This window comes from Flavobacterium cerinum (assembly GCF_024496085.1).
GTDB classification, from domain to species: domain Bacteria; phylum Bacteroidota; class Bacteroidia; order Flavobacteriales; family Flavobacteriaceae; genus Flavobacterium; species Flavobacterium cerinum_A.
The window spans coordinates 57,672-115,342 of record NZ_CP101751.1; the positions used below are offsets into that span (position 1 = coordinate 57,672).

At 38.1% G+C, this 57,671-nt stretch carries 47 protein-coding genes and 3 tRNA genes (1 of these 50 only partly in view); 21 read left to right on the plus strand and 29 right to left on the minus strand.

From position 1 onward, the window contains the following. The 11 genes from tuf to NOX80_RS00240 form a co-directional block, all read right to left on the minus strand. Window positions 1–600, minus strand: the 5' portion of a protein-coding gene (tuf, locus tag NOX80_RS00190; RefSeq protein ID WP_136402307.1) for an elongation factor Tu. It extends 588 nt beyond the left edge of the window; only the first 600 of its 1,188 coding nucleotides appear in the window; it begins with the start codon at window positions 598–600; the stop codon falls past the left edge of the window. Window positions 601–656: 56 nt separating this feature from the next. After that, a tRNA-Thr gene (locus NOX80_RS00195) sits at window positions 657–728 on the minus strand. Window positions 729–759: 31 nt separating this feature from the next. Further along, window positions 760–841: transfer RNA gene (locus NOX80_RS00200), tRNA-Tyr, on the minus strand. A 33-nt stretch (window positions 842–874) separates the two neighbouring features. Then, a tRNA-Thr gene (locus NOX80_RS00205) sits at window positions 875–948 on the minus strand. A gap of 152 nt (window positions 949–1,100) precedes the next feature. Then, complete coding sequence (hpf, locus tag NOX80_RS00210) at window positions 1,101–1,403, minus strand: ribosome hibernation-promoting factor, HPF/YfiA family (RefSeq protein ID WP_256551340.1); 303 nt, start codon at window positions 1,401–1,403, stop codon at window positions 1,101–1,103. Window positions 1,404–1,422: 19 nt separating this feature from the next. Continuing rightward, window positions 1,423–2,331, minus strand: coding sequence for a tyrosine-type recombinase/integrase (locus NOX80_RS00215; protein ID WP_256551341.1), 909 nt, complete (start codon window positions 2,329–2,331; stop codon window positions 1,423–1,425). A gap of 67 nt (window positions 2,332–2,398) precedes the next feature. Then, complete coding sequence (gene rpsU / locus NOX80_RS00220) at window positions 2,399–2,593, minus strand: 30S ribosomal protein S21 (RefSeq protein ID WP_136402304.1); 195 nt, start codon at window positions 2,591–2,593, stop codon at window positions 2,399–2,401. Window positions 2,594–2,806: 213 nt separating this feature from the next. Beyond that, a complete protein-coding gene (locus NOX80_RS00225) occupies window positions 2,807–3,949 on the minus strand; it encodes an acyl-CoA dehydrogenase family protein (protein WP_256551342.1) in 1,143 nt (380 codons plus the stop codon). A 16-nt stretch (window positions 3,950–3,965) separates the two neighbouring features. Beyond that, window positions 3,966–4,844, minus strand: coding sequence for a ComEA family DNA-binding protein (locus NOX80_RS00230; RefSeq protein ID WP_256551343.1), 879 nt, complete (start codon window positions 4,842–4,844; stop codon window positions 3,966–3,968). A 6-nt stretch (window positions 4,845–4,850) separates the two neighbouring features. Continuing rightward, window positions 4,851–5,078 carry a PspC domain-containing protein gene (locus NOX80_RS00235; RefSeq protein ID WP_256551344.1) on the minus strand — a complete coding sequence of 76 codons (228 nt, stop codon included), beginning with the start codon at window positions 5,076–5,078 and terminating at the stop codon, window positions 4,851–4,853. Window positions 5,079–5,118: 40 nt separating this feature from the next. Beyond that, the gene (locus tag NOX80_RS00240; protein ID WP_256551345.1) at window positions 5,119–6,390 is read right to left on the minus strand and encodes a DUF2851 family protein; all 1,272 of its coding nucleotides are present in this window, start codon (window positions 6,388–6,390) and stop codon (window positions 5,119–5,121) included. Window positions 6,391–6,451: 61 nt separating this feature from the next. On the opposite strand from NOX80_RS00240, the gene NOX80_RS00245 reads away from it, so the two are divergent. Further along, complete coding sequence (locus NOX80_RS00245; RefSeq protein WP_256551346.1) at window positions 6,452–8,146, plus strand: PNGase F N-terminal domain-containing protein; 1,695 nt, start codon at window positions 6,452–6,454, stop codon at window positions 8,144–8,146. Between the two features lie 99 nt (window positions 8,147–8,245). Here the strand turns inward: NOX80_RS00245 and NOX80_RS00250 are convergent, their stop codons facing one another. The 6 genes from NOX80_RS00250 to NOX80_RS00275 all read right to left on the minus strand — a co-directional run bounded on the left by NOX80_RS00250 (window position 8,246) and on the right by NOX80_RS00275 (window position 18,214). After that, the gene (locus NOX80_RS00250; RefSeq protein ID WP_256551347.1) at window positions 8,246–9,607 is read right to left on the minus strand and encodes a pyridoxal-phosphate dependent enzyme; all 1,362 of its coding nucleotides are present in this window, start codon (window positions 9,605–9,607) and stop codon (window positions 8,246–8,248) included. A gap of 82 nt (window positions 9,608–9,689) precedes the next feature. Then, the gene (locus tag NOX80_RS00255) at window positions 9,690–11,600 is read right to left on the minus strand and encodes a putative porin (RefSeq protein WP_256551348.1); all 1,911 of its coding nucleotides are present in this window, start codon (window positions 11,598–11,600) and stop codon (window positions 9,690–9,692) included. A gap of 137 nt (window positions 11,601–11,737) precedes the next feature. Next, on the minus strand, window positions 11,738–12,757 hold the full coding sequence (locus NOX80_RS00260) for a hypothetical protein (protein WP_256551349.1): 1,020 nt from the start codon (window positions 12,755–12,757) through the stop codon (window positions 11,738–11,740). A 20-nt stretch (window positions 12,758–12,777) separates the two neighbouring features. Continuing rightward, on the minus strand, window positions 12,778–13,557 hold the full coding sequence (locus tag NOX80_RS00265; protein ID WP_256551350.1) for a hypothetical protein: 780 nt from the start codon (window positions 13,555–13,557) through the stop codon (window positions 12,778–12,780). 33 nt (window positions 13,558–13,590) lie between these two features. Next, complete coding sequence (locus NOX80_RS00270) at window positions 13,591–15,075, minus strand: SusD/RagB family nutrient-binding outer membrane lipoprotein (RefSeq protein ID WP_256551351.1); 1,485 nt, start codon at window positions 15,073–15,075, stop codon at window positions 13,591–13,593. A gap of 13 nt (window positions 15,076–15,088) precedes the next feature. Continuing rightward, window positions 15,089–18,214 (minus strand): SusC/RagA family TonB-linked outer membrane protein, encoded by a 3,126-nt coding sequence (locus NOX80_RS00275; protein WP_256551352.1) that lies wholly within the window; start codon window positions 18,212–18,214, stop codon window positions 15,089–15,091. Between the two features lie 198 nt (window positions 18,215–18,412). On the opposite strand from NOX80_RS00275, the gene NOX80_RS00280 reads away from it, so the two are divergent. Continuing rightward, window positions 18,413–19,012 (plus strand): ribonuclease HII, encoded by a 600-nt coding sequence (locus tag NOX80_RS00280; RefSeq protein ID WP_256551353.1) that lies wholly within the window; start codon window positions 18,413–18,415, stop codon window positions 19,010–19,012. A 60-nt stretch (window positions 19,013–19,072) separates the two neighbouring features. Here NOX80_RS00280 and lipB read toward each other — a convergent pair whose 3' ends face one another. Next, window positions 19,073–19,774, minus strand: a complete 702-nt coding sequence (gene lipB / locus NOX80_RS00285) for a lipoyl(octanoyl) transferase LipB (protein WP_256551354.1) — start codon at window positions 19,772–19,774, stop codon at window positions 19,073–19,075. A 13-nt stretch (window positions 19,775–19,787) separates the two neighbouring features. Then, window positions 19,788–20,516 (minus strand): hypothetical protein, encoded by a 729-nt coding sequence (locus NOX80_RS00290; RefSeq protein ID WP_256551355.1) that lies wholly within the window; start codon window positions 20,514–20,516, stop codon window positions 19,788–19,790. Between the two features lie 137 nt (window positions 20,517–20,653). On the opposite strand from NOX80_RS00290, the gene lysS reads away from it, so the two are divergent. The 4 genes from lysS to NOX80_RS00310 all read left to right on the plus strand — a co-directional run bounded on the left by lysS (window position 20,654) and on the right by NOX80_RS00310 (window position 24,186). Then, a complete protein-coding gene (gene lysS / locus NOX80_RS00295) occupies window positions 20,654–22,354 on the plus strand; it encodes a lysine--tRNA ligase (RefSeq protein ID WP_256551356.1) in 1,701 nt (566 codons plus the stop codon). Window positions 22,355–22,555: 201 nt separating this feature from the next. Then, complete coding sequence (locus tag NOX80_RS00300) at window positions 22,556–22,954, plus strand: hypothetical protein (RefSeq protein ID WP_256551357.1); 399 nt, start codon at window positions 22,556–22,558, stop codon at window positions 22,952–22,954. Window positions 22,955–23,348: 394 nt separating this feature from the next. Beyond that, window positions 23,349–23,783: a hypothetical protein gene (locus NOX80_RS00305; protein ID WP_256551358.1), complete on the plus strand. Its 435-nt coding sequence runs from the start codon at window positions 23,349–23,351 to the stop codon at window positions 23,781–23,783. 76 nt (window positions 23,784–23,859) lie between these two features. Further along, a complete protein-coding gene (locus NOX80_RS00310; RefSeq protein WP_256551359.1) occupies window positions 23,860–24,186 on the plus strand; it encodes a hypothetical protein in 327 nt (108 codons plus the stop codon). A 47-nt stretch (window positions 24,187–24,233) separates the two neighbouring features. On the opposite strand, the gene hemL is transcribed toward NOX80_RS00310, so the two are convergent. The 4 genes from hemL to NOX80_RS00330 all read right to left on the minus strand — a co-directional run bounded on the left by hemL (window position 24,234) and on the right by NOX80_RS00330 (window position 29,304). Further along, window positions 24,234–25,520 (minus strand): glutamate-1-semialdehyde 2,1-aminomutase, encoded by a 1,287-nt coding sequence (gene hemL, locus NOX80_RS00315; protein WP_256551360.1) that lies wholly within the window; start codon window positions 25,518–25,520, stop codon window positions 24,234–24,236. A gap of 2 nt (window positions 25,521–25,522) precedes the next feature. Further along, a complete protein-coding gene (locus NOX80_RS00320) occupies window positions 25,523–26,386 on the minus strand; it encodes a glucosaminidase domain-containing protein (RefSeq protein ID WP_256551361.1) in 864 nt (287 codons plus the stop codon). A 26-nt stretch (window positions 26,387–26,412) separates the two neighbouring features. Beyond that, window positions 26,413–27,321, minus strand: a complete 909-nt coding sequence (locus tag NOX80_RS00325) for a 1-aminocyclopropane-1-carboxylate deaminase/D-cysteine desulfhydrase (RefSeq protein WP_256551362.1) — start codon at window positions 27,319–27,321, stop codon at window positions 26,413–26,415. A 72-nt stretch (window positions 27,322–27,393) separates the two neighbouring features. Beyond that, window positions 27,394–29,304 (minus strand): T9SS sorting signal type C domain-containing protein, encoded by a 1,911-nt coding sequence (locus tag NOX80_RS00330; RefSeq protein WP_256551363.1) that lies wholly within the window; start codon window positions 29,302–29,304, stop codon window positions 27,394–27,396. A 435-nt stretch (window positions 29,305–29,739) separates the two neighbouring features. On the opposite strand from NOX80_RS00330, the gene NOX80_RS00335 reads away from it, so the two are divergent. From NOX80_RS00335 to NOX80_RS00345, 3 genes are all read left to right on the plus strand, one after another. Continuing rightward, on the plus strand, window positions 29,740–32,940 hold the full coding sequence (locus NOX80_RS00335) for a hypothetical protein (RefSeq protein WP_256551364.1): 3,201 nt from the start codon (window positions 29,740–29,742) through the stop codon (window positions 32,938–32,940). A gap of 300 nt (window positions 32,941–33,240) precedes the next feature. Next, complete coding sequence (locus NOX80_RS00340; protein WP_256551365.1) at window positions 33,241–37,344, plus strand: GEVED domain-containing protein; 4,104 nt, start codon at window positions 33,241–33,243, stop codon at window positions 37,342–37,344. A 425-nt stretch (window positions 37,345–37,769) separates the two neighbouring features. Further along, the gene (locus tag NOX80_RS00345) at window positions 37,770–42,179 is read left to right on the plus strand and encodes a GEVED domain-containing protein (RefSeq protein ID WP_256551366.1); all 4,410 of its coding nucleotides are present in this window, start codon (window positions 37,770–37,772) and stop codon (window positions 42,177–42,179) included. Between the two features lie 42 nt (window positions 42,180–42,221). On the opposite strand, the gene NOX80_RS00350 is transcribed toward NOX80_RS00345, so the two are convergent. Next, window positions 42,222–42,569, minus strand: a complete 348-nt coding sequence (locus NOX80_RS00350) for a hypothetical protein (RefSeq protein WP_256551367.1) — start codon at window positions 42,567–42,569, stop codon at window positions 42,222–42,224. A 28-nt stretch (window positions 42,570–42,597) separates the two neighbouring features. Here NOX80_RS00350 and NOX80_RS00355 point away from each other — a divergent pair, with 28 nt between their 5' ends. The 6 genes from NOX80_RS00355 to NOX80_RS00380 all read left to right on the plus strand — a co-directional run bounded on the left by NOX80_RS00355 (window position 42,598) and on the right by NOX80_RS00380 (window position 48,105). After that, window positions 42,598–42,774 carry a DUF5522 domain-containing protein gene (locus NOX80_RS00355; RefSeq protein ID WP_256551368.1) on the plus strand — a complete coding sequence of 59 codons (177 nt, stop codon included), beginning with the start codon at window positions 42,598–42,600 and terminating at the stop codon, window positions 42,772–42,774. Window positions 42,775–42,914: 140 nt separating this feature from the next. After that, window positions 42,915–44,900 (plus strand): urocanate hydratase, encoded by a 1,986-nt coding sequence (locus NOX80_RS00360; RefSeq protein ID WP_256551369.1) that lies wholly within the window; start codon window positions 42,915–42,917, stop codon window positions 44,898–44,900. 22 nt (window positions 44,901–44,922) lie between these two features. Next, the gene (locus NOX80_RS00365) at window positions 44,923–45,462 is read left to right on the plus strand and encodes a DUF4136 domain-containing protein (RefSeq protein WP_256551370.1); all 540 of its coding nucleotides are present in this window, start codon (window positions 44,923–44,925) and stop codon (window positions 45,460–45,462) included. 57 nt (window positions 45,463–45,519) lie between these two features. After that, complete coding sequence (locus NOX80_RS00370; protein WP_256551371.1) at window positions 45,520–45,894, plus strand: group III truncated hemoglobin; 375 nt, start codon at window positions 45,520–45,522, stop codon at window positions 45,892–45,894. 76 nt (window positions 45,895–45,970) lie between these two features. Then, window positions 45,971–47,728 carry an aromatic amino acid hydroxylase gene (locus NOX80_RS00375; protein ID WP_256551372.1) on the plus strand — a complete coding sequence of 586 codons (1,758 nt, stop codon included), beginning with the start codon at window positions 45,971–45,973 and terminating at the stop codon, window positions 47,726–47,728. Window positions 47,729–47,796: 68 nt separating this feature from the next. Then, window positions 47,797–48,105 carry a rhodanese-like domain-containing protein gene (locus tag NOX80_RS00380; RefSeq protein ID WP_256551373.1) on the plus strand — a complete coding sequence of 103 codons (309 nt, stop codon included), beginning with the start codon at window positions 47,797–47,799 and terminating at the stop codon, window positions 48,103–48,105. Between the two features lie 50 nt (window positions 48,106–48,155). Here the strand turns inward: NOX80_RS00380 and NOX80_RS00385 are convergent, their stop codons facing one another. The 3 genes from NOX80_RS00385 to alaS all read right to left on the minus strand — a co-directional run bounded on the left by NOX80_RS00385 (window position 48,156) and on the right by alaS (window position 52,524). Further along, window positions 48,156–48,842, minus strand: coding sequence for a DUF4230 domain-containing protein (locus NOX80_RS00385; RefSeq protein ID WP_371926066.1), 687 nt, complete (start codon window positions 48,840–48,842; stop codon window positions 48,156–48,158). A 2-nt stretch (window positions 48,843–48,844) separates the two neighbouring features. After that, entirely contained in the window at window positions 48,845–49,792 is a 948-nt protein-coding gene (locus tag NOX80_RS00390) for a GSCFA domain-containing protein (protein ID WP_256551374.1), read from the minus strand. A 104-nt stretch (window positions 49,793–49,896) separates the two neighbouring features. Further along, entirely contained in the window at window positions 49,897–52,524 is a 2,628-nt protein-coding gene (gene alaS / locus NOX80_RS00395) for an alanine--tRNA ligase (protein WP_256551375.1), read from the minus strand. A 257-nt stretch (window positions 52,525–52,781) separates the two neighbouring features. On the opposite strand from alaS, the gene NOX80_RS00400 reads away from it, so the two are divergent. The 6 genes from NOX80_RS00400 to NOX80_RS00425 all read left to right on the plus strand — a co-directional run bounded on the left by NOX80_RS00400 (window position 52,782) and on the right by NOX80_RS00425 (window position 56,674). Beyond that, window positions 52,782–53,759, plus strand: a complete 978-nt coding sequence (locus NOX80_RS00400; RefSeq protein WP_256551376.1) for a M23 family metallopeptidase — start codon at window positions 52,782–52,784, stop codon at window positions 53,757–53,759. Further along, the gene (locus NOX80_RS00405) at window positions 53,759–54,088 is read left to right on the plus strand and encodes a MerR family transcriptional regulator (protein ID WP_256551377.1); all 330 of its coding nucleotides are present in this window, start codon (window positions 53,759–53,761) and stop codon (window positions 54,086–54,088) included. Before NOX80_RS00400 ends, NOX80_RS00405 begins: the two co-directional genes overlap by 1 nt. Before the next feature lie 85 nt (window positions 54,089–54,173). Beyond that, window positions 54,174–54,761 carry a LemA family protein gene (locus NOX80_RS00410; protein WP_256551378.1) on the plus strand — a complete coding sequence of 196 codons (588 nt, stop codon included), beginning with the start codon at window positions 54,174–54,176 and terminating at the stop codon, window positions 54,759–54,761. 5 nt (window positions 54,762–54,766) lie between these two features. Then, the gene (locus tag NOX80_RS00415; RefSeq protein ID WP_256551379.1) at window positions 54,767–55,204 is read left to right on the plus strand and encodes a TPM domain-containing protein; all 438 of its coding nucleotides are present in this window, start codon (window positions 54,767–54,769) and stop codon (window positions 55,202–55,204) included. 1 nt (window position 55,205) lies between these two features. After that, a complete protein-coding gene (locus tag NOX80_RS00420) occupies window positions 55,206–56,015 on the plus strand; it encodes a TPM domain-containing protein (RefSeq protein ID WP_256551380.1) in 810 nt (269 codons plus the stop codon). Window positions 56,016–56,470: 455 nt separating this feature from the next. Continuing rightward, window positions 56,471–56,674, plus strand: coding sequence for a hypothetical protein (locus NOX80_RS00425; RefSeq protein WP_256551381.1), 204 nt, complete (start codon window positions 56,471–56,473; stop codon window positions 56,672–56,674). A gap of 102 nt (window positions 56,675–56,776) precedes the next feature. Here NOX80_RS00425 and NOX80_RS00430 read toward each other — a convergent pair whose 3' ends face one another. Together NOX80_RS00430 and NOX80_RS00435 are read right to left on the minus strand one after the other, a co-directional pair. Continuing rightward, the gene (locus tag NOX80_RS00430) at window positions 56,777–57,085 is read right to left on the minus strand and encodes a hypothetical protein (protein ID WP_256551382.1); all 309 of its coding nucleotides are present in this window, start codon (window positions 57,083–57,085) and stop codon (window positions 56,777–56,779) included. A gap of 44 nt (window positions 57,086–57,129) precedes the next feature. Beyond that, the gene (locus tag NOX80_RS00435) at window positions 57,130–57,603 is read right to left on the minus strand and encodes a hypothetical protein (RefSeq protein ID WP_256551383.1); all 474 of its coding nucleotides are present in this window, start codon (window positions 57,601–57,603) and stop codon (window positions 57,130–57,132) included. Window positions 57,604–57,671: the final 68 nt, after the last annotated feature.

Here is a 57,671-nt window from a genome sequence, read left to right on the forward strand (position 1 = left end):
AATCCAGTTATCAACTGCTTCCATTAATTCCATTACAGTAGCAACCCATTTCGGCTCACCATTTAATGCACCAAGAGCAGATCCTTTAACTACAGGACCATTATCACCATCATACTGATAGAAAGATAATAAATCTCTGATTTCCATTTCAACAAGCTCTAACAACTCAGCATCGTCAACCATGTCTACTTTGTTCATGAAAACAACCATTCTAGGTACACCTACCTGACGTCCTAAAAGGATGTGCTCACGAGTTTGTGGCATTGGACCATCTGTAGCAGCAACTACCAAGATAGCACCATCCATCTGAGCAGCACCAGTAACCATGTTTTTCACGTAATCCGCGTGACCTGGACAGTCAACGTGTGCATAGTGACGGTTAGCAGTAGCATATTCTACGTGAGATGTATTAATAGTAATACCTCTTTCTTTCTCTTCAGGAGCGTTGTCAATCTGATCGAAGCTTCTTGCCTCAGACAAACCTGCATCAGCTAATACTTTAGTAATAGCAGCAGTCAAAGTTGTTTTTCCGTGATCTACGTGTCCAATAGTACCAATATTCAAGTGGGGTTTGGAACGATCAAAAGTTTCCTTTGCCATGATTTAATAATTTAATCTTAGTTATATAATTAGTGTTCAAATTCTTCTAAACCTTGAGCCAATGACGGGATTTGAACCCGTGACCTCTTCCTTACCAAGGAAGCACTCTACCCCTGAGCTACACCGGCAGGATTATTCCGAAATCCGGAACTTTTTTTGTGGGGAGAGCAGGATTCGAACCTGCGAAGACTTAGTCAGCAGATTTACAGTCTGCCCTCGTTGGCCGCTTGAGTATCTCCCCTACATTTTTATTATCAGTTACTTATAAACTTAGAGCCGATGGAGGGACTCGAACCCACGACCTGCTGATTACAAATCAGCTGCTCTAGCCAGCTGAGCTACACCGGCAACTTCAATAAAAAAGTCCGCTATTTCTAACGGACTGCAAATGTATAGAATTTATTTTTTAATCAAAACATTTTTCATTTTTTTTTTAATCTTCCTTAAATTTATTTCAAAAACAAACTCAGAAAGCTATCCAAAAAAAAGAATCCATCTACTTAAATATGAGCTCTTACCCTGTCTTTTCTCTTCAATAATAAACGCTCTAAAGAATCAGCAGATAAATCAACCGCTTCTTCAAAAGTTTTGCTTTGTTTTTTCACAATGAACTCATCTCCGGGAACACTGATCCTCACCTCTACTATTTTATTTTCTTTATCACTTGTATTTTCAACTTTCAAAAACACATCAGAAGAAACAACTCTGTCGTAATACTTTTCTAATTTCCCTAATCTGTCATGAACAAAAACAATTAGCTTTTTATCAACATTAAAATTGACAGCCTGAACATTTACTTTCATAATAAAAACTTTTAATGGGTTAATTTTCGAAATTGTTCCGGTTACGAGGATGCGCCTCCTGATAGATTTTTTTTAACTCAGCGAGACTGCTGTGCGTATAAATCTGCGTAGATGACAAACTAGCGTGACCTAACAATTCCTTAACTGAATTTATATCGGCACCATTGTTCAACAAATGTGTTGCAAAGGTATGCCTAAGAACGTGAGGACTCTTTTTTACCTTCTCAGAGACACTACTAAAGTAATCATTTATTAATCGATAAACAAACGATTCACTCACTTTATACCCTTTTTGGCTCAATATTAACAAATCATTATCTGCAATTGAAATTAACTTTTCTCTTTCTTTAAGATAACGATTTATTAATCGATCCGTACACTCCAAAACCGGCAACAAACGCTCTTTATTCCGTTTCCCTAACACCTTTAACGTTTTCGAATACGTATTATAATCCACCCATTTCAACCCTATTAATTCCGAACGCCTTAATCCCAGCGCATAAAAAAGCTCCACAATCAAACGATCCCGAATCGCTTCAAAACCATCATCCTCTCCTATTTCTTCAAAAACCAGATTCAGCTCTTTTTCTGAAAACGGAATCTGCACTTTCCGCGCCACCTTCAACGCTTTATGCTTTTGAAGCGGATTCACATCAATTTGCCTTGTTTTCAACAAAAAACGATAAAATGATTTTAAGGAAGATATTTTACGATTGACCGACAGCGTCGAAAGTCCCGACTCAACCAACTCTACAATCCAGGATCGGACATGGCTATAATTGACTTTTTCCAGCTCAACATCAAAACGTTGCGCCTGCAAAAAAGCCTCAAAAAACCGCACATCATTCACATAAGCCGTGAGCGTATGCACAGAAAACTTCTTTTCTTTCTGCAAATATTCCTGATATGCTTCTAATAATGTATGCATAAAAAAACCGTTAGCAGCAAAGTTAAAAACTTTACCGCTAACGGCTATAATAAAATCCTAATAACTACTAATTCTCTAAAGAATCTCTTAGTGTCTGGATATAAGCTGCCTTTTGGATTTGCGCTCTTCTTGTTACTGACGGTTTCGTGAATGCCTGACGACTTCTTAATTGTCTAACAACTCCCGTTTTGTCGAATTTTCTTTTGTAACGTTTTAACGCTCTATCAATATTCTCTCCGTCTTTAATTGGTATAATCAACATAATATAACACCTCCTCTCGTTAATGGGTGCAAAAGTATAACTTTATTTTGATTTCCAAAACAGAAAACAACATTTATTAAACTTCCTTAGTCAAAAATACTCCTACAAGCCTTATTAAAACACCTGACAGGTTTTAAAAACCTGTCAGATGAAAATCAGGTGTAATAAAAAACCCGGTTGCAGACCGGGTTTTTATGTAATATGATCAATTCATTATCCTTTTAGGATGTTTCTTGAAATTACCAGTTTCTGGATTTCAGTTGTTCCTTCTCCGATCGTACATAGTTTCGAGTCTCTGTAGAATTTCTCAACCGGGAAATCTTTCGTATAACCGTAACCACCGTGAATCTGAATAGCTTCATTAGCTACTTTTACACAAACTTCAGAAGAGTACATTTTTGCCATCGCTCCTAAAGTTGTAACCGGTTTATGGTTATTCTTAAGGAAAGCTGCTTTGTGTAATAATAATTCTGACGCTTCGATTTCAGTTGCCATATCAGCTAATTTAAACGAAATCCCCTGGAATTCGCTAATTGCTTTTCCAAACTGATGTCTCTCTTTTGAGTATTTTAATGCTGCTTCGTAAGCACCTTTAGCAATACCTAACGATAAAGCTCCGATAGAAATACGTCCTCCGTCTAAAATTTTCATAGCCTGGATAAATCCTTCCCCTACTTCTCCTAAACGATTTGCATCCGGAATACGACAGTTATCGAAAATCAATTCTGCTGTTTCACTGGCACGCATTCCCAGTTTATTTTCTTTTTTACCGCTTGTAAAGCCCGGTGTTCCGTGTTCTACAACAAAAGCGGTCATTCCTCTGGAATCTCCTTTCTCTCCGGTACGCACAATTACTACGGCAACATTACCTGATTTAGCGTGTGTGATAAAGTTTTTAGCACCGTTAATCACCCAATCATCTCCATCTTTAACAGCTGTAGTGTTCATTCCACCTGCATCTGATCCTGTATTGTGTTCTGTTAATCCCCAAGCTCCGATCCATTCGGCTGTAGCCAATTTAGGAATCCATCTCTTTTTCTGCTCTTCATTACCAAAAGTCAGGATATGATTCGTACAAAGCGAGTTATGCGCTGCAACTGACAAACCTATAGAAGGATCTACTTTTGATATTTCTTCTACAATAGTGATATACTCATGGTACCCTAAACCGGAACCTCCCAGTTCTTCAGGTACTAAAACCCCCATGAATCCCATCTCACCTAATTTCTTGAATAAATCTACAGGAAAAGTCTGTGCTTCGTCCCATTCCATAATATTAGGACGAATGTGTTGTTCAGCAAAATCTCTGATCGATTGTGCGATCATTGCTTGCGTTTCATTGTATTCAAAATTCATTTTGTTGTTTGTTTGTTTAAAAATCCAAATATAAGGCAATTATATCAACTTTTTCAACTGGGAATTCTTTAATTTTTGTTAAGTCTTCTTTGGATTTAATCGTACCAATCATACTTCTATAGGTAATAATCTCTTTTGCCAGTGCATATCGAAAATAGGGAAACCGGGTCAATTCTTTTAAAGAAGCGTTATTGATATCGATTTTTGAAATAACCGGCGGATGAATTACCGGAAAATATTCTATCAGTTTTTCTACCACTTCATCAGAAAGTCCCCAGATATAACGAAATTGTTCCGTACTTACAAAAGCGCCGAATTTCTCTTTCTCTTTTAAAATCCGCTCCGACAAGGTTTCTCCAATTCCATACACTGTCATTAATTCTTCTTTTGTAGCACTATTGATGTCAACTTTAAAAAGTTTTTTTTCCTTTTTTTCAAATTGCTCTTTTGTCTGTTTCCCCTTAGCTTCTTTTCGGGTTACCCATTCCGGAAATTTAAAAAAAGGAGCAATTTCAGCCAATCGCTCTTCTTCCATTCCGGTAACTTTTTGAAAATCCGACACCGAATTAACATAATTACCCTGAGTCCGGAATGCATGCAACCGGTCGATTTCGGCAACGGTCATTCCCAAAATATGTCCTTTATAATCCGAAATAAAATTCGGGTTAAACGGTAGCCACTTTTTTTTGCCCGACTGTTTTAGTTCTTTCAGACTATCGATTGTTATTTGTTGTGTCAGCCATTTTTCAGCTTCGGGATCGGAAGTAACCGGTAAAGAAATGCGTCCTGTGAAGTAAATCAGAAACTGCATTAACAAGATTAGCAACAATAATACAAAAATTCCGTTTCGCTGTGTTCGCGTAAACTGTAGTCCGTATTTATTGTGCTTTATCATATTTTATCAGAGATCAAAAACGGAACTCCGTTTTGTATAAATCTTATCTTTTAATTTTAGCCAGAAAGCCAGTGTAAGATATACTCCGAACCATAGTCCTACAGTAAAAAAAGACAGATAGATAAAGAACAAACGCACACTGGTAGCGCGCATTCCAAGCCTGTCAGCCAGTCGCGACGACACTTCAAATCCATGCTTCTCAAAAAAATGACGTATGTTGGTTATCAGTTTCATGGTGTCTTTATTTTCTTCAAAAATACTGTTTTCCGGCCGATTATCCCAATAGCTTCAATCCGATATCACAATGCAAACATTTTTTAGAATCACAGTACTCTTTTTTCAGTTGTAATAATGCCTGGCTATCAAAAGCATTTTCAACCGTCACTCCCAGTTTTTTAAAACAATCGGTTATACTATTTTTTTCCGATACAATTTCTTTTACCATATCAGATAACTCTTCCACAACATCATTTCCGAAATAGCGGGCATATAAAAACCGTAACGGCAAAATAACATTAACAAATAACAATCCTTTAAAAGAAGCACTCATCTTTTTAACTCGCTTTGTTTTCACACTGACTTTATCAAATAAGTAATGCGTTTGCCAATATTCGGGCATTTCAACATCAAAGACTTCATATAAAGAAGGAAGTGTATTCCGTTTCATAACAAGATCAAACAAATCAGCTCGTTTATGATACAGTTGTGCCAATTGCGCCAATCGGATTGTAGGAAAATTATCCGGTCTTAGTTTATAAAACTGCAACGGAATTCCAATTACTGGTGTCAGGCTGTATTTTTCTTTTAAATCGAACCATTTCTTTTTAAGATTTCGAAAATAGCGATCCTGTTTATGCTCTTCCAGCAAACCTCCCATACCAAAAAACAGTGCTACGAGGTTACCTTCTTCAAAGCGTTCTTTTCTAACGGCATTAAACGGGATATTACGGGCGATCTGATAAAAGGCTTCTCCATTTGTATTCAACCCAAATCCTTTAGCCAGACAACAGAATAATGTAGCTTCCCAATCGTTTTTATTTTCTTTCAGAAGGTTCTGAATGGGTTTTACTTTTCGTTCGAGACGTTCAAAAAAGAGGCGTTCTTTCCATTTGATCCAAAAAACCGGGTCAACGCTCAGGAGTTGTTTTTCACAAGGTATCCAGTTTTTTTCTGCTATCAGTTGCTGATAGCCCAGTACAATAGATTCCGGGACATATTCTTTTAATACCAATACGGGTATTTTTGAATTATCCGGACGGAATACAGCGATATCGTGTTCCCAAACCACATGCAGAATAACATTGTCGTATTTTTTATTGATTTCGTGTCGGTGATGGTACCAATCCGATGATTTCAGATGAATTTCCACATTTCCGGCCCATTTCTGATTTCCGATAATTAACCGGGCATTAAAGAAATCCGGTCCGTCTTCTTTGTGATAATATCCGGGATTAAGAACCTGTAGTGATTCTCCCTGAACCGTTTTTAATGACAATGAAGTTATTTTCTGGTATTGCCAGATATAGTGTAAAAAAAATTCCTGCATGGCGTATAAAATAAAACTCTAATTTAAGAAAAATTTATCTTTGTGTCTCGATCTATCAAAAATGAAAAAATTACTTACCACATTATTTGTATTACATTTCTGTCTTTTATATGCCCAGATAGCTGTAATTCCTTCCAACGGTTATAAGATAACCTACCTGAAAAGCTCCAATGGAAAAACTATCGAAAATCAGGATCCTGTTTTGGTTTTTGCTACTGAAGACCAAACCGTTTTAGTAAGCAGTGAAAAAATCATATCCCGAAAAGCAGCTTACCCTTATGAGCAGACTTTTATTGATTTGAATGATCTCAATTATACGCAATTTGCTCATTTGAGTACAACAAAGAGTGCTGTAACGATTGACACTACTTCACTGGAAAGTCAGAAATTTGAAATAACCGGAGACACGAAGACCATTTTAGGCTATAAGTGCCGGAAAGCAAAAACGATTATTAACTCCAATACAATTGAACTTTGGTTTACCGATGCTCTTAAGGTTAAAGGCGCACCTACCGTTTTAGGCCAAAATCTCGGATTAGTACTCGAAATGGTTCGCAACAACAATTTTGCGATAACGGCAAAAAAAATAGAACGGCAAAAGAAGATTTCGCCACGTTGGATGACTACAAATCAATTTAGTAATACAACAATCGAGACCGACCTTCTTACGTATCGCGATTTGCTATGGAAAAGTCGTTTTACTACAATCAACGTTTTTAACAACGAAATCATTAATTTTTCCGATCATTCGAAATCAAATGACAGTATTCTACGATTTGCCAATGGCTCTATCATTCTCAAAAAAATACGTTTCCCGAAAATCAAACCAGGCAGCCAACTTTTTCTTGAGCTACAGGAACAATCTAACGGCGATGCTTATGATCGAACCGGTTCCGTTTTTGTAATTCCCGAAGACCAGTCTCTTTCCTTTTTTGACGGATTAAAAAACGGTGTCAAAACACTTCCTATATATGATAACGGAAACGGCAAACACTATCAGGGCGTAGTTCGTACAAGCAATTATACCCCGCTATTAGAACTGATGCGTTTTTTCACTCCATTTGGCATTAAACAATACAACCATATTGCCTTGAAGGATAAAAAATGGCATGAAATTGTCCCGTATCGTCAGGATATTTCCGACTTACAAACGGCTTTAAACAATCAAACGGTATGGGTAGGTACTTTTATCGGAAACTATGATAAAGGCGGGCATAAGATCAGTTTAGACATCACCATTCACAACGAAGAAAAACATTCGCCGGCTGCTCGTTTTATCTTTCCATTATTTAATACAACCAATATAATGGAAATGGCCGGGCAGGAATATGCTACAATGTTTGACAATGAGAAAGGTCTGGAAGTTACTTTTGATTTACCTCATGATATCAAAAACGCACAGCTTCGCTATATCACTACAGGACATGGCGGTTGGGAAAACGGAGATGAATTTGTCCCAAAAAAGAACAGTATCTTCCTCGATCAACAGGAAGTTTTTGCTTTTACGCCATGGCGACAGGATTGTGGTTCTTATCGTTTATTCAATCCGGCTTCCGGAAATTTCAACAACGGACTTTCCTCTTCCGATTACAGTCGGTCGAACTGGTGTCCCGGAACGGTAACCAATCCGATCACGATTGCACTTGGCGATTTAAAAGCAGGAAAACACACCTTACAGATTCGAATTCCGCAAGGTCCGCGCGAAGGGAATAGTTTCAGCTCCTGGAATGTTTCCGGTGTGCTGATTGGAAACTAAAAAAGGCGATCTGCAATGCAGATCGCCTTTTTCAGACCGGACAGGTTTTCAAAACCTGTCCGGTCTGATGATGGTTTTGAAAACCTATCCGGTTTTTAATTATTTAATCGAATTGATAATATCGTGTTTCGTGATGATATGGTGTTTTCCGTTACCCAAATCAACCAATACAGCCTGATTATCTTTATTAATCAGTTTTGAAACTTCATCAATCGGAGTTCCTAATTTTACAATAGGAAAAGCGGCACCCATTACTTCTCTGATTGGTTTATCCGCCACATTTTTATCGGCTACATAACTTTGGAACAAATCCGTTTCATCAACCGAGCCTACAAACCCGGTTACATCGATTACCGGAATTTGCGATATTTTATGTTTACGCATTCTTTCGATGGCATGTGATACCAATTCTTCCGTACGTACAACAACCAACGGCTTATCAATATGTTCTTTGATCAAGTCTTCTGCTTTTGTAATTTCTTCTTCTAAAAAGCCACGTTCGCGCATCCAGTCATCGTTAAACATTTTTCCTACGTAACGGCTACCGCTATCGTGGAATAACACTACAACAACATCTTCCGGTTTAAAATGCTCTTTTAACTGAATCAATCCTTTTATAGCAGCACCGGCTGAATTACCTACAAAAATTCCTTCTTCCAAAGCAATCCTGCGCGTATACACCGCTGCATCTTTATCCGTTACTTTAGTAAAACCATCGATCAAAGAAAAATCAACGTTTTTCGGCAGAATATCTTCTCCGATACCTTCTGTGATATAGGAATAGATTTCATTTTCATCAAAAATTCCGGTTTCATGGTATTTTTTAAATACAGAACCATAGGTATCAATTCCCCATATCTTGATGTTCGGGTTTTTCTCTTTTAAATATTTCGCTACACCGGAAATTGTACCTCCGGTTCCTACTCCAACAACAAAGTGCGTAATTTTACCTTCGGTTTGTTCCCAAATTTCCGGACCGGTTTGTTCGTAGTGTGCAATCGCATTTGACGGATTATCGTATTGATTTACATACCAGGCATTCGGTGTTTCTTCCGCCAGACGCTTTGATACAGAATAATACGAACGCGGATCAGTTGGTTCCACATCTGTAGGACATACCACTACTTTCGCTCCTACAGCACGTAGAATATCCATTTTTTCCTTCGATTGTTTATCGGAGATAACACAAATCAGCTTATATCCTTTTACGATTGCTGCCAATGCCAATCCCATTCCTGTATTTCCGGATGTTCCTTCGATAATGGTCCCGCCCGGTTTTAATCGTCCGTCAGCTTCCGCATCTTCAATCATCTTAACGGCCATACGGTCTTTTACCGAATTACCCGGATTAAATGTTTCTACTTTAGCCAATACTAAAGCATCAATCTCTTTGGTTACTTTATTTAGTTGTACCAATGGGGTATTCCCAATGGTTTCCAATATGTTTTTTGCGTATTTCATTATTATATAATTTCTAAAAAAGTTTTTTCGAGCGTCAAAGATATTGCTATCTGACGTATTATAAAAAATTCCTAACGTACTCTTAACTAAAGAAATTCCATACCAGTCCGAAACGAACCATAAAATCGTGGTACGGATTATTCGGATCGGAGTAATAGTTATATCCTGTAAAACTGGAATTAAAATGTTCTGCTTTTAAATAAATTCGGGTACGTTTAATTTTTGCATTGATAAAGAAATCAAGCATCGGGAAATTTCCGATCTCTTTTTCCTGTTGAATATAGAATTCCCCTAATAACGGATTGTAGGTGTTCGCGTAGTATTTGGAGAAATAATTAAGTGTCACGCCCATTTGCAGGAACAATGCTTTCGAAAAATAGTGGTCGCCATAATATATGGTATTACGCGTTACGAATTCCGGTACGTTTAAGATTTTATCCGTTTGCTCTACTTTTTGGTATAATAATGTATTATCCAGTCCAAATTTTCCGAATTTAAATTCACGTCCCACTTTTACGGAAAAATAATTAATTGTGTTTTCGTATTGTTGCGGTGAAACTAAGACCTGATTTACATCGGTGCTGGTATTAGCATAATATAAATGATCATTTAGAATACTATAACGGATCGATGCATCAAGCCATTTCGTTTTAGCATCTAATTCAACATTTTTAATTTTTTCATTTTTAAAGTTGTTCGACCAGTTATAGAAAATATAGCCACTCTGGTACAAATTATAATTCAGATCCGGAAGTTTGTTCATGGTTTGAAAGCGCAATGAAAAAACATTTCGTTCATCCCAGTTATAGCGTACGGTTCCTTCTATTTTAGCCAATGACTGATCCGTTATGGAATTAGACAACAATAATGTTCCTTTCCATTTATCTTTATAATAGGTGTACTGCGCTCCGTAGGAATCGATTTTATCATTTAAACGATTCGGTATAGCAACTGTTCCGCCATCATCTAAAACCGTGCTTTTATAAAAATAATTATAACGATAATCTTCCAGATAGAATTCAAAATCACCGTAGCTTTGATTGGAATAGGCTACACCTACTTTATTATAAACACTATTAAAACGGGTTTTATTACTTATTCTTGTGGAATAGGCATCACCAAACCGAGTGTTAGCTGTTGGCTGCGAATAATCGAAAAATTTATATTCATAACTAAAGCGATGCAGGAATACCAGACTATTCGGATTGTTTTTATTTAGTCGGAAGCTATGATCAAAAAAGAGTCTTTTCCCTTCCAGAGATGATTTAGTATCGTCACTAAAATACACATCCAATCGGGCCCGATCATCATAAGGCGGAATACTGTTTTCAAATTCTTCCAGATTTTTCACGCCACCGTTTTCATTATTTAATATATCCTGAATGGCAACGTGGAATTTTAAATTATACCGATTGTCTGTCGTATGATAACTCGTTATAAATCTGAAATTACCGGTACTGGAAAGTTGGTTTACATATTTCCCAAGGGATCGCAATCCTTTATAGCCTATCGCGAAGTTTAGATTTTTAGACGTATTCAAAGCAATAAAAGCATCCAGGTTTTGTCCTTGTTCCATCACCGACTTATAATACAGTTCCGTCATGGGTGTTGGCATCGAATAATACTTGATGTCTTCTGCTCTCATATAATTAAAGCTCTTGGCTTTAAAACCGAATTCAGGATAAGCATTATACGTTGTTAATCCGTAATCGAGCGTATTATAGGTTTGCCCTTCATTAGCAAAAGGCATTAAACCGAAAATATCTTTTCTCAGGTAATTTAATTCGTAGTCTTTTTTAACGGTAAGCGACGTATCGACATAAGTAGTGTCTTTATCCAGAGAAATAATTTTATACTGGTTTATCGGTGCGAAATGGGTTTTATTTTCCGAGTCCCGCAATGATTTTTTGGGCTTGATCGAATCCGACTTTATTTCCTGTCCAGACATCGAGATCGAGCATAATAGTATTACCGCAGCAAAAAGGTACTTCATAATTCTATATTAGAATGGCAAAGGTATTAGAAATTTGCAAATAATGCAGCTATTCTGTAAAATGAGCTTTATTTTAATGTTTGTTCAAAAAAAAAGCGCTCCGAAACGGAGCGCTTAAAATATAATCGTAAAATTAATTATTTACGTTTTGAAAAAGGTTTCCCTTTTTTCATTGTATTGATTTTATTCAAGATTGAAGCTTTACCTTGAGCAATAACTGCATCATTAGGTTGCATTAATTTGAATACACCGTTGTTTACTTCAACTTTAGCGATGATAGTCATAGCACCACCTCCGGCACCTGCACTGTTCTCTCCCTGAGAGTTAGAAGTCAAGAAACCTGTAGTTTGAGTGTAAGAACCTGGTGTTAAAGTTTGAGAACCACCTCTGAAATAATCAATAGTGATTGGAATATTGAATTCTGGTAAACCAGCTCCCGGTACTCCTGCATCATCATAAAGATATCCTACAAGTAAGTAAGTTCCGTTTGGATAATCAGCTAATGGCATTACTAAATGCTCAGGACAATCTCCAGTTTGTGCTCCGTCTCCAACCGGGTCGAAAGTTACAGCATCAAAAACTAAGATATCCACATCATAATCAAGACCACATAAAGTGTAATTAGTTCCACCTACCGCGAATGATTTATCCCATCCAAGTGTTAAATCTAACTCATCTTTAGCTTTATTTTTGATTGTGATGTTAACCACTTTATCAATAGTACCATTCATGTTGTGAGTACCTGAAATTTTCAAAGCAATTAGCTCATCTTGTTCGAACTCATCATCAAGAGTGATAGGAATTTTAACTGTATATGTAGATACATTAGCCGGGAAAGCGATCATATAACCTTCGTTACCTAAACCTTGCTCAGGTCCGATAAGCTCTCCTGGTAATTCGAAATCTTCATCTAAAACTGCAGTACTATTTCCTAAAACTTCTAACTTAATTTCCATTGGAACGTTAGAAACTTTACTAGTAGTTAACACGATCGATAACTCATCACCTTCGTTTACAGTGTAAGCAGAAAGATCAGTAGTGATCGCCGGTTTTTCGTTGAATACATAATCCACTTCATTATCATTACAAGATACAAATGCCAATCCTGATAATAATAACGCAAAAGCCGAATTTAAATATCTCTTATTTTTTTTCATATTGAATTTTTATTATCGAATTAATTAACTTTTCTAATTGGCCAAACCTGACCATTAGGATATCCGGTAACGTCAATAGTAAGAGCGATTAAGATATCACCATTAGTTTGAACTGTACCTGTACCAGAAATAGCATTTGAGTTAGACCATCCTGTAACTGTTAACTGACCACAAATGTCTGTAAAGTAGAACTCATACGGAGCTGTTGGCCATCCCGGAGTACGGTTACTTTTGTAGTTACCGTCACCAACTTTAGTAATAACTACCGGAGAGTTACCACTGGTGTAAGGGATATAATAGTTACCAGCTAAGTTAGAGAAACAAAGACCTTGAAGTCTAATTGATAATTTGCTATAGTTTGAACCGACAACAACAGCTGAAGCAGAAGTTGCAGCAGTCACTTTTAAAACGATAGTTTTATCTTGTCCAACAACAACATTTCCACTGTGAACATCGATCGGAACCACTACTGATTTAGTACCAGCAGGGATGATTAATGTACGCTCAGTTAATGCGAAATCAAATTCATGACCAAGAGTAGCCGTACTAGAAGCATCAACATCGTATGTTACAGCGATGTCATTTTCAGCAGGTAACCCAAGGTTACCTCCGATAACTTCAATAACAGCATTAACTCTTTTATTTGTTCCGTCAGTTACAATCCCAGCACCTTGAGTTGTTTTAGCAAAACCTACGATTGCTCTTGAATCACCATAAGATGGAGCTTCATCGCCTAAGTCACATGATACCGTCATAACGGCCGATGCAACGAACAATAATAATAATTTAATGTTTTTCATATTTAATAGTATTTTTATGGAAACGACCATTAATTATGGTAATGCCCAAAAGATTTTGTTAGTAAACGCATCATTCTGAGACTGACTAGGAACGTTACTTCCGTTTGCAGTGTATTCAGAGTTAGGATACATTAAACGATACGGTTTGTAAGGTCTTGTAGCTGTGATAGCAAGATCAGTTAGAGGGAAACCTGTTCTTGTATACTCGATCCAAGACTCGATACCATTAATACCCATTAAAGCGATCCATTTTTGCGTCATGATAGCTTCAATTTTATTAGTTGATCCATCCCATCCAAGTCTGTTAACAGAATTTATACTACTGATATAAGCTGAACCATTAGTTGCTCCTAACAAATCAAATGATTTTTGAATACCAGTTTCAAATAAGGTTTTAGGAGTTCCCGGCAAATACCCTCTGAATGCCGCTTCAGCCTGTAAGAAGTAGCTTTCAGCAGCTGTTAAGATATAACCGTCCTGAGCAGAATTTTTAACAAGACCCGGTCCGATGTTTGCTAAGTTATCCGGCGCTTGGATACCATCTTGTCCCTGGATTACACCAGCCCAAGAGCTACCAACTTGCTTGAATAATCTTGATAAACGATTATCAAAAACTCCATACTTAACACCATTAAGTGATTCGATAGCATTTTTAGTTGCTATAGTAGAGGTATATCCAGATCTTGGAGTCGTTTCATTGATTTGATATCCGTAACTGTTATAGAAAGGATTCTGTCTGTCGTTATTAGCGTTTGAATAACCAGGGTTAACAACAGCATCAGCTGTAATAAACTGAGCACCTGAGTTAATTAATTCCTGGAATTCAGAATTAAGGTAAGCCTGACTAGCAGCAACACCAGATTCTCTGATTAACAATCTTAATTTAATAGTATTCGCTAATTTTTTCCAGTTGTTCATGTTTCCTTTGAAAACAGGATCTTCTAATCCAACTGCATTCGTTCCGGCAGGTGCATTATCGATCATCGCAACAGCAGCATCCAATTGTGCAACTAAATCTCTATAGATCGTTTGTGCATTATCATAAGTCGGCGTCGTGTTAAGCGGATTGTGTGCCTGAGAGTAAGGCATATCACCATATAAATCTACTAAATACTGAAAATAGAAAACTTTCATTACTTTAGCGATTGCTTTGTGATTATCATAACTATCAGAAGGGTAGTTTTGGATGTTAGTTAAACCTAAAGATGTCAGGAATAAGTTCTCCCAAATTCTTCCGTAGAATGAGTTATCAATATTTAAGTCAAACTCTACAGTGTAAATTCCTGTAACCGAGTTAACGTTTCCTCCCCAACTGTTCATAAACAAGTTTCCTAATAAGTTAACTTGTGTAGAGAACGAACGGTAAGGCTGTGTAATTGCACCACTTAAAGCTAAGTCAGGTGTAACATTTTCATAAGTAGGGTTATTAGGTGAATCATTAATATCCAGGTAATTGTCACATGAAGACAAACCTAATGCCGCAACTAATGAAAATAAATGTATTTTATACTTTTTCATACTCTTTTTTTAATTAAAAGGTTAAGTTAAGACTGAAACCAACAGTTCTGGTATTTGGATACTGGTTACTACCACCAGAACCAGTTCTACTTGTAGCAGAAGCGAAACCTACAATATTTCCATTACTGATTGAACTTTCTGGATCATCGTACCCTCTGTTTTCTCTAGCTAATGATGTAAATGGATTTCTAGCGTTCACACCTACTCTTAAACTTGTTAAACCTGTTCTTTCTAACATTTTAGCAGGAATTGCGTAGCTTAAAGACAACTCTCGTACTCTTAAAGCAGTAGCATCCAAAATAAAGTTTTCATCAATTCTTGAATACGTGTTAGCATAGTACTGCTGAACACCTACAGAAGATCCACCACCTGTTACAACAGAGTTGTTAGCAACATAAGATCCTGTATTAGCATCATAGTAAGAAGAGTTTGGCATAATGAAACCGCCTCTTCCGTTTTCAGCTGAATCAACTAAATAACCGAATGCAGACAATGTATATTTAGTACCAGAATAATACTGGTGACCTGTTCTGTAATCCACTACTGCTGCTAAACGTAATCCTTTGTAATCAATTGATGTGTTTAAACCTAAGATATAATCAGGAGTAGTTTTACCCAATTTCATTAAATCAGTAGATTTAAGTGGGTTTCCTGTATTTGGATCAACGATAATACGTCCTTCTCCATCTCTTTGATATCCGAAACCTTTAAGAATTGGATACTCTTCACCTTCCTCAGCAAAAATACCGAAATCACCGTACGGAGAGTAGATAGCTACAGATTTTGTATTATCAGCTACTTTTTCTACAGTAGTTTTTGCTTTAGAGAAACTGAATCTAGCCTCCCATGTAAAATCTTTAGTTTTGATTGGCGTAACTCCTAAATCGATTTCAATACCTTTCGTTTTAGTAGCACCAATGTTTGTAACAAAGTTAGGGTTACCTGAAGCGTAAGAAGAACTGATTGTTGTAATCAAATCTGTATTATCACTGATATAACCGGCAACATCTAATGTAATTCTATCTTTTAAGAAACCTAAGTTTAAAGTAGCCTCTTTAGTTACATAAAACTCTGGCTTGATTAAAGGGCTAGTTCTTTCATTATAACGCAATGTACCTTGCATATTAGGCACATACGAGTTAATACCTGCAAACGGATAACCTGTAGATCTTACATACAGATTGTTAATTTCGTAAGGGTTAATACCATTCGCACTTCCTACCTTAACAATACTCGCTGTAATTTTTGCGTAAGATAACGTATTGTTATTTCTTAAACTTTCGAAAGCTTTTGTTGGTACAAAAGATAAACCGGCACTTGGATAGAAGAAGTTATTATTATCTGTACTCAAGAAAGATACCCACTCGTTTCTTCCTGTTAAGTTCAAGAATAAATAATCTTTATATGATAAATCAACGTTTCCGAAGAAAGCATATCTTCTTGTTCTTGAAAATGAATTAGCAGCATTCGGAACACTTGATACGTTTGCAATGTTATACAATCCAGGGATTGCTAACTGAGTACCAGATACTGATGTAGAAGTTCCGTAAGTATCCTGAACGTTGTTACCGATGTTAGCTTTGAAGTTAATGTCTTTTGTTAAGTCATAATCAAAGTTGATCAATAAATCACCATATATTCTTCTTGTAGAAGTATTAGAAGTTGACAATGAAGAAACTACTGTTCTATCTTCACCACCGTAGTTGTAAGGATCAACATAATCATTAGTATATCCTAAAGCTCTTGTATGAGAGAAGTTAACACCACCTGTGTAAGACAAGTTAATGTTTTTGTTCACTTCAAAAGATATTTTACCAACACCATTAAAGATATCAGTGTTTGATTGATTTCTTACGTTATCACGTACCCAGTAAGGGTTTCTTTGATAGTAATTGTATCCGTGTAAGTTTCCTGCATTTTCAAACATTTCGATTGGAACGTTTGTTGGAGTTTGTAATAAGTCATAGTACAAACTTGAACTTGTAGTTCTTGACTCCTGAGAAGTATAAAATGCATTTCCTTCAACATTCCATCTTCCTACTTTTTTACCAGCTTTAAACTGGAAGTTAGTTCTGTCTAAAACGTCATCTTTAATAACAAACTCATTTTTCAACTTGTTAGCAGTAAAGAAAAGGTACCCATCCTCATTACCTGAAGATAACGAAACACCGTTTTGAGTTAAAACTCCGGTTTTAAAGAATTTCTTGATATTATCACTTCCTAAAGATTTGTAAGGTAACATCAGGAAGTTTCCATCAGCTTGCGGTAAACCAGTTGGCTGGATAGAACCGTCAAACTCAGGACCCCAAGTACCATTCTCATAAGAATAATGCTGTCCATCCCATCCTTGACCATATCTTGTTTGTCTTTCAGGAAGATAAGCTACAGTAGTAAAGTCAATTGAAGAGTTAATTGCAACAGTCATTTTTTGACCTTGAGCAGCACCTTTTTTAGTAGTAACGATTAATACCCCGTTAACACCATCAGATCCGTACAATGCAGCTCCTTGAGAACCTTTAATTGTAGTAACATTCTCGATAGCCTCAGTTGGCAACTGCTGTAATATAGCTGCAGTCGAGATAACTCCATCAATAACTACCAACGCCTGGTTGTTTTGTGTAATTGATTTAGGAGCACGAATTACAATTCTCATAGTTGCATCAACAGCACTGTTTGTCTGGTTGATTTGTAAACCAGATACTTTACCTGTTAACGACTGGATTGCATTCGGAGAAGCAGCTTGAGTTAACTCTTTAGTTTTAATAACCTGAGTAGCTGAAGTGATCGCATCTGATCTCTTTTTAATACCCAAAGCTCCAACTACAACTTCATTTAATTGCTTTGCTTCAGATTGCATTGCAACATTAACTTTGTTTGAAGCTCCAACCGTTACAGAAGAAGTCTCCATACCAACAAATGTAAAAACTAACACTTGTCCTTGTTTTGCTTTTATGGAATAATTACCATCCATATCAGTTTGTGTGCCTTGTGTTGTTCCTTTAATAACAACACTAACACCAGGTAACGGCAGACCTCCCTCGGTCACTGTTCCTGTAACAGTTTTCTCCTGTTGTGCGAACGAAAACTGCATCGAAAACGCTAGTAAAAGCGTAAAAATCCATTTAAACTTCGATCTCATATTAAATTTATTTGAGTTAGTTATTCCGCAAACTTCTTAATAATTTCTTAAATAAACAAATATAATATAGGAATTGTAGCATTTTATTTGTGTTAAAAAAAGCCGTTCAGAAATACACTATATCAAAAAAAGTCCTTTCATCTACTGCCGTTTACTCAAAATATTTGTGGTTTTTTTATATATTTACCAAAAACAAAAATGCTCTTACAGAATTACTCAAAGTTAACATTGGAAGCCGGTACAGATGAAGCCGGAAGAGGATGTCTCGCCGGTCCGGTTACCGCAGCTGCCGTAATTTTACCGGACGACACCATTATTGAAAAACTCAACGATTCAAAGAAATTATCTGAAATCACCCGCGAAAAGCTTAGACCGATAATTGAAGAAATTGCGCTCTCCTATAAAGTAATTCACCTCGAACCCGAAATCATTGACGATATCAATATCCTGAATGCTTCTATACTGGCTATGCAAAATTGCATTACCAATCTGAATCCTATACCTAATTATATTATCGTAGACGGCAACCGCTTTAAACCGGTCCAGGATATTCCATACAGCTGCATTGTTAAAGGTGACAGCAAATACCTAAGCATTGCCGCTGCTTCTGTTCTAGCCAAAACGTATCGTGACGAATATATGAATCGCATCCATGAGGAATTCCCGATGTACAACTGGAAAAAGAACAAAGGCTATCCGACTATAGAACACCGGGAAGCCATCCGAAAATATGGCACTACTCAATATCACAGAAAGTCATTCCGACTACTTCCGGAACAACTAAAACTTGAATTTTAAATACAAAAAAAATCCTGACAAAATTTTATCAGGATTTTTCTTTATAAAATAATATAATTTTTATCGAACGATTTCCGCTTCAAACAAAACTGAAAAATGTTTTAGGATTTTCGCTTTCACTTCTTCTTCGTCTACTTTTTCAACTCCCAACTCAACATGTAACGAAGTAACTGCTTTATCTTTTATCCCACACGGAATAATATTATCGAAATAACCTAAATCGGAATTTACATTTAATGCGAAGCCATGCATGGTCACCCAACGTGAAGCCCGCACTCCCATCGCACATATTTTTCGGGCAAACGGCGTTCCTACTCCAAGCCAAACTCCTGTTTCCCCTTCACTCCTTTCACATTGCAATCCGTATTCAGCCAATGTCAAAATAATCGCTTCCTCTAAAAGACGAAGATATTTATGTATATCCGTAAAAAAATTTTCCAGATCCAGAATCGGATAACCTACCACCTGACCGGGCCCATGATACGTAATATCTCCTCCGCGGTTGATTTTATAAAAAGACGCCCCTTTATCTTCGAGTTGTTTTTCATTTAACAACAAATTCGAAAAGTCACCGCTTTTACCTAATGTATATACATGAGGATGCTCAACAAACAAGAAGTAATTCGGCGTAGCCTCTTCTTTTTCTTCTCTTCGATTACTAATCTTAATATCCAGTACCTCTTTAAATAAAGATTCCTGATAATCCCAAACCTCTTTATAATCTCTTAAGCCAAGGTCCCGGAATATAACTTGCTTATTCATCTGCATTACTTACTTATTTATTTTCCAGAACGGCTTCAAAATTCATCACTTCCGGTTTTTCTATAAAATCGGCAAACGGATACTGAATCGTAACTGTTTTTCTATCTTCACTAAAAAGAGCATCCTTTACTGAAACCGATTTTACTTTTTTCGGAAAATGATATTTTACGGTATAGGTAAATGTTTCCAGCATCGGTTTGATTGTTGCCAAACTATCCGACAACTGTTTTTGTACCACCGCATCTTTTATCGTTACTTTTCGGGTGAATTTTTTTCCGTCGAATGCATATTTCAAATCGGTATTTAAATCTCCCAATTTTGAAAGTCGGCCCCCGTCTTTGGACTGCAAATCGTCCATCGATTTCATTAGCGACATCGCATCCATTAAATCAGACGGCTTTTTAAAATCTCCCATAAGGGAAAGCACGAATTTTTTCGACTTTTCATCTACATTTGTACGCACCGAAAATCCTTCCATCTTTTTTAACCGCTCTTGTTCGGCCAACGGTAGTTTTGCAATACTGTCTTTTTTTTGAGCTAACAAGGCTTTAAACGTAAAAGTAGTATCAACACTCTGCTCTCCTCCTTCTCCCCCCATCATACTCATCATAGTGGAAGCATCAATGTCGAGCGCAAACTTCCCGCTCCCGTCTTTATTAATATAAACGTTCTCTGTAAAATTACAACTCGTCATAACCAGAGCCGCCGCTAAAATCAAGACAAAACGAATTTTTCCCATCATATAATTACATCCTTATAATTGAACTTCAAAGATACTACTTTCTGTTTGCAATACCTTATAGTATCATTTTCAAAATTTCAAATTGATTCATTCTCAAATTATACCTATCTTTGCCCGCTTAAAAATAAATCACAATTATGCAACTTTCAGAACAAGAAATCATCAGAAGAGAAAAACTGGGTAAGTTGAAAGAACTTGGAATAAACCCATATCCCGCTAATTTGTTTCCCGTTAATCATACGTCGAAGCAGGTCAAGGAAACTTTTGAAGAAGGAAAGAAGGTAATTGTGGCCGGTCGTTTGATGTCTGCCCGCGTTCAGGGTAAAGCTTCATTCGCCGAATTACAGGACAGTGAAGGTCGTATTCAGGTATACATTAACCGTGACGAAATTTGTCCGGACGAAGACAAAACGCTTTACAACGAAGTTTTCAAAAAATTAATTGACTTAGGTGACTTTATCGGAATCGAAGGCGAATTATTCACTACTCAGGTAGGCGAAAAAACACTTCGTGCGAAAAACATCACCTTACTAAGCAAAACTTTACGTCCGTTACCGTTACCGAAAGTAGATGCTGAAGGAAATGTTTTCGATGCTTTTACCGATCCGGAATTACGTTACCGTATGCGTTATGTCGATCTTGTAGTTAATCCGCAGGTTAAAGAAGTATTCATCAAAAGAACCAAGCTATTCAATGCCATGCGTACGTTTTTTAACGACAAAGGCTATTTTGAAGTAGAAACTCCGATATTACAATCCATCCCGGGTGGTGCGGCCGCAAGACCGTTTATCACGCATCATAATTCATTGGACATTCCTTTATACATGCGAATTGCCAACGAATTATACCTAAAAAGATTAATCGTGGGTGGTTTCGACGGTGTTTATGAATTTTCTAAAAACTTCCGTAACGAAGGAATGGACCGAACTCACAATCCGGAGTTTACCGCTATGGAAATCTATGTAGCCTATAAAGACTACAACTGGATGATGGAATTTACCGAAAATCTTTTGGAATATTGTGCTACACAGGTAAACGGTACAACACAAGCCACTTTCGGCGAACATACGGTTGACTTTAAAGCACCTTATGCCCGTGTATCGATGACAGATGCGATCAAACAATTTACAGGTTTCGACATTACAGGAAAAACCGAAGAAGAATTAAGAGCCGCTGCACTATCGATGGGAATTGCCGTAAATGAAACTATGGGTAAAGGAAAATTGATTGATGAAATTTTCGGCGAAAAATGTGAGGGTAATTTTATCCAGCCAACATTTATCACGGATTATCCGAAAGATATGAGTCCGCTTACTAAAGAACACCGTGATAATCCGGAACTTACAGAGCGTTTTGAATTAATGGTTTGCGGAAAAGAAATTGCAAATGCGTATTCTGAGCTTAACGACCCTATTGATCAAAGAGCTCGTTTTGAAGCACAATTAGCTTTATCTGAAAGAGGTGATGACGAAGCTATGTTTATTGACAATGACTTTTTACGCGCTTTGGAATACGGAATGCCGCCAACATCCGGATTAGGAATCGGAATGGATCGTTTAATCATGTTCTTAACCAACAATCCTTCAATTCAGGAAGTTTTATTCTTCCCGCAAATGCGTCCGGAGAAAAAAGCAATCCAAATCGAATTGGAAGAGGAAGAAAAAGCAATCATTGCTATTTTAGAGAAAAATGCGAACACTCTTGAATTAGCCGAATTAAAAAATCAGGCCGGATTAAGCGGTAAAAAATGGGATAAAGCGATGAAAGCACTTTCACAACACGGTTTAACCAAAGTTGTAGTAAACGGTGAAAGCAAAGTAGTAGAATTGCAATCGTAACCATTCGAATATAAAAACCAAAAGGCTGTCAAAATTGACAGCCTTTTTTATTCATCAACATCTCAATTTTTAGTTTTAAGCATTCAAAAACAGGACTTTATCGACAAAAAAACTCATTTTAAAGAAAATCCGACCAACTAGCATTTTAATTTCTTAATTTTAAATTACTTATCACGGATTTACAACTTAAACCATAAGGCTATGAAAACATTTCTCATCCTTATTCTGAGTATTTTTTCCCTGTCGATTTATGCCCAATCTTCCAATCCGGCACAAACCTCTCTTACGGCCGAGCAAAAAGCTAAAATGGAGGTAAAACGCATGGCTACCGATCTTAATCTAACTGTAAGTCAGCAGCAGCAAATTGAAAAAGTACTGACCGACAATAACCAAAAAACAGGAGACATTAAATTACGCCTTCAATCTGCTAAACCGGAAGAAAACCAAGCTTTAAAAGCCGAATATATCGAAAGCCTAAAAACCTTAAAAACCAATTTAAAAGCCATTCTTACACAAGAACAGCAAAACAAATGGGATCTGATTTACAAACAACGTTTTCAGGGGCAACAAAAGCAAGCTACAACGTCAAATAAACCCTAAAAAAAAGCTGCCTCAAAAAAGAGACAGCTCATTTCTGTTACCGCAATTTGGATATGAGCCATTCTCATTCCGATTGCATTGCCTGACAGGCTATAATTGTAGTATTTTAAAGTCTGTCAGGTCTTTTTTTAAGAACATCGGACAGGTTTTCCTTTTACATCAGAAAACCTATCCGGTGTTTTTATTATAAAGTATAATTCAGGTTAACACTCCAACGGTATTGCGCTTCTGCTCTACCAGTTCTAAAAGCAGCAATTACAAACAACATCACGATATCTTTTAACAAAAGGGCAACATTTCGCTGTTTTATTTAACTTTTATTTAGGTTCACCGATTTTAAACCTTTTAAAACAGTTCCGGTCAAAGCTACATAACAACGTTAAAAAAAAGCATTATGAAAAGATTAGTTTTAGCCGTTTGCCTTTTGGCTACTATGGCAGGTTTCGCACAAGAACAAGGATCCCGAGGTGGTCGTGAGCGTTTAGCACCGGAGCAACAAGTACAATTACAAGTAAAAAAGATGACATTGGATTTGGATCTGACTGCTAAACAGCAAAAAGAAGTAGAAAAACTTTTATTAGATCAAAGTAAAAAACGGGAAGAAGCAAGAGCTGCGCAGGGTGATGTTCGAAAAAATTACAAAGACATGACTTCCGATGAACGTTTTGCACTTCAAAACAAACGTATGGACGACAAAATTGCATTTAAAGGTGAAATGAAAAAAATCCTAAATTCCGGTCAGATGGAAAAATGGGAAAAACAAGGCCAAATGCGTCAGGAAAAAATCACAAAAAGAGGCAGAAACCTTAAAAACAATGCAACTGAATAATTTTTGAGTGTTTTTTTAGTAAAATATCGCAAAATAAATTAGCTTTGGCTTTATAATTCAGCCAATCTATCAGACAATGAAAAAATTTATTGCGTTATTTTTTATGATTATCTCTTTTTCTGTTACTGTTACTGCACAGGATCGCCAAAAAGAGATCGCTAAAAAAGTTCAAAACGACATTACAGCTCTGACTTCTTATATTCCACTTACCGATGAACAGAAAGTTCAAATTTCAAAAGGTCTGGAAATGAAACACCTAAACCTTACACCGGAATTGCCGGAAGGACGAAAAAAGGAGTTGGTTAGAATAGTCGAACATTATTTAAGAGCACCTCTAACTCAGGCACAACTTCAAAAACTGGATGCGAATCCTACTTTAGTGAAACGCCTGGTTTCCGAATAACAAAAAACGCACCTAACGGTGCGTTTTTTTATATTGCTATTTTCCAGTTATAGCTTTTCTGCCACTTTCCCAACGGCTGCAATTGTATTATCCAAATCTTCATAAGACAATGCATCCGTAATAAACCAGGTTTCGTAAGCTGACGGAGCAATATAGATACCTTCCTGAAGCAATCCGTGGAAAAACTTCTTAAAGGTTTCATTATCGCCGTTTTTAGCCGTATCAAAATCAACAACCGGTGTTGCGTCAAAATGAACGGAAATCATTGATCCTACACGGTTAATTGTAAACACAACACCGGCTTTTTCCAATTGTTCCCGAATTCCTTTCTCCAGATAAGCTGTTTTTTGTTCCAAACGATCAAAAAGACCTTCATTTTTATTGATGTCGCTAAGCATCGCAAGACCCGCAGCCATTGCTAACGGATTTCCGGACAACGTACCGGCCTGATAAACCGGTCCTAACGGAGCCAGATAATTCATGATTTCATTTCGGGCTGCAAATGCACCAACAGGCAATCCGCCTCCGATTACTTTTCCGAAAGTTACGATGTCTGCTTTTACATTAAACAATTCCTGAGCTCCACCTTTAGACAAGCGGAATCCCGTCATTACTTCATCAAAAATAAGCAAGGTTCCGTTTGCATCACAAAGCGTTCTTAAACCTTGTAAAAATCCGTCTTGCGGCGGTACACATCCCATATTTCCGGCAACCGGTTCTACAATGATCGCTGCTATTTCATTTTTATTCGCTTCGAATAATGACCGTACGTTATCTAAATCGTTATAACGAGCCAAAAGGGTATCTTTTGCTGTTCCCTGCGTCACACCCGGACTATTAGGTGCTCCGAAAGTAATCGCTCCGCTTCCCGCCTGAATCAGGAAAGAATCGGAATGACCGTGATAACATCCGGCAAATTTTATGATTTTGTCGCGATTCGTAAATCCACGTGCCAGTCGGATTGCGCTCATACAAGCCTCCGTTCCGGAGTTTACAAATCGGATTTTTTCGATACCCGGCACCATTGATACTGCCAGTTTTGCAATTTCCGTTTCTAATTCCGTCGGCATACCGAAAGAAGTTCCTTTTTTCGCTTTTTCCACCACAGCCGTTACTACCGGTTCGTAGGCATGTCCCAAAAGCATTGGTCCCCACGAATTGATATAATCGATCAGACGATTTCCGTCTTCATCATACAAATAAGCTCCTTTCGCTTCTTTCACGAAAATCGGAGTTCCACCAACCGATTTAAACGCACGAACCGGTGAATTCACTCCGCCCGGTAAAACTTCTGATGCTTCAGCAAACAGCTGACTGCTTCTTTTATATAACATTATTATGATTTTACTTTTATTACTTGACCAATTGAAATTGCATTTGAAGTCAGGTTGTTGATTTTCATTAATTCATCAACCGTTAAATTGAATTTTCTGGAGATTGAATACAATGTATCACCTTGTGCAACCCGATATGTTCCGGCACCGGTTTCTACACTTACCGTTGCCGTATCTTTTTTAATCACCGGTTTTGTATAACCGCTTCCCAATACTTCCGAATCGTATTTATAAAGTTCATATCGTTCAATAAGTCCGATTAATTTATCCGGATATTTCGGATCGGTAGCATATCCTGCGCTTTTTAAGCCTTTAGCCCAGGCCGCGTAATCCCCTTTTGGCAATTTGAACAGCGCAGCATACCGGCTTCGGGTTGTGAGAAACAGCGAGTGATCCCGGAATGATTCGGCCGGATCGCTATATTTACGGAAACATTCCTGTTCGGCATCATCATCATGACGCACACTATCACCGGTCCATCCCGTATGACATTTTATTCCAAAATGATTATTTGCTTTTATACACAAAGTTCCCACTCCGGCACCGGATTCCAATATTCCCTGTGCCAATGTGATACTGGCCGGAATTCCATGATTTCGCATGTTTTCTTTTGCCGTTTCATTGAATTTCCCAATGTAGGCATTTACGATTTCCGTGGTTACTTTTATTTTAGATGTTGCTTCCAAAACCTCAGAAGGCCTCGAATTTTCCGAAGATGACGAATTATTTCTCGTTGTTCCCGAGTGTGATTTTACTGTAGTATGTTTTTTGGTTGTTGTAATTTTCGTTGGCGTGGTACGCACTTTTGAAGAACCACAACTGACAACCAATGCAAGTGTTAGCAGCAGGCAAATCTTTTTAATCATTATTTTTATTTTTACAGACTTTGCTTTTATTTCATTTCTATAATCAACGGTAATTTTTTTCGGGTCAATACTTTATTCATTCCTTCAACCCCCTGTAATCCTCCTGTATGAATCATCAAGATAGCTGATTTTTCCGGAAAATACCCTTTTTTTATTAAATCCAGAATACCAAATGCCATTTTTGCGGTATAAACCGGATCCAACATTATATTTGTTTCGGCATAGAACGTATTAATAAAACGAACCAGTTCCGCATTTATTTTTGCATAACCTCCGAAATGATAGTCATTTATCAAATTCCAACGGTCGTTATTTACAAATTTACAAATCTCTTCAGATAAAAACGAACCTTTTAACGCCGGAAAGCCAATTACTCTTTGTTTCTCTCCACAGGAATTGATCAATCCTGAAATCGTTCCTCCGGTTCCGACTGCACAGCATATATGCGTAAACACTGTTCTATCCGTATCATCTAAAATTTCCTCACAACCTTTTACCGCCAATGCATTTGTTCCGCCTTCCGGCAACAGGTAAAAAGCGCCATGTTTGACTTTCAGACTTTCTAAAAAGTATACTTCTTCTTTATCCCTATAGGCTTCTCTTGAAACAAAATCAAATTTCATGCCTTGTTGCTGAGCCAATCGCAGCGTGGCATTATCCCGGATCTGATCTTCCAGTTCTTCCCCTCTTATTACACCTATCGTTTCCAATCCGAAATGCGCTCCGGCGGCAGCTACCGCCGCAATATGATTGGAGAATGCACCACCGAAAGTAAGTAGTTTGTTATAACCTTCGTTTCGGGCTTGTTCCAGGTTGTAATACATCTTTCGGAATTTATTCCCCGACAAAAACGGATGAATCTGATCTTCCCTTTTAATCGTCAGTGTAATTTCGCCGGGAAACGAAAAAGGCAATACCTCATTATGACTTTTCATAGCTGCAAAAATATCACTTTAAACAAAAACAGCTCCCGATTGGAAGCTGTTTTTGAACATCATGTATAAATTTTAATTTTTTATTATGATTTTTTTACTTATTTCCTGATTATCTGAAGTGATCATTTTAACAATATAAATTCCGTCACTTAATCCGGATGTCGGAAATGTATACGTTGTTTTACTTCCCAGTTTTGTTTTTTCAAAAATTGTTTTTCCTACTACATCATACAACGAAAGTGAATTCAGATCCAACAGCATCGGATTCGAAACATTTAAAGCATGTCCGCTGTTGTCCTGATATACAACAAGACTATTTTTAATATTTTCCCCTAATCCCAGATTACTTTCCTGTTTAAATGTGATTTCATACCTCGTTTTATTTGTTCCGGCCGGTAAGTTTAGTTCATGTACGCCGTTTTTGATATCGTAATACAAGTTATTCACTTTATCATGAAGGTAAATATTTTCCACCTGATCGGCATTAATGATATCTTTAACCGTAATTCTATAATTAGCCGCAGCTGCATTTCTAAATCCGACCGGAATCTTTTTATCTTCATCAAATGCAATCATATTTATGATATAGTCTTTATCTTCGATCACAAAGAACATATCCGAAGGTAATGCGTCATCAGAAGCAATAGCGTCCATTCCTCGGTCTATACCATCTGTAGCTTCCGGATGAAAACCGATTACTCCTTGTCTGATTCCCTGATTATCGATTAAAGTATTTATTCGTATTTGCGGATGCGGTCTTTTGGATTCATTCGTATAATCAATACCTGAGACTGCCATTACATTTGGGAAAGCCTCATCTGTCAGATTCGGATTATAAGAAGTTGTATTGGCAACATTAGCCAACGTATTTGAAACCGTATTTTTTTCAAACTGGGAATTATTAACAGCTCCTTCTCTTACAAAAACACGATATCGGTTTCGCATGGTTATAATACCGGCGCTACCACCGGTAACCAGGAATCCCTGTCCGATGGGAGAGAAACGTCTCTGATAATAATTTCCGGGTGTTGCTGCTATCGGTCCCTGATTTCCTCCGGAGTCATAAGAATAAAAAACAGCCGGTGTATAAATTCCGGATCCGGCGGTACCGGCCAGTACTTGTGACAATGTTGCTGCCGGTGAAAAAGTTCCGTAACCGCCTTTATAATTGGCCAATGTATGCGAATTTACCGTTTTATCCTGTTCCCAAAACTGAGCCGTTCCGTCACAAGCCGCATTATCCAAAAGGAAGTAGCTCAGATCGATTGCTGAAGGGTACGGATTTCCGGTTAGTGTTTGTTGCCCTGGTGAGCAGTTGATATCAATGTCACCATCATTAGGTCGCCCTCTGAAATCGATACGCTGCTGACTTCCCGGATTATTCGCAACTACTCCATCGACGTTAGTCACATCAGTTCCTGCCGTTCCTTTCATTGCAAACCCTTCTCCGGCGAATATCGTTTGTCCGCCTCCTACATAAACCCATTGTGAATAGGCGGTAGCATTTACAAATTTCCATAACCATCGCGCTGATATTGACAACGGATTCGCTTGTCCGTCATAGTTACCATAAGGTAAAATTGTAGCAGCCGTACTATTGGTAATATCCGTTGGTCTGAAAAACATATTATTGACATTACTTCCTATATTACCGGTGACATTTTCCTGCGCCGCTACAACCGATCCTACCGGGGAACACCAGTAATTATAATCGTAATTATCGGCTGTTCCTTCCTGAAAGACCGAGATTTTCCCTGCTCCCCGATTTGTTGTTGTCGTTGTGCCACCCTGTAATAACTGTCCACCTCTACGGAGATAAAGGTTTCCTTCGTTACCAGAAGCATACGACAGTATTACTTCCTGTTTTACAAACAGCATTTCGTTATTTACAAAAACATAGCTGCTTGGACTTACATAAATCTGTGCATGACTTAAATAAGTCGCACTCAGAAAAGCTATTACTAAAAGACTTTTTCGAAACATACCTAAATTGTTTTAACCTGTTATTAAAGATACGCTATTTGAACGCTCAGGAATTATAACGGGACATATTAGTCAAAAAGAGGGACATACTTTTCTTTTCATACCATATCAAGAGCTTAACCCAATAAAAACCTGTATTCATGTTAAATTTAATTATTTTCCTTCACATATTAACCTAATTACATAAAAAACAGCAATACAAAAATCACAAAACAATAATTACGCTCCATCTACTTACCTAACGCCAATTTATTAATTAGCAAAACATTACCTCGCAATCCCTACACAGCTGTAATAAGGTCAAAGCACGACATTTCTAGTACATTAAATCCCACTACTTATTTTGATCAATTAAATAGCCAGTACTTTACACATTATAATATGATCAATATTTCAATCGATAACAATCACTAATAATTTAATTACTCATTAAACATGTCAGACCATTACACACACACTCGAAAAACGTTCTACTGTTTAAAAAGCATAAGGACTCGCTGCTCAACAAGCTTTAAATCTTATACCATTTTATTTTTTAAAACACTGGCTATCTTCTTTTTTTGCTATCAAACCGGGTTTTCACAGGTTGATCGCTATACTTTTTCGGAAAGCAGTACTACTTATTCACAAATTAATAACGGTACAAATCTTTTTCCTATAGGCTGGAATAACAATTCCAGTTCTAACATTCCTATAGGGTTCACTTTTAATTTCAACGGTACTGACTATACCACCTGTACCGTTTCTTCCAATGGTTTTATTTCTTTCGGAGGAATGAATCTTGATACAAGTAACATAACCAATCCTATATCTTCCAACGCATCATATGACGGTGCTATAAGTGCATTAGGAATGGATCTTATGAATGTACAAGAGCAATCTCCGATTATCTATAAAACTATAGGAACCGCTCCAAACAGAACGTTTATTGTACAATGGGTTAACATCAGAAGAGTTTCAGCAGTCGGTTCTTTAAACTTTCAAATACGACTCGAAGAGTTTACCAATATTATAAAACTTATATATGGTCCTAATGCTATATGGCAATTTAACAATGGCGGTCAAGTAGGTCTAAGAGGCCGGAACAATACCGACTTCAACAACAGAGCTCAAATAGACATTAATTCACCTTGGGCTAACAACACTAGAAAGGCAACTACAAACTCAGCAAGACTTAAGGTTGGCGCATTTTCTCCTCCCAATAACGGCTTAACCTATACATGGACACCCAATATTCCGTCGGCAATGATTGTTAATCAATATGAGTTTAGTGAAACTACCGGTCAATATGTCCAAATTGATACCGGTACAACAAACGCTTTTCCTTCTCTCCCAGCCTGGAGTAATGCTGCATCTCTTAATATCCCTATAGGATTTCCATTTAACTTCAACGGTCAGGAATACTCTAATTGCACCATTGTTACTAACGGATTTATCGCCTTTGGAAAAACTGATGCCAATACCGGGCTTATAACTAATCCTATATCTTCTAATCAATACTATGCAGGAGCCATAAGTGCATTAGGAACAAATTTAAGGACAATAGATGCAACTAGTACCGCTACCTATCAAACAACTGGCTCTGCTCCTAACAGAACTTTTATAGTACAATGGAAAAACGTTAAATCTGAAACACAAGGCGGATATTACAATTTTCAAATACGTTTAAACGAATCAACCAATATTATTGACATCATATACGGATCCATTGCCCCGACCGGTGATTTAATAAATGCTCAGACAGGACTTAGAGGCTTCGATAATACTGACTTTAACAACAGAGCTAAAAATTCCAATTCCAACTGGGATAACAATACTTCGAAAGGAACATCCAACACGGCTACTGTTAGTACCGGCCCGGACAACATTCCTTCATCGGGAACTATTTACTCCTGGAGGCCTATTTATAAAAACTGGAACGGATCCGACCACAATTGGAATGACCCGAACAACTGGCTACCGGTTGGCGTACCAACAAAAATCAACAATGTTATTATAGGGGCAACCACTGATAACAATTATCCGATTATCGGTGGAAACAATTTTAGAGCTTTAGCAAAGACACTTTCCATTAATCGCAATGGACGTCTGGATATCGCATCCGGAAACAGTATTGATCTTGTTAATACAATTTATGTACAAATAAACAGTAACTTTTCTATTGAGAATAATGCCAGCATCATACAAACCGACACAATATCCAATCGTGGGAAAGTGGCCATCAAACGTACAACCCAACCTATGAACCGTTATGATTTTACTTATTGGAACTCTCCCGTAACGCTTGCTTCCCGTTTTACATTAGGAATGCTATCACCTAATACTTTAGCTGATAAATACATAAAATGGTTACCTACAATTAACAATGGTAACGGAAACTGGATCTCTATAAATTCCAGTACAGTCATGAATCCTAAAATCGGATATATTGTAAGAGCACCGCAAAGTTTTAATCTTGATCCGAATAATAAATTGCCGTATACGGCCACCTTTACCGGAACTCCGAATAACGGTGATATATCCATTCCGATCATTATCGGAACGGAATCCGGTAGTGACGACCAGTGGAATCTTATCGGGAATCCATATCCATCGGCTATTGATATTCTGGCATTTATAAATGATGCTGCTAATAGCGCTATTCTGGATGGCACAATTTATTTATGGACACACAATTCTCCTCCATCAGAAACTGCTCCCAATCCGTTTTACGGCAGTTTCACTTATAATTTTGCTGCTTCCAATTATGCAACTATCAACCAATTAGGAGCAACCGTTACAGCTATAAGCAATCCTGTTCCGGATCGTTATATTGCATCAGGACAATCCTTTTTTATCAAAGGTCTGACGAATGGAAATGCTATTTTCAGAAACGATATGCGGGTGGCCGGAAATAATGATTTTTTTATGAAAAACAGTACTACCGAAAACAGTAATCTTAATCAACAGCCGGTATCCGATGAAGTGATAGAAAAAAAACGAGCATGGTTAAATCTAACCAATAGATCGGACACTTTTTCCCAAATATTAATAGGTTATAATAATGACGCAACTCTTGATTTCGACAGAGGCTTGGACGGCCAAACATTTAGCGGCCCCGGTGCTACACTTTATTCTATCATACCCAACCATAATCTGACCATTCAGGCACGTCCGCTACCGTTTAACGATGACGATCAAGTTCAATTGGGGTATACAACCGAAACGGCTGATGATTATGAAATCGGCATCGATCATCTTGATGCTTTTTTTGACAACAAAACTATTTATTTGGAAGATAAAATCACCAATACGATACACAATTTAAAAACAGCTCCTTATTCGTTTACATCCGATTCCGGAACGTTTGACGATCGTTTTGTACTCCGCTTTAATAACACCAATTTGGGACATAGTACCTTTAGTTTAGAAAATAGTATCCGAGTATTAAATAGAAACAAACTGACCGTGAATTCTGGAATTGAAAAAATCAAGGACATCACTGCCTATGATCTTTTAGGACGAAAAATAGACGAATACCTTAACGTCAACGAAAACGAAATCGTCCTGAAAAATGTAAAAAAGGCATCCGGCATAGTACTCCTGAAAATTATTCTTGAAAATGGTACAATAGTATATCGCAAAACCTCTTTTTAATTACATCAAACATTTTAAAAAATCCTCTAGAGTACAGAGGATTTTTTTTATTGCACTACACTTCCATTTACATTATGCTATTTTATTTCACCATCCAAAAAAAATCAAAAAGAAACTATTCATTTTTTTAACTCAAAAACAAAATTAAACCCAATAAAAAAAACAAAAATTAAAAACAAATCAAAATAACATCATTATTAATATCAAAAATGTACTTAATCGATTAAACAATAACCTTTATCGAAATTCAGTTCCGGCATGCTATCTACCCTTTTTTAAGTAGCTAAATTAGTATTGAAAATGAACAACTTAATACTACAAAGTATGTTAAACAGCTACAAAAAAAACCACGAAAACGGTAGCTTTTTTAAAACTGCCGATGCTTTTGCCTCCACTCCTCTTACGGCTAAAAGCACCCTATTATTTAAGATGGTAGCGGGCTTATTATTGTGTTTTCAAATCGGACAGGCACAAGTAAGTTATTATACTTTTTCTGAAAATGTGTCAACTTATTCGGCCATAACCGGAACAACGGCCATCGCCACATCATGGGACAATAATTATGTAACCAACATTCCTATCGGGTTTACCTTTAATTACAATGGTACCAATTACACAACCTGCTCAATTCTTTCGAATGGTTTTATCACTTTTGGAACCACTGTTGCCGGTGATGCAGCCGGATACAACCCAATATCTGTAAACGGCGCCGGCTTTGACGGAGCCATCAGTGCTTTAGGAATGGACATTCGTGATAACGGTTCTGCCATAACGTATACTACAACCGGTACTGCACCGAACAGAACCTTTGTAGTGCAATGGGCTAATGCCAGAAGAGTAAGTCAGACGGGAAACTTTAATTTCCAGATCCGACTAAGCGAAACATCCAATATCATACAAATCGCTTATGGTAACTGTGCACCAAGCAGTAACACGACATTAACCGCTGAGGTAGGTTTACGCGGCCGTACCAATAGTGATTACAATAACCGGTCACAAAGCTCTAACTCCACTTGGTATGGTAACACTTCAAGCGGAACCGCCAACACCGATTCGAACAGAACCCGTAGCAATAGCTACCCGAATAACGGTTTGATCTACACTTGGTATCCTGCCAATTACACGTATACAAATTGTACGCCTTCTTCTACTTCTTCAAATTATTACATTTCCAGTTACAGAGTTACAGGATCGATTGTAGAAGCCTATAATGCATCCGGATATAGCACCGGAGGCTACGGTAATTATACCGGTCTGGCTCCTGCACAACAAATTGCAGGATCCGACATCAATATTTCATTGACAACAGCAAGCAGTGTTACCGGCTCAAATCCATTACTTTTTATTAAAGCCTGGGTTGACTGGAATAAAAACGGTGATTTTACCGATACCGGTGAAAACGTTTTTACTACCGGTAATACAAGTGTAAGTTCCACAACGTTTGGTTTTGTTATTCCCGCAGGAACGAATCCAGGGAATTACAGAATACGCATCCGTGCTGATTATTCTACCTCTTCTTTTAACTCTTGCGGCAGTCAGACCTACGACGAGACAGAAGATTATATCATAAAAGTAATTCCGGATTGCGGAGCCAAAATTACCAGTGCTCCAACCGTTCAGATTTGCGGCACAGGACCGGTAACATTATCCGTAACAGGATCGTCCGGAGTAACCTCTTATGCCTGGTATACAACAGAAACCGGAGGCAGTCCTATTTCAGGAGCCACTGCTGCTACTTATACCACACCCTCATTAAGTGCAACAACAACCTATTACGTTACCGCGTTAAACGGCAGTTGCGAATCATTAACCCGTACACCGATTATCGCTAAAATCAAACCGGTTCCTAACATTACCATAACTCCGGCTTCTCCCGAAATATGCGGAGACACTGATTATTTACAAATTTCAGCAGCCGGTAGTACTGAAGTAGTTGAATTATTAAACGAAAATTTTGAAGGTAGCGGATTAGGAAGCTTTACCAAATCCGGTAATGGAACTACAACAACCGAATGGCAGCAAAAAACCAGTGTATTTACTACCATAACCACGACATGGAAACCGGCGATCAACTCAGGATCTGTTGGTAATAAATTTGCTTTTACTACATCCGATGTTAACACCACCGGAAAAAGCCTGATTATGACCACTACCAATTCGTATAACACTACCAATTTCACCGATTTAACGCTAAGCTTCAGACATTATTTTTCCTATTACGGAAGCGGCGAAACAGCTAACATTGAAGTTTCTACGGACAACGGAACCAACTGGACTACGGTAAAAACCTATACTTCTACACAAGGTTATCCGAGTAAATTTGTAAGTGAAAGTATCCCGTTAAATGCTTATGTAGGTGTAGCCAATTTAAAATTCCGTTTCCGCTATGCTGCCGACTACTGTGACGGATGGGCTGTTGATGATATCGTACTTTACGGCACAAAACCATTAACTTCCAATTTCACCTGGACCGGAGCGACTATCAATGCTTATATCGATGCCAACGGTACAACTCCGTATACCAATCAGGCTGTTAATGTAGTATATATCAAACCGTCTGCTTCACAATTGGAAGTAAACAGTTGGTCTTTTAATGCCAACGTACAATTAACAAACGGTTGTACAGCAACAAAACCTGTAACCGTTACCAACAAAACAAAAGTTTGGCAGGGAACTAACGGAAACTGGAATGATCCGAATAACTGGTTACCTGTTGGCGTACCGGCTAGCGATAATTGTGTGATCATTAAATCTGCCGGAAATTATTCTACTATTAACGGAACCAACTATGAGGCTCAGGCAAAAACATTAACCGTTAAAGCCAGTGGTCGTTTGGATATTCCAACCGGTAACGGCATCAAAGTAGTCAACAAAATTGACGTACAAACAAACGGAACTTTCAATGTAGACAATAGCGCGAGCATTGTACAGGTTGATAATATCGCTAATTCCGGTATCGTAAACATCAAACGTACTACCAAACCGATGTATCGTTATGATTATACGTATTGGAATTCGCCGGTAACATTAGCTTCCGGATACACGCTAGCGATGCTTTCGCCAAATACATTATCCGATAAATATATGAGATGGCAACCTACCGTTAGCGGTGGTAGCGGAAACTGGATTACAGTTAGCTCCTCAACCGCAATGGATCCGAAAATGGGATATATCGTTAGAGCACCACAAACATTTGACTTAAATCCGAGTAATAAGCTTCCTTATACAGCTACATTCAACGGAACACCTAACAATGGTGATTTTACCATCCCGATTGCAGTAGGAACCGATGCTAATGTGGGCGGTGCTATTACCGTAGATGATGATCAATGGAATCTGATCGGGAACCCATATGCTTCAGCTATTGATATTGTTTCCTTCCTGAATGATCCTACCAATAGCCCTTTAGTTGACGGTACCGTTTATTTGTGGACACACAATACACCTCCGTCAAGTTCAACACAAAGTCCGTTTTACGGTACTTATGCCTACAACTATACCGCTGCTGATTATGCGACCGTTAATAAATTCGGCGCCACCGCAACTGCTGCTACAGGCGGAAGCGCACCAAGCCGCTATATCGCATCCGGACAATCGTTTTTCGTAAAAGGATTGGCCAACGGAAATGCTAAATTCACTAACAGCATGCGCGTAAGTTTACAGAACAATAATTTTATGCGCGTTGCCGACAATTCTAAAACCACTACAGAAACACAAGCACCGGCCGGAGGTCAACCGCAACAAGATCATATCTGGTTAAATCTGGCAAACGAATCCGGAGCATTCAGTCAAATACTTGTAGGCTACCATGCGGAAGCCACAGCCGGTTTTGACAGAAGTTTAGACGGACAGTCATTTGGCGGTAATGGTGTTACTTTTTATTCCGTTATTCCGGAAATGAACCTGACCATTCAGGCGCGTCCATTACCGTTTAATGATGCTGATCAAATTCCTTTAGGTTTTAATGCCGATTCGCAAAACACCTATCAAATTGGTATTGATCATCTTGATGGTATTTTCAACACACATGCCATTTATCTGGAAGACAAAGTAATGAATGTCATTTTTGATTTACGAACAGCACCTTATTCCTTTACATCCGCTGCCGGAACGTTTAACAATCGCTTTGTACTACGCTTTAACAACGGTACATTAGGAACAGGAGAATTTAGTCTGGATAATAGCATTAAAATATTACGCGGTAATGAGCTTGCAGTGAATTCAACTACCGAAAAAATTAAAAACCTGGTAGCTTTTGATGTCTTAGGCCGAAAAATCGATGAATATAAAAATGCTGATACAAGTGAAATCGTATTAAAAAATGTAAAAAAATCATCCAGTGTAATTATCTTAAAAATAACATTAGAAGATGGTACTATTGTCGATCGAAAAACCATTTTCTGATCCGATAATCCACTCATCATAAAGCAAGTCCTCTGTACAAACGGAGGACTTTTTTTATAACAAAAAAAGAACCAATTCTTCTTTTATATAACAAACAGAAAATTATACAATTTGATGGCAATTCACTCTTTTCTACGTGTTGATCATCTAGTAAAAACAGCTATTTAGTAACAAGAAAAAACCTATAATTTGACAAAACTACGCACTCCGATTTACTGTTAAAAAAAATGGATAACCCTCAGTAAAACAACACAAATATTCTCTTTTTAACTTAGTCAATGATGGACATTTCAACGATAAAAATGCACTTTATCGATTAAACAGAAACCTTCATCGAAATTCAATTCAAACACACCGCTTGTATGATTCTTAGTACATATTTTCGCACCATCAAAATAAACAATTAAAGATTTTAAAGTATGTTAATGTGCCCCCTAAACAACAAAAAATCTGACAGCGAAAATAATGCTGCCAATGTTTTAAACTTTTCTGATTTCAACTTCCGAAACAGTTTTGTTTTAATCTTATTCTTACTACTTTCTAACTTTGGCTTTGCTCAGGTAAGCAACTATTCTTTTTCAGAAGGTTCTACTACTTATTCCGCTATTTCAGGCGGTACAGCTCCTTTTTCCAGTAACTGGGACGATAACGTATCGGCTAATAATATTGGATTAGGATTTACTTTTAATTTTAACGGTACTAATTATACTACTTGTTCAATTAACTCAAATGGTTTTATTACTTTCGGAACAACGACTTCGTCTTCTTCCGAATACAGTCCTATTTCATCCGGTACAGGATACGCAGGTGCAATTAGTGCTTTAGGTGTTAACCTTGTTAATGGTGGAAACGGAAGTTCAATTACTTACAGAACAATCGGATCAGCTCCGAACCGTGTATTTGTAGTACAGTGGACCGATATCGAACGTAGTGCACGTGGCGGTGATTTCAACTTTCAGATTCGTCTAACCGAAACATCAAACGTAGTTAGTATTGTTTATGGCTCATGTGACCCTTCTAACAATAGTAATGTAAATGTTCAGGTTGGTTTACGAGGTAACACAAATAACGACTATAACAACAGATCGCTTTCTAGCACTACTAACTGGGCTCAAAGTACTACTGCCGGTAACGCTAATAATGCTACTGTAAGAACACGTAACAATGCTTATCCGGATACCAATCTTTTATATACATGGGCTCCAGCAGTAGCCTGTACAGCTCCTAATTCACAACCTAGTGCACTTACATTAACCGACATCACAAACAATTCTATAAACGGCTCGTTTACAGCTTCATCTCCTGCGCCTGACAATTATCTTGTAATTGCGAATACGACAGGAACTGCTCCGACAATTAACAATGGTACAAATTATACTATAGGACAAGACCTTGGCAGCACAAACATTGTGATCGACAATGATGGCAACACTACTTTTAGCGCTACCGGATTATCAGCCAATACCAAATATTATTTCTTTGTATACTCCTATAATTCAAACTGTACAGGAGGAACAAAATACAGAACGACTTCCCCTTTAACAGGAAATGCAACAACATTAGTTTATTGCACAGCAACATCATCATCCAGCAGTTACTATATCTCCAGCTATAGAACTACCGGAGCTGTAATAGATGCTGTTAACAACAATTCAGGATACAGTCCTTCCGGATATGGTGACTTCACCAGTTTATCTGCAGTACAACAAATAGCAGGTGGTGACATTAATATCAGCGTTGTACTAACCGGACCTGACAAACAAAATCTTAGAGCTTGGGTAGATTGGAATAAAAACAACAATTTTGATAGCGGAGAAATCGTTTACGCTTCAAATAACAAACTTTCATCTACTACTTTCGGATTTGTAATTCCGACCGGAACTACTCCCGGAAACTATCGTATTCGTTTACGCTCTGGTAACGTTAACGGTTCTTCACTTACTTCTTGTTCAAATACAAGTAACGGAGAAACGGAAGATTATATTATCACGGTTATTGCTGATTGTCCTGCTAAAATTGTTAGCGCTCCAACAGTAGAATCTTGTGGCGTTGGACCGGTAACATTAACGGTAACAGGATCAGCCGGTGTGACTTCTTACCGTTGGTATAATTTCGAATCCGGAGGAACTCCTATTGCCGGTGCAACATCATCGAGCTATACGACTCCGTCTTTAAACATGACAACTACTTATTATGTTACAGCATTAAACGGTTCTTGTGAATCGCTTGTTAGAAGACCGATTACCGCAAAAATAAAACCGGTACCGAATATTACAATTACGCCTTCTTCACCTGAAATTTGTGGTGATAACAACTTCGTTCAGATTTCTGCTACCGGTAGTACTGAAGTGGTAGAGCTTTTAAACGAAAATTTTGAAGGTAGCGGATTGGGTAGCTTTACGAAATCCGGAACCGGAACTAGTTCTGTAACAGAATGGCAACAAAAAAACAGTATCTATACTACAACTACAGATAACTGGAAACCGGCAATCAATTCCGGAACCGGTACAACAGGCGGAAACAAGTTTGCATTTGCTACTGCTGACGTTGACAGTACTTCAAAAAGTATTATTTTAACATCAACAAGTTCATTCAATACGACAAACTTCCTTGATTTAACGCTAACATTCCGTCAGTATTATTCGTACTACGGAAACGGGGAAAGTGCTAATATCGAAGTTTCAAAAGATAATGGGGTTACCTGGATCAATGTGATCAACAACACTTCAAGCCAGGGAGCTCCAAGTAAATTTGTAACTACTATTGTTTATTTAAATGATTATATAGGCGTTCCTAACCTAAAATTCAGATTCCGTTATCAGGCTGCTTTTTGCGACGGATGGGCAATTGATGACGTTGTATTATCCGGTACAAGACCTTTAACATCTAACTTTACATGGACTGGTGCTACAATCGATGCTTATATCGATGCAAACGGAGTAACACCTTATACAAATCAAGCTGTTAATACAGTATATATCAAACCTTCTACAGCTCAATTAGAGGTTAGTAACTGGTCATTTACTGCTAACGTATTGTTATCTAACGGATGTACAGCTTCAAAACCGGTTAGCGTTACCAACAAATCGAAAGTATGGCAAGGAAATAACGGTAACTGGAATGATCCGAACAACTGGTTACCGGTAGGTGTACCAACAAGCGATAACTGTGTAATCATTAAACCGGCTAGTAGCTATTCGACTATTAACGGTACAAATTATGAAGCTCAGGCCAAAACTTTAACGGTAAGAGCCAATGCTCGTCTGGAAGTTCCTGCTAACAACGGTATCAAAGTTGTAAACAAAATTGAAGTACAAAATAACGGTACTCTTAATTTAGACAATAATGCCAGCATCGTACAAGTGGATAATGTTGCCAATTCAGGAAATGTGAACATCAGACGTACAACGAAACCAATGTACCGTTATGATTTCACCTACTGGAACTCACCGGTAACTCAGGCTTCTAACTTTACGTTAGGCATGTTATCACCAAACACATTGGCTGATAAATACATGAGATGGCAACCAACTATCAATGGTGGTTACGGAAACTGGATTAGTGTAAACGCTACTACTGCAATGGATCCTAGAATGGGTTATATTGTAAGAGCTCCGCAAACTTTTGACCTTAATCCATCAAACAAAACGCCATATACAACAACATTTGTGGGAACACCTAACAACGGAGATATCTCTATTCCTATCGCTGTAGGAACAGATGCTAACGTAGGTGGTGGTGTTACTGCTGATGATGATCAATGGAATTTAATCGGAAATCCATATGCTTCTGCGATAGATGTTGTTTCGTTCCTGACAGACAATACAAACAAAACCTTAATGGATGGTACTGTTTATATCTGGACGCATAATACGCCTATATCAAACAACACTCCAAGTCCGTTCTATGGCACGTATGCTTTTAACTATACTGCTGCTGATTATGCCACGGTTAATAAATTCGGAGCTACTGCTACAGCTGCTTCCGGAGGAAGTACTCCAAGTCGTTACATCGCATCAGGCCAATCCTTTTTCGTGAAAGGTTTAGCAAACGGAAATGCCCGATTCATTAACACGATGCGTGTTAGCAATAAAAACGACAATTTCCTGAAAAACGGAAACAGTACAAAAGACAACCCGGAAACACAATCGGTTGCCGGTGCCGACTCTGAATCTCACCGTATCTGGTTGAATTTAGCGAACGAATCAGGTGCTTTTAGCCAGATTTTAGTAGGATACGACTCGGATGCAACTATGGATTTCGACAGAGGTCTTGACGGACAATCATTCGGTGGAAACGGAGTTACCTTCTATTCTACTATACCGAATATGAACCTGACAATCCAGGCTCGTCCGTTACCGTTTAACGTTCAGGATCAGATTCCGTTAGGATTTAATGCAAACGCACAAAACACATACCAAATTGGTATTGATCATTTAGATGGTATGTTTGATACACACGCTATTTATCTGGAAGATAAAACAACAAATACAATTCATGATTTAAGAACAGCTCCGTATAGCTTTACATCTGCTGCCGGTACTTTCGACAATCGTTTTGTATTACGTTTCAACAACGGTACTTTAGGAAACGGTGATTTCAGCCTTGAAAACGGTATCAAAGTATTAAGAGGTGGTGAACTAGCCGTAAACTCAACAACAGAAAGAATTAAAAACATCACTGCATTCGATGTTTTAGGGCGAAAAATTGATGAGTATAAAAATGTAAACGAAAATGAAATCGTATTGAAAAACGTAAAAAAATCATCAAGCGTTGTTCTTCTTAAAATAACTCTTGAAAATGGTGCTACAGTAGACCGTAAAACGATTTTCTAAGATATCATAAATAATATAGCATATAAAAAGAAACCCGCCTTGTTAATTGGCGGGTTTCTTTTTTTTCAGATAGTGTAAAAAACGCCAAAATGGTCGTTCTTGCAAATAATTTAAAGTCTTTTCATTGGCATAAGCTTCTCTTTCAAAACTGATATTCCGGTAAGCCGTATGCCGGTCGCCGTATTGTCGCCAACGAATCAGAAATTCAATCCCGTACCAAATAAAAAAAAGCAGCAGCAACAACTCCAGTTGCTGTCGGATATGAATCTTTTCGTGGTTCAAAAAAACGACATCGCTTTTATCTTCTTTATCAACAATAAACACAAAAGGAAAGAAAGTAATCCCTCTAAAACCTTTAGGCGTTAAATATTTTAATACAAGTACGATCATTAATCTTAAAGTTCCTAAATTTGTCCGTATGGACAACCAAAGTAGTAAAAATAAATTAATCCCCGGAGAAGACTACTACCTTACACCCGAAGGATACAAGGTCTTTACCGAACAATTCCATCTCAAAAGAGGATATTGTTGTAAAAACGGATGCCGACATTGTCCGTATGGCTATAATAAGAACACCGGAACTATAAAAAAATAAAAATGGATGCTGTTTTAGTCCGTTATAAGATCAAAATACACAAGTCCTATCATAGGTCGGATATCCGCTATCCCTAGCCGGAAAAAAATCCGCTGTTTATTTTTTATCATTTTACAATACAAGAAAATCACAACATAATCATGACTTTTCAAGAACAAATTTTAGAAGGAATCCCTTCTGTTTTACCACAACCGAAACCTTACGAAAGCACAATAAATCACGCACCAAAACGTAAAGAAATACTAACAGATGACGAAAAAAAGCTGGCTCTGAAAAATGCGCTTCGTTATTTTGAACCTAAACATCATGCGGAATTGATCCAGGAATTCTCAGAAGAACTGGAAACCTACGGTCGAATCTACATGTACCGCCTTCGTCCGGATTACAAAATGTATGCGCGTCCCCTATCGGAATATCCGGGCAAATCCGACCAGGCGAAAGCTATTATGCTAATGATCCAAAACAATCTGGATTATGCTGTAGCGCAACATCCTCATGAATTGATCACTTATGGTGGTAATGGTGCCGTTTTCAGTAACTGGGCACAATATCGTCTGACGATGAAATACCTGGCTGAAATGACCGACGAACAAACATTGGTTATGTATTCCGGCCATCCGATGGGATTATTCCCTTCTCATAAAGAAGCACCGAGAGTTGTTGTAACCAATGGTATGATGATCCCGAATTACTCCAAACCGGATGATTGGGAACGATTCAATGCTTTAGGTGTTACACAATACGGACAAATGACGGCCGGTAGCTATATGTATATCGGTCCCCAGGGAATCGTTCACGGCACTACAATTACCGTTTTAAATGCGGGAAGAAAAATTGCGAAAAACGGAGAAGATTTATCCGGAAAACTATTTGTGACATCCGGTTTGGGTGGAATGAGTGGCGCACAGCCTAAAGCCGGAAACATTGCCGGATGTATTACGATTTGTGCCGAAGTTAATCCTAAAATCACGCATATCCGTCATTCTCAGGGCTGGATCAATGAAGTTATTGAAAATATTGATGAACTGATCGTTCGCGTCAGAAAAGCACAACAAAACAAAGAAGTCGTTTCTATAGCCTATCTTGGAAATGTAGTCGATATTTGGGAACGTTTTGCTGAAGAAAACCTTTATATCGATTTAGGTTCCGATCAGACATCCTTACACAATCCGTGGGCAGGTGGTTATTATCCTGCTGATATTGCTTTCGAAGCAGCCAACGAGATGATGGCGAATGATCCGGAATTATTTAAACAAAAAGTTCAGGAAACATTACGCCGACATGCTGCGGCTATTAACAAACACACCGCAAAAGGCACTTATTTCTTCGATTATGGGAATGCTTTTCTTTTGGAAAGCTCCAGAGCCGGTGCCGATGTAATGGCGCCTAACGGCATTGATTTCAAATATCCGAGTTATGTACAGGATATTATGGGACCGATGTGTTTTGATTACGGTTTCGGACCGTTCCGTTGGGTTTGTACCTCCGGAAAACCGGAAGATCTGGCTAAAACAGATGCCATTGCTTGTCAGGTTTTAGAGGAAATGATGCAAACCGCTCCGGTTGAAATTCAACAGCAAATGGCAGATAATATCCGATGGATTAAAGGAGCACAGGAAAACAAATTGGTTGTAGGATCACAAGCTCGTATTCTATATGCAGATGCTGAAGGACGTACTAAAATTGCAGAAGCTTTCAATCAGGCTATCGCGCGTGGCGAAATCGGTTTTGTTGTTTTAGGTCGGGATCATCACGATGTATCCGGTACCGATTCTCCGTATCGTGAGACATCCAATATCTATGACGGCTCTCGTTTTACTGCCGATATGGCGATCCATAATGTAATCGGAGACAGTTTCCGTGGTGCTACATGGGTTTCCATTCACAATGGTGGTGGCGTTGGATGGGGCGAGGTAATTAACGGCGGATTTGGCATGGTTCTTGACGGTAGTAAAGAAGCATCAAAACGTTTAGAATCAATGCTTTTCTGGGATGTAAACAATGGAATTTCCAGAAGAAGTTGGGCACGTAATGAAGGTGCAATTTTTGCTATTAAAAGAGCAATGGAATCGCAGCCTTTACTAAAAGTGACCCTTCCAAATTTTGTTGATGAATCATTATTTTAGTTAAACATAAACCTATTACATTATGAAAGCAATAAAATTCATCCCGATACTACTGCTCTTTGTCATCAGCTCTTGTAGCTCAGTTAGAGTAGCATCCGATTTTGACAACAGAACTGATTTCAGTCAGTATAAGACCTATGCCTTTCATAAAGAGGGAATTGATAAAGTTGAAATTTCCGATCTGGACAAAAGACGTATTTTACGCGCCATTGACGAACAGCTAACCGCTAAAGGTTTTACGAAAAGCGACACTCCGGATATGCTCGTAAATATTTTTACAAAATCCAGTGAGCAGGTAAACGTAAACCAGTTCAACGCCGGTTGGGGATATGGTTATGGTTGGGGATACGGTTACGGATGGGGCTGGGGACCTAGTTATAGTTCGATAAGTACCACTACCGAAGGAACACTTTATATTGACCTGATTGATGCCCGTAAAAAAGAATTAATCTGGCAAGGTATCGGTTCCGGCGTACTCACTCAAAACCGAGACAAAAAAGAAGAACGCATCCGCGAATTTGTATCCAAAATCCTGATGCAGTTTCCTCCGCAAAAAAAATAATGTAATACACTATAATACGAAAAGCCTACCTGATGTGTAGGCTTTTTTATCACCTATATGAACGATATTTCCACCTTTGAAAACATACAGCAACTGGTCGATACTTTTTATAAAAAAGTACAACAGGACGATTATATCGGACCGATTTTCAACAGTAAAATTCAGGATCGCTGGCCGGAACATCTGGCAAAAATGTATCGCTTCTGGGAAAGTATTTTACTCGACAATCATACGTATTCCGGACGACCGTTCCCGCCACATGCATTTTTACCGGTCGATGCCTCCCATTTTAATCGATGGCTTAGCCTTTTTACCGAAACGGTTGATTCTCTTTTTTCCGGACCCGTTGCCGATGAAGCCAAAGACAGAGCTGCAAAAATGGCAGCTATGTTCCACTATAAAATAGAATATATCAAAAACAATCCCGAATAATTTAAGGATCAAAATTCCAATTGCTAACTCCCTAAAGATTTCGTAATTTTACACCAAACAGCAACAATTGTAAATCATGAATTCATCGTTTGAAACCAATCCCTTAATCGAGCGCTTACCAAAGCATCTGAAGCAATTTATCAAACCGCAGGATTATGACGAGTACACTCCGATTAACCAGGCCGTTTGGCGCTATGTGATGCGTAAAAACGTAGATTATCTCGGAAAAGTAGCGCACAGCTCGTATTTGGACGGTCTTCGTCAAACGGGAATTTCTATCGAAAGTATCCCGAATATGTACGGAATGAACCGTATCCTAAAGGAAATCGGTTGGGCAGCTGTTGCCGTAGACGGTTTTATTCCGCCTAATGCTTTTATGGAATTTCAGGCCTATAACGTACTGGTTATTGCTTCCGACATTCGCCAATTAGAACATATTGAATATACGCCAGCTCCGGACATCATCCACGAAGGAGCCGGACACGCCCCTATTATTGCCAATCCGGAATATGCAGAATACCTGCGTCGTTTCGGTGAAATCGGTTGTAAAGCAATTTCTTCGGCACGGGATTATGAAATGTATGAGGCTATTCGTTTGCTTTCTATCCTGAAAGAAGCGGAAGGAACACCGCAAAATGAAATCGAAGCCGCTGAAAAACGCGTAGATGAATTGCAAAACGATATGGGGGAACTATCTGAAATGGCGCAAATCCGAAATCTGCATTGGTGGACGGTGGAATACGGTCTGATCGGAACGGTAGATAATCCTAAGATTTACGGAGCCGGATTACTGTCTTCTATCGGAGAAAGTGCCTGGTGTATGACCGACAATGTAAAGAAAATCCCATACGATATCAGCGCTGTCAATCAAAGTTTTGACATTACAAAACCGCAACCTCAACTTTATGTAACACCTGATTTTGCCCATTTGAATCTGATTTTGGAAGAATTTGCCAATAAAATGGCTTTGCGTACCGGAGGTTTATCCGGAGTTCGAAAACTGATTCAGTCAAAAGCATTAGGAACCATTGAATTAAGTACCGGAGTTCAGATTTCAGGTGTTTTCACCAATGTAATCGAAAACGAAGGAAAACCGGTTTATATTCAGACGACAGGAAAAACAGCTTTATCATACCGCGAAAAAGAATTGGTAGGTCATGGTACTGAATACCATTCGGAAGGTTTCGGAAGCCCGATAGGAAAGCTTAAAGGCATTAATCTGGCGATAGAAGATATGAGTCCGCGTGATTTAAGAGCCTATGCCATTTTCGAAGGCGAAACCGTTACATTGGAATTTGAAGGCGACATTAAAGTATCCGGAGAAATTATTACCGGATCCCGTAACCTGCAAGGTAAAATCATTACAATCAGTTTTAAAAACTGTACCGTAACCCATAACGACACGATCTTGTTCCAACCGGAATGGGGTATTTATGACATGGCTGTCGGAAAAGAAGTGCTATCTGCATATTCCGGACCGGCCGACGTAAGAAGTTTTGATCTGATCACACATGTACCGTCATCTAAAACGATAAAAGCGCAAAAAACACCGGAACGTTTAAAACTGGAAGCGCTTTATCAAACCGTAAGAGAAATACGCGAAGGAAAAACAGGCGAAAATCTGGAGACTATTTTCACCGCCTTACAAAAAGAACATCCGAAAGACTGGTTATTATCTGTTGAAATTGCCGAATTGGCGCACAAAAACAACAATCACGATTTAGAAACAAAAGTGTTGGCGCATCTGGAACAATTAAAAAGCAGCCGACCGGAAGTTGCTCATTTGATCAGCAACGGATTGGAACTGATTTTTGAGAATGAAAGCGTAAACTAAACAAATCCGTAACAATTGTTACAACACCCTACCTGAAAGTCCCTTACCTTTGATAAAAAATTAAAGTTATGGGACTTTTAGATTTATTAGGACTAGGCAATAAAAATGAAGTTATAAAAGAATTTATAGCAAAAGGCGCTATCATTATTGATGTGCGTACTCCGGAAGAATTTGCCGGCGGACATATAAAAAATGCCAAGAATATCCCGTTACAGCGGATTGCATCCGAGATAGCAGTTATTCAAAAATGGAACAAGCCGATTATTACTTGTTGTCGTTCCGGAATGAGAAGCGCTCAAGCCGCAACGCTACTAAAAGAAAAGAATATTGAAGTGATCAACGGAGGAGGCTGGAATAGCCTTGAAAACAAAATATAAATGCTTTTGTATTCGTCATAAAAAAAACCGCTTTAAAGCGGTTTTTTTGTTTATAATTTCACTTGCTCTCCCAACTGTTGTTCATTTTCCAGGATCTGATTTTCATATTCTAATTTCCATCCCATCGTATTCGTTAGAATTAAAATTTTTGATAATTCACTAATCAATCGGTTCTTGGCATTGGATTTTAAAGTCGACGTTTCTATTTTCCGAGCCAGATCTTCTTTTACTTTTTTACTGATTTTATTATAATCATCACCGGTAAACGGATTCATTCGGCTTTGATCAACATCATAAAACTGAATATCCGGACTTATTTTGATTTCTTCCTTCGGAATATTCAGGATTTTGATCGTTTTATTTTTCTCATCAATATCATATTTCACCTGTCGTAAATCATAAGCAACCGTCACATCTGCATTGATCACGATTAAAGCCTTCTTCTCGAATGTCAGCAGGTTCATCAGGTATTTCTGCTGATCTTTATACGTCATCACCTGCGCATAATGCCCTTCGGTTACCACCAGTTTCCCGACATTTTTAATCTGCTGTTGAATCAGATTCGTATTATACTCTGTCGTTGTCGTATTTTTTTCGGAAGTTATCCATTTATAGACTACAAAACCGATAATCAACAGTATCAGCAAATACATAATTTTCCCGGAACGCGCCAATGCCTGTACGACAGGAACCAACATATTCTTAATCTGTGTTTCTTCTGATGTTTTACGTGGCATACTTAAAATTCTATGTTTGGATATTGTTCTGCTAATTTAGTAATCTTTCCTTTCAGGTTTTCCAAAAAGCGAAGATGTTGTTCCGAATCCGGATTAAAGGATCGATGCGCCAATCCTTTTTGAATACTTTCTACTTCTTTCATCACTTGCTGCGCTTCTTCGGTAATCCATGCCGTTGTAAACCGCTCCCAGATATAATCGATGGCTACCGGATTCGGATGTATCATATCTTCAGTATAAAAGCGATAATCCCGTAATTCATCCATCATAATCTCATAACTTGGAAAATAGCTCGCAACAGCCGATTCCGAAATCACCTGATGAATGGCCGTAATCAGATTCGCTTTACTCCATTGATTTTCCACAAAACCGTCTTTGATATGACGAACCGGTGAAACGGTAAAAATAAGCTTCGCCTCCGGATTGAACTGTAAAACTATGTCCATAATTTTTTCCAAATTCTCCCGAATGGCTTCAACAGATAATAATTCCTTTTTAAATTGCTTCTGCGGGACTTTATGACAATTAGCAACTATTTGATCATTTTCTAATTTCCGATATACCCAGGCCGTTCCTAATGTGATTATAACATGCGTTGCACCGGAAAGCTGCTTCTTGGTTTGAACAGTCGCACTATTCAGGTTATCGAGCAACTGATTTTTATCGGTTTCGTTTAAATCGGAATGTGCGTCAAAAGAATGCCATTGTTCATTATGGAAAAAGATATCGGATTCCGTAAATTGTTTATTCCGTAAAGCATATTCAAACAGTTTTGCTATCGCCAACGGATGAAAAAGAATTCCAAACGGATTACAATAATTCTGAAATCGGAAATAATCGAGTTTCTCACTCATATTAACAGCAAAACAGGAACCCAAAGACACTATTTGTGAAGTATAATCAATCGGATTAGTACTTTTAAAAACAGGTATTTGGGTTCTGAATTGCATGATTGAGTTTGTTTCTACAAACTTAGCGATTATTATGTCATATTCTAAAAACAGAAAACCCAAAGTGCATTACTTTGGGTTTTCCGATTCTATTCTGATATTTATTATTTTACAAAGTCTATCGCTTTTTCTAAAGCTTCTTTGATTCCGCCAGGATTCTTACCTCCGGCCGTTGCAAAGAACGGTTGTCCGCCTCCGCCTCCTTGAATGTATTTTCCAAGTTCGCGTACTACCTGTCCGGCGTTTAATCCTTTTTCAGCGACCAATTCTTTCGAAATATAACAGGTTAGCATTGGCTTCCCTTCATCAGCTGTTGCTAACAACAAGAAAAGATCGGTTCCAAGGTTACCTAATTCATAAGCCAGATCTTTTGCTCCGTTCGGATCTAAATCCACCTGTTTTGCTAAAAATCGAACACCATTGATTTCCTGTAGTTCACCAACTAATTCACCTTTTAGGTTTTTCGCTTTTTCTTTTAATAACGCTTCCAACTGTTTTTTCAGTTTCGCATTTTCGTCCTGTAACGAAACAACGGCTTTAATCGTATCCTGAGGGTTTTTCAACGTTTCTTTAATCTCTTTCAGGGTATTTTCCTGAGAAGCAAAGAAGTCTTTTACCGCTTCGTTGGTAATCGCTTCCACACGACGGATTCCCGCTGCAACACCACCTTCACTCGTAATTTTAAAGTACCAGATATCGGCTGTATTCGGCACGTGGATTCCACCACATAATTCCATACTGTCACCAAATTTAATGGCACGTACGTTATCACCGTATTTTTCACCGAATAAGGCCATTGCGCCTTCTTCGATTGCCTGAGCAAACGGAATACTTCTTCTTTCGATTAACGGCAATTGCTCGCGTATTCTTGCATTTACAAAATCTTCAACCTGTTTTAATTCTTCATCAGTCACTTTTGCAAAATGAGAGAAGTCAAAACGAAGGTAATTCGGAGAAACCAACGATCCTTTTTGCTCCACATGCGTTCCTAAAACCGAACGCAAAGCCTGGTGTAATAAGTGTGTCGCTGAGTGACTATTAGCCGACTGGCTACGTAATTCTTTATTTACTTTTGCGTCAAATGTTGCGTTTATATTTTCCGGTAATTTTTTCGCAAAATGTAAAATCAGGTTGCTTTCTTTTTTGGTGTCGATAATTTCGATGGTTTCGTTAGCCGATACCAAAACACCTTTATCACCAACCTGTCCGCCACCTTCCGGATAGAAAGGCGTGCTATCCAGAACAATCTGATATAATTTACCGTCTTTTTTACTATCTACTTTTCTGAAACGGGTGATTTTCACCTCATTTTCCGTTTGATCATAACCAACAAATGTTTCTACATTTCCATCTACCAAAATTGTCCAGTCATCTGTCGAAACTTCGGAAGCCTCACGCGAACGATCTTTTTGTTTTTTCATCGCCGCTTCAAAACCGGCTTCATCATAATTATAACCTCTTTCTCGCAAGATCAACTCGGTTAAATCTTTCGGAAAACCGAATGTATCGTATAATTCAAAAACTTTTTCTCCGGAAATAACAATACCTTTTGTTTCGGCAATTACGTTTTCCAACAGATGTAATCCTTGTTCTAATTTTTTAAGGAAAGACGCCTCTTCTTCTCTGATTACGTTCATCACCAATGATTTCTGAGCCGTGATTTCCGGGAAGAATGCGCCCATTTGGTCGCTTAATACCTGTACCAATTCGTAAATAAACGGTTCTTTTTTGTTTAAGAAAGTAAACGCATAACGGATTGCACGACGTAAAATACGACGGATTACATAACCTGCTCCGGTATTGGATGGTAATTGCCCGTCGGCGATAGCAAATGCTACAGCACGAACGTGATCCACAATTACACGGATTGCAATATTTACTTTATCTTCTTCCTCATCTTTCGCTTTAACCGTGTATTTCGCTCCGGTTAAACTTTCCACTTTACGGATTAGCGGAGTAAATACATCCGTATCATAATTGGACTGAACTCCCTGTAATACCATACACAAACGCTCAAATCCCATTCCGGTATCGACGTGTTGTGCCGGTAATTTTTCAAGAGAACCATCCGCTTTACGGTTGAACTCCATAAATACGTTGTTCCAGATTTCTACTACCTGAGGGTGATCCGCATTAACAAGATCTTTCCCCGGTACGTTCGCTTTTTCTTCTGCCGAACGGATATCCACGTGAATTTCAGTACAAGGTCCACAAGGTCCCTGATCGCCCATTTCCCAGAAGTTGTCCTTTTTATTTCCCAAAAGGATACGATCTTCCGCAATAAGGGTTTTCCAAATATCATAAGCTTCCTGGTCAAAAGGAACATTTTCTTCCTTACTTCCTTCGAAAACCGTTACATATAAAATATCTTTATCAATTTTGTAAACCTCGGTCAATAATTCCCAGGCCCAATTGATTGCTTCTTTCTTAAAATAATCGCCGAAACTCCAGTTTCCTAACATTTCGAACATCGTGTGGTGGTAGGTATCAATTCCTACTTCCTCCAGGTCATTGTGTTTCCCGGATACGCGAAGACATTTCTGAGTATCGGCTATACGGGCGCTTTTCGGTGTTCCATTCCCCAGGAAAAACTCTTTAAACTGAGCCATTCCGGAATTGTTGAACATCAAAGTAGGATCGTCTTTTAAAACGATCGGAGCCGAAGGCACAATCAAGTGGCCTTTGCTCTGAAAAAAGTCGAGAAACTGTTTTCTGACGTCTTGTGATTTCATATACTGCATTATTTGACGCGAATTGACTTCGCCCGTATGTATTAATTTATTCTTAAAATTAAAAAAGTTCTCCGACCTATACTTCCTGATATCATCAACTTACACTTAACATGTCACTACGTAACCGACAAGAAATAAGCTAAATATTATTTCCGGAAAAGTATTTTACAGAAACATTTATTAAATTTGTTCGTCTAACCTTACAAAAGGTTGCCGTTTAACTTTTTATAAGGTGCAAAAATAGCATATTTTAGAAAATGTCGAAGGTAAAATATTATTACGATCCTGAAAAATTAGCCTATCAGAAAATAAAGCCTAAAAAAGGACGTCGTTTGGGATACATCAGTTTGTTTTTAGTTGCATCGGCGTTGTTCGGTTTTTTGTGTTTTATCATATTAATCAATACACCGTTTTTTGAAACCCCGAAAGATAAATTACAGGCTCGTGAAATTGAAAACCTGAAGATCAACTATGCGATCCTGAATAAAAAAATGGATCAGTTGGATGCTGTTTTAAGTGATCTGGAAGAGCGCGACAACAATCTTTACCGGGTTTATTTTAACAGTTCGCCTATCCCGGATGAGCAACGTCGTGCCGGATTCGGAGGAATTAACCGATATAAAGCGCTTGAAGGCTATAACAATTCGGATCTCGTTATGAATACCACTCGTCGTGTCGATGTGATCACCAAACAACTGGTAATTCAGTCGCGTTCGCTGGATGAAATATTAAAACTGGCAAAAGACAAAGAAAAACTGCTTTCCGCCATTCCGGCCATTCAACCGGTAAAAAATGAAGATTTAAAACACATGGCCTCCGGTTTCGGATACCGAAGCGATCCGTTTACCAAAGTCCGTAAGTTTCATGCCGGGATGGACTTTTCCGCCAAAACCGGAACTCCCATTTTCGCTACAGGTGACGGAGTCGTTAGAAGAGCCGACAACTCATTATCCGGTTACGGAAACCATATTGAGATTACACATGGCTATGGCTATGAAACATTATATGCGCATTTAAGCAAATACAATGTCCGACCGGGTCAACGCGTTAAAAGAGGAGACATCATCGGATATGTGGGTAGCACAGGACGTTCTGAAGCGCCTCACCTCCATTATGAAGTTCATAAAAACGGATCTGTAGTGAATCCGTTAAATTTCTATTACGGTTCGATTTCGGCCAAAGAATATGTTTTGATTTCACAATTAGCTAACCAAGAAAACCAATCGCTCGACTAATGCATTTAGACTTACCTGAAAAGAGATATTACAGTATCGGCGAACTTGCCAAAGCATTTGATGTAAATGCTTCACTTATCCGTTTCTGGGATAAAGAATTTGATATTCTGAAACCCAAAAAGAATGCAAAAGGCAACCGGATGTTTACACCGGAAGATGTAAAAAACCTGCAATTGATTTATCATTTGGTTAAAGAACGTGGGTTTACTCTGGAAGGCGCCAAAACCCACCTGAAAGAAGCACAGAAAAAAACACTGGATAAATTCGAAATCATTCGTAAATTAGAAGCTATCAAAGTGCAACTTTTGAATATTAAGAACGAATTATAACAACTCCTGAAAAAAATCCGTTTGTAACGGTTCAGGTCAATTCACGACTAATAGTATAATAAAAAACAATCTAAAAAAAGTAATTATGAGAAAATGGTTAGTTCCCGGAATTATTGTATTCTTTATTGTTATCCTTTATTTTTGGGCTAAAGGTATCAACAATACCGCAGTAGAAATGGATCAGGCTTCACAGGAAGCATGGGGTAACGTACAAACCTCTTATCAACGTAGAAACGACCTTATCGGCAATCTGGTAAACACCGTTAAAGGTGCTGCTGATTTCGAAAAAAGCACACTGGAAGCTGTAGTTAAAGCCCGTTCGGAAGCGACTAAAACAACAATCGACCCTTCGAACATCACACCGGAACAATTAGCAGAGTTCAACAAAGCACAAAGCGGTGTTTCTTCGGCTTTATCTCGTTTATTGGTTACCGTAGAACAATATCCTGATTTAAAAGCAAACCAAAACTTCCTTAAACTACAGGATGAGCTGGCAAGCACTGAAAATCAGATTTTAACAGCGCGAACTCGTTTTAACGAAAGCGTTAAAGGTTATAACAGTCATATCAAAAAATTCCCGAACAGTGTTTTTGCCGGTATGTTCGGATTTAAAGAGAAAGCTTTCTTCAATGCTGTAGAAGGTGCTGAAAAACCTGTTGAAGTTAAATTCTAAAAACCATGTCGGCTACTGAAAATTTCCTGACTCCGGAAGAAGAAAATGCAATCGTAAATGCGATTCAGATCGCTGAACGGAATACTTCAGGAGAAATTAGAGTCCACCTGGAAGATCATAGTGAAAAACCTCCTCTTGAAAGAGCTCAGGAGGTTTTTTATTCCCTTGGCATGGATAAAACCAAAGCTCGTAACGGCGTTTTATTTTACGTTGGAGTAACGGATCATACTTTTGCCATTATCGGCGACGAAGGGATTCACAATGTGGTCGAGGACGATTTTTGGGATTGCACCAAAGAAATTGTGATTACACACTTCAAAAACAAACGTTATAAAGAAGGTCTGGTGGATGGTATCATCAAGGCCGGCGAACGTTTAAAACAGTATTTTCCTTTTGAAAGTGACGATACCAACGAATTATCGAACGAAATATCCAAAGGATAAAATGACTTATCATATTTCAAAAATTATTAAAAACCTGTTGTTACCGGTATTCTTCTTACTGTTACAACCGGTTTCGGCTCAGTTTACCATTCCGGAAAAACCAAAATTCCAGACCAGTGTTTACGATTATGCCAATATGTTACGTCCTCAGGAAAAACAAAGTCTTGAAGAAAAGCTGATTCATTATTCCGATTCTACGACAACCCAGATCGTTGTGGTGACTATCGAATCGTTACAAGGAGAAGATATCGGGATTTTAACTCCGAAATGGGCGCATCAATGGGGTATCGGACAAGCGAAAGAGGACAATGGTGTTTTTATTCTGCTAGCTAAAAACGAACGTCGGATATGGATTTCTCCCGGTTATGGCGTGGAAGATCGCTTAACGGCCGGAATTGTGGGTGAAATCACCCGGAATATTATTATACCGGAATTTAAAGCCGGTAGTTATTATACCGGACTTGACAAAGGTGTTGATGCTATTGTAGACGTACTGAAAGGAAAATACAAAGGCAGCCGTAAAGGTGATCAATCCGATGACGGTGTAGCCGGAATTTTTATTTTCATTTTTATCGTTATCATTCTGATTATCGTACTGGCGCGCGGTCGTAAACCCGGTGGCGGCAAAGGCGGTATTGGTGGCGGTAGCGGACCGGGCATTCTGGACATGATCATCCTTAGCAGCTTAGGTCGTGGTGGCGGAGGCGGTTTTGGCGGCGGAAGCTCCGGAGGTGGTTTTGGCGGCGGCGGATTCGGTGGCGGCTTTGGCGGCGGCGGATTTAGCGGTGGCGGAGCCGGCGGAAGTTGGTAACAGACTAAGACAATTATAAGACAAAGCCGGACTCGTTCCGGCTTTTTTTATTCACCGCTTCTCCCATTACTTTTATTGAAGGATGTATTTACACTGAAAATAAGTCCTCTACCATTAACTTTTGCTCTTTCTCCATTTATTTCTGAAAAATTATAGTGCGAATTATTTAATATCTTTATTACTCCATTTTCTTTTTCTTAATAAAAGAGGAACACTATTATATATACTTATATAAAAATGGGTTGTTTTATTTTTAATTGAAAAATTAGCAGTGTCAAAATAAGATTAAAACACTAATTATCAATTACTTATATTTACAATTCCTAAATTCTCACTTTAGAGTTACAAGAAAAAATTCCTCCATGCTATGCAGACGGTATTGGAAACAACCGTAACACCGTGAGAAGTGTAGGACTGCTAAGGCATGGAGGTCTTATTTCCTAAATTCTCAAAATATGGATTCCAAAAGAGACCTAAAATCGTTTCGAGACACTGTCATACAGCAAAAAACCGTAATTAAAACAATGCAAAAAGTAAACGACACGTTATCTAAGACATTAGAAGAAGAAATGCAGTATAAAAATCATGCGTATTTTTTTATACTGGAAAAAGGGTATTTCTATGAATACTTGGAGTATTCTAAGGAGCATCAAATTTAAAGGCTATCTAAAGGAAAATAAACCGGACAGGTCTTAAAGACCTGTCCGGTTTAAATACTACAGTACGAAAAAAACAGGCAGGTCTTTAAAGACCTGCCTGTTTTAATACGATCGTTTTACATACCATTGTATTAACATAAGAACAAAAATAATTATCGGCAGAAACATAAATCCGAATACAAAAATACCCGGGATTATAGATCCGCAGCGAGGTTGTTCTCCTACAGCTATAAATCCTTCTACCATTATTGCTAATCCGATTGAAAGCAAGGTTATCAATATTTGTCCTGCAAAACTAAAAAGAGTAACGACTCCTAAACTCATATTTGTCGCTCCTCTAATCGCTCTATTTCCATACCGTATCTGAAAAACAAGCGGTATTAATAATAACACTAAAGCTATATATATCATTATTACTTATTAAAAAACAAGCCTTTACGACCGGTTCAGGTTTTTTAATCACATTCATCACCCCAACATTCCCTACAAGGTTGGTCTACTTTGGGATAATGGTTTTGTTTTTCGGTTGTAACAAACATATTATTAGACGTAAATCCCGATGGAAATTGGGTAATCCAACGTCCGAGGTGTTTTTCTTTTTCCGTTGGGATAAACTTAAAATCCTGTAAAGACTTCCCGCCTTTTTCTTTTGTTTGCACTATTATCGTATCACTCGACTGATAGGTATTTAAAACCTGATATTCCTGATCTTCCTGTTGTCCGTGCAGAAAAATTTCCGAATTCTTTCCGGTATGTGTAATCGTTAGCAGTAAATTTCCGGAATCGCAAGTATTGTATACAATCAGCCCTTTTGCTGTTTTGGTTAGCCGCACCCATTCCCGCGGCAACATCCTGAGATCGTAATTTTTTCGTTCCGGCTCACATCCAAACAGCGCCGAGATTACTATTCCTGCATAAAAATATTTCATCTTTCTTTTTCAATTTTTCGCAAATATACTTCGCTTATGTCAAAAAAAAGAAGCTGCGGGGTTCAGCT

What these genes read in the sequence shown, in the direction of transcription:
- NOX80_RS00280 (WP_256551353.1), top strand. Translation starts at nt 18,413, where the DNA reads ATGCTCTTACAGAATTACTCAAAGTTAACATTGGAAGCCGGTACAGAT.
- NOX80_RS00435 (WP_256551383.1), bottom strand. Translation starts at nt 57,603, where the DNA reads ATGAAATATTTTTATGCAGGAATAGTAATCTCGGCGCTGTTTGGATGT.
- NOX80_RS00355 (WP_256551368.1), top strand. Translation starts at nt 42,598, where the DNA reads ATGGACAACCAAAGTAGTAAAAATAAATTAATCCCCGGAGAAGACTAC.
- NOX80_RS00230 (WP_256551343.1), bottom strand. Translation starts at nt 4,844, where the DNA reads ATGATAAAGCACAATAAATACGGACTACAGTTTACGCGAACACAGCGA.
- NOX80_RS00215 (WP_256551341.1), bottom strand. Translation starts at nt 2,331, where the DNA reads ATGCATACATTATTAGAAGCATATCAGGAATATTTGCAGAAAGAAAAG.
- NOX80_RS00235 (WP_256551344.1), bottom strand. Translation starts at nt 5,078, where the DNA reads ATGAAACTGATAACCAACATACGTCATTTTTTTGAGAAGCATGGATTT.
- rpsU (WP_136402304.1), bottom strand. Translation starts at nt 2,593, where the DNA reads ATGTTGATTATACCAATTAAAGACGGAGAGAATATTGATAGAGCGTTA.
- NOX80_RS00260 (WP_256551349.1), bottom strand. Translation starts at nt 12,757, where the DNA reads ATGAAAAAAAATAAGAGATATTTAAATTCGGCTTTTGCGTTATTATTA.
- NOX80_RS00335 (WP_256551364.1), top strand. Translation starts at nt 29,740, where the DNA reads ATGTCAGACCATTACACACACACTCGAAAAACGTTCTACTGTTTAAAA.
- NOX80_RS00380 (WP_256551373.1), top strand. Translation starts at nt 47,797, where the DNA reads ATGGGACTTTTAGATTTATTAGGACTAGGCAATAAAAATGAAGTTATA.
- alaS (WP_256551375.1), bottom strand. Translation starts at nt 52,524, where the DNA reads ATGAAATCACAAGACGTCAGAAAACAGTTTCTCGACTTTTTTCAGAGC.
- NOX80_RS00430 (WP_256551382.1), bottom strand. Translation starts at nt 57,085, where the DNA reads ATGATATATATAGCTTTAGTGTTATTATTAATACCGCTTGTTTTTCAG.
- NOX80_RS00375 (WP_256551372.1), top strand. Translation starts at nt 45,971, where the DNA reads ATGAATTCATCGTTTGAAACCAATCCCTTAATCGAGCGCTTACCAAAG.
- lysS (WP_256551356.1), top strand. Translation starts at nt 20,654, where the DNA reads ATGCAACTTTCAGAACAAGAAATCATCAGAAGAGAAAAACTGGGTAAG.
- lipB (WP_256551354.1), bottom strand. Translation starts at nt 19,774, where the DNA reads ATGAATAAGCAAGTTATATTCCGGGACCTTGGCTTAAGAGATTATAAA.
- NOX80_RS00360 (WP_256551369.1), top strand. Translation starts at nt 42,915, where the DNA reads ATGACTTTTCAAGAACAAATTTTAGAAGGAATCCCTTCTGTTTTACCA.
- NOX80_RS00305 (WP_256551358.1), top strand. Translation starts at nt 23,349, where the DNA reads ATGAAAAGATTAGTTTTAGCCGTTTGCCTTTTGGCTACTATGGCAGGT.
- NOX80_RS00275 (WP_256551352.1), bottom strand. Translation starts at nt 18,214, where the DNA reads ATGAGATCGAAGTTTAAATGGATTTTTACGCTTTTACTAGCGTTTTCG.
- NOX80_RS00340 (WP_256551365.1), top strand. Translation starts at nt 33,241, where the DNA reads ATGAACAACTTAATACTACAAAGTATGTTAAACAGCTACAAAAAAAAC.
- NOX80_RS00270 (WP_256551351.1), bottom strand. Translation starts at nt 15,075, where the DNA reads ATGAAAAAGTATAAAATACATTTATTTTCATTAGTTGCGGCATTAGGT.
- NOX80_RS00250 (WP_256551347.1), bottom strand. Translation starts at nt 9,607, where the DNA reads ATGAAATACGCAAAAAACATATTGGAAACCATTGGGAATACCCCATTG.
- NOX80_RS00330 (WP_256551363.1), bottom strand. Translation starts at nt 29,304, where the DNA reads ATGTTTCGAAAAAGTCTTTTAGTAATAGCTTTTCTGAGTGCGACTTAT.
- NOX80_RS00225 (WP_256551342.1), bottom strand. Translation starts at nt 3,949, where the DNA reads ATGAATTTTGAATACAATGAAACGCAAGCAATGATCGCACAATCGATC.
- NOX80_RS00240 (WP_256551345.1), bottom strand. Translation starts at nt 6,390, where the DNA reads ATGCAGGAATTTTTTTTACACTATATCTGGCAATACCAGAAAATAACT.
- NOX80_RS00425 (WP_256551381.1), top strand. Translation starts at nt 56,471, where the DNA reads ATGGATTCCAAAAGAGACCTAAAATCGTTTCGAGACACTGTCATACAG.
- hpf (WP_256551340.1), bottom strand. Translation starts at nt 1,403, where the DNA reads ATGAAAGTAAATGTTCAGGCTGTCAATTTTAATGTTGATAAAAAGCTA.
- NOX80_RS00415 (WP_256551379.1), top strand. Translation starts at nt 54,767, where the DNA reads ATGTCGGCTACTGAAAATTTCCTGACTCCGGAAGAAGAAAATGCAATC.
- NOX80_RS00310 (WP_256551359.1), top strand. Translation starts at nt 23,860, where the DNA reads ATGAAAAAATTTATTGCGTTATTTTTTATGATTATCTCTTTTTCTGTT.
- NOX80_RS00300 (WP_256551357.1), top strand. Translation starts at nt 22,556, where the DNA reads ATGAAAACATTTCTCATCCTTATTCTGAGTATTTTTTCCCTGTCGATT.
- NOX80_RS00345 (WP_256551366.1), top strand. Translation starts at nt 37,770, where the DNA reads ATGTGCCCCCTAAACAACAAAAAATCTGACAGCGAAAATAATGCTGCC.
- NOX80_RS00320 (WP_256551361.1), bottom strand. Translation starts at nt 26,386, where the DNA reads ATGATTAAAAAGATTTGCCTGCTGCTAACACTTGCATTGGTTGTCAGT.
- NOX80_RS00255 (WP_256551348.1), bottom strand. Translation starts at nt 11,600, where the DNA reads ATGAAGTACCTTTTTGCTGCGGTAATACTATTATGCTCGATCTCGATG.
- NOX80_RS00385 (WP_371926066.1), bottom strand. Translation starts at nt 48,842, where the DNA reads ATGCCACGTAAAACATCAGAAGAAACACAGATTAAGAATATGTTGGTT.
- hemL (WP_256551360.1), bottom strand. Translation starts at nt 25,520, where the DNA reads ATGTTATATAAAAGAAGCAGTCAGCTGTTTGCTGAAGCATCAGAAGTT.
- NOX80_RS00405 (WP_256551377.1), top strand. Translation starts at nt 53,759, where the DNA reads ATGCATTTAGACTTACCTGAAAAGAGATATTACAGTATCGGCGAACTT.
- NOX80_RS00350 (WP_256551367.1), bottom strand. Translation starts at nt 42,569, where the DNA reads ATGATCGTACTTGTATTAAAATATTTAACGCCTAAAGGTTTTAGAGGG.
- NOX80_RS00325 (WP_256551362.1), bottom strand. Translation starts at nt 27,321, where the DNA reads ATGAAAAGTCATAATGAGGTATTGCCTTTTTCGTTTCCCGGCGAAATT.
- NOX80_RS00420 (WP_256551380.1), top strand. Translation starts at nt 55,206, where the DNA reads ATGACTTATCATATTTCAAAAATTATTAAAAACCTGTTGTTACCGGTA.
- NOX80_RS00400 (WP_256551376.1), top strand. Translation starts at nt 52,782, where the DNA reads ATGTCGAAGGTAAAATATTATTACGATCCTGAAAAATTAGCCTATCAG.
- NOX80_RS00390 (WP_256551374.1), bottom strand. Translation starts at nt 49,792, where the DNA reads ATGCAATTCAGAACCCAAATACCTGTTTTTAAAAGTACTAATCCGATT.
- NOX80_RS00245 (WP_256551346.1), top strand. Translation starts at nt 6,452, where the DNA reads ATGAAAAAATTACTTACCACATTATTTGTATTACATTTCTGTCTTTTA.
- NOX80_RS00365 (WP_256551370.1), top strand. Translation starts at nt 44,923, where the DNA reads ATGAAAGCAATAAAATTCATCCCGATACTACTGCTCTTTGTCATCAGC.
- NOX80_RS00370 (WP_256551371.1), top strand. Translation starts at nt 45,520, where the DNA reads ATGAACGATATTTCCACCTTTGAAAACATACAGCAACTGGTCGATACT.
- NOX80_RS00410 (WP_256551378.1), top strand. Translation starts at nt 54,174, where the DNA reads ATGAGAAAATGGTTAGTTCCCGGAATTATTGTATTCTTTATTGTTATC.
- NOX80_RS00290 (WP_256551355.1), bottom strand. Translation starts at nt 20,516, where the DNA reads ATGATGGGAAAAATTCGTTTTGTCTTGATTTTAGCGGCGGCTCTGGTT.
- NOX80_RS00265 (WP_256551350.1), bottom strand. Translation starts at nt 13,557, where the DNA reads ATGAAAAACATTAAATTATTATTATTGTTCGTTGCATCGGCCGTTATG.